We start from the raw sequence: 56,884 nt of genomic DNA, 5'->3' as shown, positions 1-56,884 counted from the left end.
ACCGGCAGCACGGCGCCGCTGACGAAGGCGGCAAGGTCGGAGGCGAGGAAGGCGACGGCATGGGCGATGTCCCGCGGCGTGCCGAGGCGGCGCAGCCCGACCCGGCCGAGCATCGCCTGCTGCCCGGCCTCGCCGTAGCGCGCCCATTGCGCCTCGCGCGCCGGGTTGGTCAGCACCAGCCCGGGGGCGACGTAATTCACCGTGATGCCGGAAGGGCCGAGATCGGCGGCCAATTGCCGCGTCAGCCCGGCCAGCCCGTGCTTCGCCGCGGTATAGGCCTGCACCCCGTTCAGCGAGGCGTGCGAGCCGGCGCGCGAGCCGATATTGACGATCCGCCCGCCGCCGGCGCGCCGCATGCCCGGCACCACGGCGCGGCACAGCACGAAGACGGTATCCAGGTTGATCTCGCGCACCGCATCCCATTCGGCGTCGGAGACCTCCGCGATGTCCTTCGGCACCTGGCCGAGCGAGCCGCCGGCATTGTTGACGAGGACCGCGATGGCGCCGCCTGAGGCCGCCTCCACCGCCGCAATCCAGCCGGCAGCAGCGGCGCGGTCGGTCAGCTCCACCACGCTCGCGCGGAGGCCCGGGCAGGCGGCGGCGAGGTCGGCAAGACCCGCCGCCGCGCGGTCCGCGGCATGCACCACGGCGCCCTGCGCCACCATCAGCTCCGCAATGGCGCGGCCGATGCCGCTGCCCGCGCCGGTGACCGCGACGACCCGTCCGCCGAGGCCAAGCTCCATGTCCTACCGCTCCCCGCCTCGCCGGAGGCTGCCCTGCCGCCGGGCCCTCCCGGCGCCGCATCCGGCGGCGGGATTGAGCGTCCCGAGGCAGCGCCTGACCAGCCCCGAAACTGCAACGGCGGCGCATTTCCTGGCGCCGCGGGACATGGCTTGCCCATCGGCTGGTCACGCCGCGGGGCAGGCCGCGCAAATATCCCGCAGCGGGGGTTTCGATACGCCGTGCCGCCGCGCGGCCGCGGCGCTGCTGCTGCTTCTCCTCCTGCTGCTCATCCCCGCCACGGCACGGGCGCAGCGGCAGATGGTCGCGGCCGCGCATCCGCTGGCGGCGGAAGCCGGCATGGCGATGCTGCGCGCCGGCGGCACCGCGATCGACGCCGCCATCGCCACCCAGGTCATGCTCGGCCTGGTGGAGCCGCAATCCTCCGGCCTCGGCGGCGGCGCCCTGGCGCTGTACTGGGATGCCGCCACGCGGCATCTGAGCGCCTGGGACGGGCGGGAGGTGGCGCCCGCCGCCGCGCCGCCCACGCTCTTCCTGAAGGATGGCCAGCCCATGGCCTTCCTCGCCGCGGCCATCGGCGGCCGCGCCGTCGGCGTGCCGGGCGCCATGCGCATGCTGGAGGCGCTGCACAAGGCGCAGGGCAGGCTGCCCTGGGCGGCGCTCTTCGCCCCCGCCATCGCGGCGGCGGAGAACGGCGTCCCCGTCACCCCGCGCCTCGCCGCGCTGATCGCCCAGGACGCCGCGCATCTGGCGCAGGACCGCGAGGCGCGTGCCCTGTTCCTGCCCGATGGCAAGCCGCTGCCCGCCGGCGCCACGCTGCGCAACCCGGCCTATGCCGCGACGCTGCGCGCCATCGCCGAGCAGGGGGCGGAGGCGCTGCATCGCGGCCCGATCGCCGCCGAGATCGCCGCCGCCATCCGCGCCCATGCCAATCCCGGGCTGATGACGACGGACGACCTGGCCGGCTATGCGCCGAAGCAGCGGGAGGCGCTGTGCGGCCCCTATCGCGGCGTGACGGTCTGCGGCTTCCCGCCGCCTTCCTCCGGCGGCGCCACGGTGCTGCAGATCCTCGGCATCCTGGCGCATCAGAGCCTGGCGGGGCTGGATCCGCGCGGGCTGGACGCGGCGCATCTGCTGGGCGAGGCGGGGCGCATCGCCTTCGCCGACCGCAACCGCTATCTGGCGGATGCGGACCAGGTGCCGGTGCCGCTGCGCGGGCTGCTGGACCCCACCTACCTGCTGCTCCGCGCCCAGCTGCTGGACCGCGACCACGCCCTGGCGGCGCCGCGGGCCGGCAACCCGCCCTGGCAGGACGGCGCCGCTTTGGCCAGCCAGCCGCCGCAGCCGGAGGGCGGCACCAGCCATGTCTCCATCGTCGATGCCGAGGGCAATGCGCTGGCGATGACCAGCACCATCGAGGACCTCTTCGGCGCCCGGCTGATGGTGCGCGGCTTCTTCCTCAACAATGAGCTGACCGATTTCTCCTTCCTGCCGGAGATCGAGGGGCGGCCGGTGGCGAACAGGGTGGGCCCGGGCAAGCGGCCGCGCTCCTCCATGTCCCCCACCATCGTCTTCGGCGCGGATGGGCTGCCGATGCTGCTGCTCGGCTCGGCCGGCGGCTCGCGCATCATCGGCCATGTGGCGCAGACGCTGGTGGCGCTGCTGGATTGGGGGCTGGAGCCGCAGGCGGCGGTCTCGCTGCCGCGGATCGGGGCGCTGAATGCGGGGCTGGAGCTGGAGGCCGGGACTGGCGCGGCGGCGCTGGCGCCGGGGCTGGAGGCGCGGGGCTTTCCGGTTGAGCTGCGGACCATGACCTCCGGGCTGCATGTCATCCGCATCCTGCGCGGGGCCGAGGGCGTCAGGCTGCAGGGTGGGGCCGATCCGCGGCGCGAGGGCGTCGCGCTGGGGGATTGAAGCAGGGCGTCGCGCCGCTAGAGCGGTTTCACGCTGACTGTGCAGCGCGAAGCCGCTCTAGCTTATGGATTGTAGAGCAGATTCACGCCTCCGGGCGATGCCGCCCTCCGGCGATCTGCTCTAGGCGCGTCTTGCGGCGCGACCCTTCCTCTCACCTTGGACGCAGTGCGTCCAACCCCGCCAAGCGCCGAGGCCCTTCGAGGCTGCGAGTTGAACCCGCAAGGCTCGAACTGATGGTTTCCGAAGGCCCTTCGGCCTTTGGCGATGCCCGGGAGGGGCGGCGCCCCTCTCGGCCCCCCTTGCAACCCGCACCGCCTGGCCGCGTGATGCCCCCACCATCCCGGAGGCCCGCCAATGCGCCTGCTGCCCCTTGCCACCCTGCTCCTCCTTGCCCTCCCCGCCGCGGCGCAGGAGACGAAGGAAATCGGCCATGTGAACACCGCGCTCACCAATCTCGGCCTGACCCGCAGCCACCGCGTGGTGATCGAGCGCTTCGACGACCCGGAGGTGCAGGGCGTCTCCTGCTACATTTCCCAGGCGCGCACCGGCGGCCTCTCCGGCATGGTCGGCATCGCCGAGGACCCGGCCCGCTTCTCCCTCTCCTGCACCGCCACCGGCCCGGTGCGGGTGACGGAGGGCGCCCGGCGCGGCGAACGCGGCGAGCGGGTCTATGAAAGCGACACCAGCCTCTTCTTCAAGGAAACCCGCGTCCATCGCTTCCTCGACGAGGAGCGCAACGTGATCATCTACATGGCCTGGTCCACCAAGCTGGTGGATGGCTCGCCCTACAACGCCGTCTCGGTGGTGCCGATCCGCTGAGCCGTGCCGGCCGGCGTGGGCGGCGGGTCCCGCCCCTCCTCCACCGCATGGCAGGCGGCGATGGTGCCGGCCTGGCCCTTCAGCGGCAGCAGCTTCGGCATCTCCGCCTTGCAGCGCGCATCCGCCAGCGGGCAGCGCGGATGGAAGGGGCAGCCGGAGGGCGGGCTGATCGGGCTCGGCACCTCGCCGCCCACCGGGATGCGCTGCCGCCCGGTCATCTCGAGGTCCGGGATCGCCTCCATCAGCGCCCGCGTATAGGGGTGGCGCGGCGCGGTGAAGAGCGTCTCCGCCTCCGCCAGCTCCACCAGCCTTCCGAGATACATCACCCCGATGCGGTCGCTGACCTGCCGCACCACGGCGAGGTTGTGGCTGATGAAGAGATAGGTGAGGCCGAGCCGCGCCTGGAGGTCCTTCATCAGGTTCAGGATCTGCGCCTGCACGGAGACGTCGAGCGCCGAGGTCGGCTCGTCGCAGACCAGGAATTCCGGGTTGGAGGACAGCGCCCGGGCGATGGAGATGCGCTGCCGCTGGCCGCCGCTGAACTCATGCGGGTATTTCTCGCCATCCAGCGGCGAGAGCCCTACCTGGGTCAGCAGCTCCGCCACCCTGGCGCGCTGCGCCGCCTGATCGGGGATCAGGCCGAAGGCGCGGATCGGCTCCGCTACGATGTCCCGCACCCGCCAGCGCGGGTTCAGCGAGGCGTAGGGGTCCTGGAAGATCATCTGCATGCGCCGGCGCTGCGCCGCGGCGGCGCGGGCCTGGTGCAAATCCTGGCCGTCGAACAGCACGCGCCCGCGGGTCGGCGGGTAGAGGCCGACGACCAGCCGCGCCACGGTGGATTTGCCGCAGCCGCTTTCACCCACGAGCGACAGGGTGGTGCCCTTCGGGATCTCGAAGGAGACGCCATCCACGGCGCGCAGGATGCGCTTGCCCTCCCCGGCCAGTAGCCGCTGCAGCAGGGGGCGGGAGACGTCGAAATGGCGGGCCAGCTCATCGGCCACCAGCATGGCGGTCGCGCCGGGGGCATGTGGCAGGGCCGTGCCGGGGGCACGAGGCATCGGCTCCTCAGCCATGGCGCAGCGCCTCCGGCGCCTGCTTGGCGGAGGCCGGGTCGTAGAGCCAGCAGGCGGCACGCGTCGCCGTGGTCTCCAGCAGCTCCGGCCGCTCCACCCGGCAGCGGTCGAACACATGCGGGCAGCGCGGGTTGAAGGCGCAGCCCGGCGGGATGGCGGAGAGCCGCGGCATCGCCCCCTCGATCTGCGCCAGATGGTCCACCTTGCGGTCGAGCGGCGGGATGGAGGCCATCAGCCCCTCGGAATAGGGGTGGCGCGGTGCCTTTACCACGCTCCGCACCGGGCCGATTTCCGCGATGCGCCCGGCATACATCACCGCCACCCTGTCCGCCGTCTCGGCGATCACGCCCATATCGTGGGTGACGAGCATCATCGCCATCCCCTTCTCCCGCGCCAGGGTCTTCAGCAGGGCGATGATCTGGGCCTGGATGGAGACGTCGAGCGCCGTGGTCGGCTCATCCGCCACCACCATGCGCGGCTCGGCGCAGAGGGCCAGGGCGATGACGACGCGCTGGCGCATGCCGCCGCTGAACTCATGCGGGTAGCTGTCCACCCGCTGCGCGGCGGCCGGAATGCCCACCATCTCCAGCCAGCCGATGGCGCGCTTCCGGGCCTCGGCGGCGCCGATCGGCAGGTGCGTCAGCATCGTCTCCACGAGCTGGTCGCCGACGGTGTAGAGCGGGTTCAGCGTGGTCAGCGGGTCCTGGAAGATCGCGCCGATCTCCTTGCCGCGGATCTTCCGCATCGCCTCATAGCGGAGATTGTCGATGCGCCGCCCGTGCAGCAGGATCTGCCCGCCGGCGATGCGCCCGGGCGGCTCCAGCAGCCCGATGATCGCGGCGCCGGTCATGGATTTGCCGGCGCCGCTCTCGCCCACCACGCCCAGCACCTCCCCCGGCATGATGCTGAAGGAAACGCCGTCCAGCGCCCGCAAGGTGCCGCGGCGCGTGGGGAACTCCACCCGCAGATCGCGGACTTCGAGGATGGGGGCCCCGTCGCGCTCGCGCGATGGGGAAGGGAGGATCGGCTGCATCAGCGGAGCTTCGGGTTCAGGGCATCGCGCAACCAGTCGCCCAGCAGGTTGACGGACAGTACCATCGCGATCAGCGCCACACCGGGGAAGATCGTGATCCACCACTCGCCGCTGAACAGGAAATCATTGCCGATGCGGATGAGGGTGCCGAGGGAAGGCTCGGTCGGCGGCACGCCAACGCCAAGGAAGCTCAGCGTCGCCTCGGAGATGATGGCGTTGCCGAGATTCAGCGTGGCGATCACCAGCACCGGCCCCAGCACGTTGGGCAGCACATGGGTGAGCATGATGTGCAGCCGGGAAAGCCCGATGACCCGCGCCGCCAGGACATATTCCTTGTTCCGCTCCACCAGGGTGGAGGAGCGGACGGTGCGGGCGAATTGCGGCCAGGCGCTGATGCCGATGGCGAAGATGACGACGAAGAGGGCGATCTGGTCATGCACCTCCCGCGGCAGCACGGCGCGCACCACGCCATCCACCAGCAGGGCGATGAGGATGGAGGGGAAGGTGAGCTGGATATCGGCGATGCGCATCAGCAGCCCATCCACCGTGCCGCCGAGATAGCCGGCCACCAGCCCCAGGCCGACACCCAGCAGGGTGGAGAAGATCACCGAGCAGATGCCGACCAGCAGCGAAATGCGCGCGCCATACATGATGGCGGAGAGCACGTCCCGCCCCTGATCATCCGTGCCGAGCGGGTAGGTGCCGTCGCCCTCCGCCATCCAGGCGGGCGGCTTGAAGGCGTCGATCAGGTTCAGGCTGGCGAGGTCGAAGGGGTCGTGCGGCGCCAGCCAGGGCGCCAGCCCCGCCCCCACCAGGCAGACCAGCCCCACCAGGGCGGAGAGCACCGTCACCGGGGAGCGGCGGAAGGAGTAGAACAGGTCGCTGTCCAGCAGCCTGGCCAAGGGGGCGATGAGCGCCGCCATGCTCAGTGCCCCTGCCCGCGGCCGATGCGCAACCGCGGATCCACCGCGTAGTAGAGCAGGTCGACAGCCAGGTTGATGGTGACGAAGACCAGGGCGATGAGCATCAGATAGGCCGCCATTACCGGGATGTCGGCGGCGCTGACGCTCTGGATGAAGAGCAGCCCCATCCCCGGCCATTGGAACACCGTCTCCGTCACGATGGCGAAGGCGATGATGCCGCCGAGCTGCAGCCCGGCGATGGTGATGACCGGCACCAGCGTGTTCTTCAGCGCATGGCCGAAATTCACCGCGCGGTTCGAAAGCCCCCGGGCGCGGGCGAATTTGATATAGTCCGTGCGCAGCACCTCGAGCATCTCCGCCCGCACCAGCCGCATGATCAGCGTCAACTGGAACAGGCCGAGGGTGATGGAAGGCAGCACCAGCGCCTTCAGCCCCGACCAGGTAAGGAAGCCGGTGGACCACCAGCCGAGCTGCACGACATCGCCGCGCCCGAAGGAGGGCAGCCAGCCGAGCCAGACGGAAAACACCAGGATCAGCAGGATGCCGATGAGGAAGGGCGGCAGGGAGACGCCCACCAGGCTGAAGGTCAGCAGCGCCCGGCTGAGCCAGGAATTGCGGTACAGCCCGGTATAGACGCCCATCGCCACGCCCACCACCAGCGCGATGCCGGCGGCGCAGAAGGCCAGCTCCAGCGTCGCCGGCGCACGCTCGCCGATCAGCTCCGCAACCGGGCGGGAGAGGCGGTAGGAGAGGCCGAATTCGCCCTGCACGGCATTGCCGATGAACTTCGCGAATTGCACGAAGAAGGGCTGGTCCAGCCCCAGGCCGGCGATCAGCGCCTGGCGCTGCGCCTCGGTAAAGTCCTGGCCGAGCATGATGGAGACCGGGTCGCCGACATAGGCGAACATGGCGAAGCTGATGAAGGCCACCACCAGCATCACCGGAATGGCCTGCAGGATGCGGGAGAGGATGAAGGCGAACACTTAATTCGGCCCCTGGCGCATCGTCGCCCCGCCAACCCCGCGCGCAGGGGCGCCCCCCATCCCGACCCTTGCCCGCAGGCGGCCGAGGGAGAGGGCCGCGCCGCGCGGCGGCGTGGAAGGGCGGGGGCGGGCCGGAGCCATCCGCATCACCGGCGCCTCGCCCGGCGGCAACCGGCCTCGCCGCCCGCCGCCCTGCCGATCGCGCGCGGCTCCGCTGCCACCACGGCCGCCAGCCCGGCGGTCGCCCGCATCCATCGCAGCATCTTCCTCGTCCCCCGGCGCCCGGTGTTCCGGTGCAGCCTCAAGGGCCAAGGCTATACGGCGCCCCCCGGCGGGGCGGAAGGCCTGTCCGACGTGGCTTCCCCGTCATCTGCCCAATCTTTCAGCAGGCTATACCCCACCGCGAGCAGGACCGGCCCAAGAAACAGGCCGAGGAAGCCGAAGGCCAGCACCCCGCCCAGCGCCCCCAGCAGAGTCAGCAGCAGCGGCAGGTCTGCGCCGCGGGAGATCAGCCATGGCCGGATGACATTGTCCGCGCTGCTGATGCCGAAGGCGCCGTAGAGGCCGAGGAAGATCGCCCAGGCGGTGTTTCCCTGGCTGAACAGCCAGAGCGTCGCCGGCACCCAGACCAGCGGCGCGCCGACCGGCAGGATGGACACCACCCCGGCGATGACGCCCAGCAGCACCGGCCGCGGCACGCCGGAAATCCACAAGCCGAAGGTGGTCATCAGCCCCTGCACCAGCGCGGTGCCGAGCAGGCCGTACACCACGCCGCGCGTCACATCGCCGGTCAGCACCATCAGCCGCCGGGTGCGGTCGCCCGCCAGGCGGTGCAACGCCGCCTCGCTGCGCCGGGCGATGGCCGGCCCGTCGCGGTAGAGGAAGAAGGCGAGGAAGATCGCCACCAGCACCTCGGCGAGGCCGGAAAGCACGGCGAGCAGCACGGAGAGCAGCGTCTGCGCCAGCGTGCCGGCATAGGGGGAGAGCAGTTCGGTCAGGGCCGAGAAGCCGAAATCGATGCGGCCCACATATTCCGCCACATAGGGCCCGACCACCGGCAGCCGGCCCAGCCACGCGCCGAAATCCGGCATGCCCTGGGTGAGGAATTGCTCCACCGCTCCGCGCAGCCCCTCGATATCCTCCCGCTTCGTCGGGGTGGCGAAGACCAGCGGCAGGCCAATGAGGAGGAATTCCGCCGTCACCATCGCCGCCGCTGCGGCGCTGGCGGAAAGCCGGAACCGCTCCCGCAGGAAGCGGAAGGCGGGCCAGGTGGAGAAGACCAGGATCGCCGCCCAGAGCAGGGAGGAGAGGAAGGGCCGCAGCACCATCAGGCAGGCGATGGCCAGCGCCAGCAGGGCGATCAGCCCCAGGATGCGGGCCGGGTTCAGGCTGTCTGACGGCATCGGGGGGCTTTCCGTTCCGGGGCTGCGGGGGCAAGGGGGGGTGCGGCGCGGCAGTAGCCAGCGGCGCGGCCGGCTTGTAGCGTCCCGGCGCCGACTCCAGGGAGGTCACCGCATCATGCCGCGCTTCGCCGCCAACCTGTCCATGATGTTCACCGAGGTTCCCTTCCTGGATCGCTTCGCCCGCGCCGCCAAGGCCGGCTTCCAGGCGGTGGAATTCCTCTTTCCCTATGAATTCCCCGCCGCCGAGATCGCCGCGCGGCTGCAGGATAACGGCCTGGCCCAGGTGTTGTTCAACGCGCCCCCGGGCGATTGGGCGGCGGGGGAGCGCGGCCAGGCCGCCCTGCCCGGCCGCCACGCGGAGTTCCGCGAGGAGGTGAAGCGGGCGCTGGACTACGCCGCCGCCCTCTCCTGCCCTCGGCTGCATGTCATGGCCGGCCTCGCCCCCGCCGGCGTGCCGCGCGACACGCTGCTGGCGACCTATGCGGCGAACCTCGCCTGGGCGGCGGAGGAATGCGGCAAGGCCGGCGTGAAGCCGGTGATCGAGCCGATCAACCACCGCGACATCCCCGGCTTCTTCCTGAACACGACCGACGAGGGCGCGGCGATCATCGAGGCCATCGGGCCGGAGCGGATCGGGCTGCAATTCGACCTCTACCACTGCCAGATCACCGAAGGCGACATCGTGAAGCGGGTGGAGAAGCACCTGCCGCTCATCGCCCATATGCAGGTGGCGGACAATCCCGGGCGGAACGAGCCCGGCACCGGCGAGGTGAATTGGCCTTTCGTCTTCCGGAAGATCGACGAGCTCGGCTTCCGCGGCTGGATCGGCTGCGAATACCGCCCGGCGGCGGAGACCGAGGCCGGGCTCGGCTGGTTCCAGCAATACAAATGAGGCGCCTGCGGCGCGCCCGGCCGATTCAGCCCTCCGCGCCATACGGCGCTCCGGCCATCGGATGGGTAGCATGATGCGCCTGCGGCGCGCCCGGCCGATTCAGCCCTCCGCGCCGTGCGGCGCTCCGGCCATCGGACGGGTAGCATGATGCGCCTGCGGCGCGCCCGGCCGATTCAGCCCTCCGCGCCATGCGGCGCTCCGGCCATCGGACGGGCCGCACTCCACTGAGCCACTGGAAGGACATCCCCATGAAGATCGGATTCATCGGCCTCGGCATCATGGGCAAGCCGATGGCGGGCCATCTGAAGGCCGCCGGGCACGACATCATCGTGCCGGAGCGGAAGAGCCTGGATGCCGACTCCCGCGCCGCCTACCAGGTGGTGCCAGATGCGAAATCGGTCGCCGCCGCCGCCGAGGTGATCATCCTGATGGTCCCCGACACCCCGGATGTGGAAGCCGTGCTGTTCGGCCCGGCCGGCGTGGCGGAAGGGCTCGCCAAGGGCAAGCTCGTCATCGACATGTCCTCGATCAGCCCGACCGCGACCAAGAGCTTCGCCGAGAAGATCAACGCCCGGGGCTGCGACTACCTCGATGCCCCCGTCTCCGGCGGCGAGGTCGGCGCCAAGCAGGCCAGCCTGACCATCATGGTCGGCGGCCCGGAGGCCGCCTTCGAGCGGGCGAAGCCGCTCTTCGAGAAGATGGGCAAGAACATCACCCTGGTCGGCACCGCCAATGGCGCCGGCCAGACCTGCAAGGTGGCCAACCAGATCATCGTGGCGCTCACCATCGAGGCGGTGGGCGAGGCGCTGGTCTTCGCCGCCAAGGCCGGTGCCGACCCGGCCAAGGTGCGCCAGGCGCTGATGGGCGGCCTCGCCACCTCCCGCATCCTGGAGCTGCATGGCGAGCGGATGATCAAGCGCACCTTCAACCCCGGCTTCCGCATCGTGCTGCACCAGAAGGACCTCAACCTGGCCCTGCAATCGGCGAAGGAGCTGGGGGTGGCGCTGCCCAACACCGCCTCCACCCAGCAGCTCTTCTCCGCCTCCATCGCCCAGGGCAATGGCGGGCTGGACCATTCCGGCCTGGTGAAGGCGCTGGAGATCCTCGCCGCCCATCCGGTGGCGGAGGGCTGAGCCGCCGGCGCGGCCCGGCCGGGCGGGGGGCGCCAACCTCCCGCCCTGTCCCCCCGACATGCGCGGCCGCCTGCCGCTGGCCGGGGACGGGCGGCGGAAGAGCGCGACCGCCGCCCCGGCGCAGGCGCCGCCATGGCCGGCGGCGCTGCCCATAGGCGGAGCAGGCCCATTGGGCGGCAAAGTTTGCGAAACATTCCGGCCCTTCTGCACTCGTTTGTCTTTTTTTTACGTTGGGATAGGGAATATCTCCGGTTGCGCTTGCTATCGGGGGCTACAGGCGGCACATAGGAACCGCGTACCGAGCGTGAGATTCCATCTCAAAAACGGGGCGCCGCGTCGGGGTTGGCCGGAGGGGATCATGCGGTTCGTCGATATCGGGCAACAGCTTCGCGCCTACCGGCTGGAATCCGGCCTGCGGGCCGAGGAAATCGCCGCCCGCCTCGGCGTCTCCCGCGCCGCCCTCTACCGCTACGAAAAGGGCGAGGTCATCAAGCTGGACACGATCCGGCGCCTGGCCGAGCTGCTGAAGATCTCGCCCCTGTCGCTGCTCGGCATCGGCGTCGAATATTTCTCCCGCCCGGTCGCCTTCCTGGAACGGGTCCGTCAGGTCGAGGAGCAGGCCGACCAGATCCTCTTCGTCGGCGGCGCCCTCTGCTACCAGACCGCGACCGATGCCTTCGACGGCGCGGTGACCGAGGCCTGGACCGAAGCCGCCGATGCCGCCACCGACCGGGCCCAGGCGCGCGCCCTGACCGAGCAGGCGCTCGGCCTGCTGGCGGCGCGGCGCAAGCAGCACCAGCAGCGCCGGCCGACCATCATCGGCATCCTCTCCGAGGCCGCGATGGCCCGCATGCTGCAGGACGGCATCGCCCCCGGCCTCAACCTGCCGCCACGCACCCGCGCCCGCTGCCGCGCCGCGGCGATCGCCGAGGCGGAAAGCATCGCCAACCTGATGGAATCGGTGCCGATCGGCGTCCAGCTCGGCCTGTCCACCGGGCCCGACCTGGCAGCGGGCTTCGCCGTGATGCGCGGGCGGGAAAGGGCGCATGTGGTGGGCAGCCCCTTCGCCCCGGATACCGCCCCGGGCACCGGCCTCGGCGTCGCCATGATCACCGCGGCGGATGAGGCGATCGCGGTGCACCAGCGGGTGGCGGAAGCCGCTTGGCGCGACGCGCTGAAGGGCGCCGCGGCGGCGGCGCGGGTGCGGGACTTGGTCAGGACGGCGCCGACGGCGGAGTAGCCGGGGCGCTGCCCCGGACCCCGGCAGAGGGCTCTGCCCTCTGCACTCCCGCCGGGGAGGGGACCCCTCCCCGGACCCCGGTGTGAGTTTTGGACCCGACATTTGAGCCTGCCGACTCACGGGCCGGCTTCGGGGGAAGCTTCCCCCCGGTGGGAGCGCGGGGCATGGGGGCGAAGCCCCCATCACCTCGCTTCCGGCAATTCCAGTACCGCCTCGTACACCTCCTCCTCCTCGGGCGAGCGCCGCAGGGTGAAGCCCAGGCTGCGCATGAAGGCCAGCATCGGCGCATTGTCCGCCAGCACATGGCCGAGCACCCGCCCCACCCCCGCGGCGCGGCCCCAGTCGATGATCCGCTGCATCAGGTGCCGGCCCAGCCCCTGACTCTTCATCTCCGGCAGCACCACCACGGCGAATTCCGCCGTCGGCGAATTCGGCTCCCGGATCAGCCGGGCGACGCCGAGGATCTCCTCCGGCGCCTCCGGCGGGCGGCGGATGGCGACGAAGGCCATCTCCCGGTCGTAGTCGATCTGCGTCAGCCGCGCCGCCAGCGCCGGCGACATCTCCTTCAGCGGCGAGAAGAACCGCCAGCGCACATCCTCGGCCGAGAGGCGGCGGAAGGCCTCGCCATGCGCCGCCGCATCCTCCGGCCGGATCGGCCGCACCAGCAGCTCCGCCCCGCCCCTGGCGCGGAACCGCCCGGCCAGCTCCGCCGGGTAGGGGGCGATGGCCAGCTCCCCCCGCTCCCCCGCCGGGCGCAGCACCAGATAGGCATCGGCCGCCAGTACCCCCTCCGCATCGGCGAAGAGCGGGTTGACCGAGAGGGTCGCGATCTCGGGGAAATCCACCGCGAGCTGGGAGAGGCGCACCAGCGCCTCCGCCACCGCCTCCGGATTGGCCGGCGGCCAGTCCCGGAACCCGGCCAGAAGCTGCGCCGCGCGGGACCGGCTGATGAGCTGCCTTGCGAGCGCCAGGTTCAGCGGCGGCAGGTCGAAGGCCTCGTCGCCCAGCAGGTCGGCGGTGGTACCGCCCTGGCCGAAGCCGATCCAGGGGCCGAACATCTTGTCCTCGCCCAGCCGCAGCCGCAGCTCCAGCGCCCGCCCGGCCTGGCGCTGCACGAGGAAGCCGGCGATGTGTGCCTCCGGCCGCCGCTCCGCCACCCGCTTCAGCATGGCCTCCGCCGCCTGCCGCACCGCCGCCGCCGAGGTCAGGCCGAGCCGCACCCCGCCCACCTCGCTCTTATGCGGCAGATCGGCGCTCAGCAGCTTCAGCACGGCGGGGAAGCCGAGCAGGGCAGCGGCATCCGCCGCTTCCTTCGGCCCGGCGGCGCGGCGGCCCGGAATGGTGGGCAGCCCGTAGGCGGCCAGCACGCCGAGCGATTCCTCCTCGGTCAGCGCCAGCCGACCCGCGGCGCGCACCGCGGCGAAGAGGCGGCGCACCGCCGCCTGGTCCGGTGCCAATTCCAGCACGGCGCGGGGCGGCAGCTCCGCCGCGGCGGCACGGTTGCGGTGGTCCTCCGCCAGGTGCAGGGCACCGCGCACCGCGGCTTCCGGCGAGGTGAAGACCGCCAGCCCGGCGGCGGTCAGGGCCTGGCGCTGCGGCCCGGCCGTCGCCTGCCCCAGCCAGCCAAGCAGCAGCGGCGCCGCCCTTCCGCCCCCGGCCTTGGCCGCCGCGGCCAGTGCCTCCGCCGCCACCTCCCCGGGCCCGGGGCCGGGGGCGTGCAGCGCCACCACCGCATCCACCTCCGGCAGGGCGGCGAGCATGGCGCTGGCCTCGGCGAGGTGCGGCCCGGCGGCGGGGCCCAGCACCAGCGGGTTGTCCGGCTCCGCCCCGCCCGGCAGCAGCGCCGCCAGGGCCGCCCGGGCGGCAGGGGAGAATTCGGCCAGCCGGCCACCGCCCGCGATCAGCGCATCCGCCGCCAATTGGCCGATGCCGCGGCCATTGCTGACGATCGCCACCCGGTCCCCGCGCACTGCGCCGGGCCGGGGGCGGAGGCGCGCCAGGGTCTCGGTGGCGGCGAGCAGATCCTCCAGCCCCTCCACCCGCAGCACGCCGGCGCGGCGCAGCGCGGCGGCCATCACCTGGTCCCCCACCCCCTCCCGGTCCGCGGCGCGGCCGCCGGCGCGGATGGCGACGACGGGGCGGGTGCGGGTGGTGGCGCGGGCGGCGGAGATGAAGGCGCGGCGGTTGCGGATGCGGCGGAGGTCGAGCAGCACGGCGCCGGTCCCCGGGTCCCGTGCCAGCCAGTCCAGCGCCGCGGCGAAGCCCAGCGTGGCATTGCCACCGATGCCGATGACATGGCTGAAGCCGAGGCCCTCCGCCGCCGCCCAGTCCAGCACCGCCCGGGCCAGGGCGGCGGATTGGGTGACCAGCGCCAGCTTCCCCGGCAAGGGCGGCAGGTGGGACAGTGTGGCGTTCAGCCCGATGGCCGGCACCGCCAGGCCGAAACTGCCCTGCCCCAGGGCCCGCACCCCGGTGCGGGCGGAGATGGCGCCGAGGCCGGGCACGGCGCCGGGGATGATGGCGGCGAAGCAGCCGCACCCGGCCAGAGCGCGCATCGCGGGCTCGATCTCGGCCGGGGGCAGGCAGAGCACGGCGAGGTCCGGAGCGGCAGGCAGGGCAGCGAGGGACTCGGCCGGCGCCAGGCCCGGCTGGGCAATGCCGATGGCGTGAAGCTGGCCCTTGAAGCCGCCGCCAGCGAGGTTGGCCGCCAGCACCGGCGCCTCGGGCACGCCAGGGGCCGCCCACAGCACCAGGCTGCGGGGGCGGTACAGCGCGGCGGCCCGCCAGGCGGCGGTGCCGCGAATGGGCTGCTTGGCCATCATGGCGCGGCGCACCATGGCCAAGTGGTGTGACAGTCGCAACCTCGGGGTGCGCATGGGAGCGTTGGCGGCAGTGCCGCCACCCATGGCAGGGGGCTCTGCCCCCTGCACCCCCGCCGGGGCCAGGACCTGGCCCCGGACCCCGGTCTGAATTTTGGACCCGACGGTTGAGCCAGCCGACTCAGGGCGAGGTCCGGGGGACGCCTTCCCCCCCGGCGGGGTGCTCTGCCCAGGGCTTGGGGGCGAAGCCCCCGTTCCGAGCAAATTGGCCCTGTGGCCTTGCTTCTGAGTTCGCGCGCAGGAAGCGGAGCCCTGGCCAGGGCATGGAGGCGGAGCCCCCTTGCGGGGCCGGGCAATGGCGTCTCCACTCGCGGCGGGTTTCAGGGAGGTTGAGAGATGGCCGATCCACGCCTCGATCCGGACATGGCGCGCTTCACCGCGATGATGGATGCACGCGCGGCGGCCCAGCCGCCGATCCGGCTCATCCGCCCGGATCAGGGCCCCTTCGACATCCCGCGCGCCCTGAACGATGCCCTGAACCTCGGCCTCGCCGAGGGCGGGCCGGACCTCGCCCTCAGCGAGGATCGCTGGCTGCTGCGCCGCGGCCGGCGCATCCAGTACCGCGTGCACCTGCCCCACGGCCCCGGGCCGCACCCGGTGCTGGTCTATCTGCATGGCGGCGGCTGGGTCTGGGGCAGCATCGACACCCATGACCGGCTGATGCGGGAATACGCCGCCGCCGCCCATTGCGCCGTGGTCGGGCCGGATTACGCGCTGAGCCCCGAGGCCAGCTTCCCCACCGCCCTCGAGGAATGCGCCGCCGTGCTGCGCTTCGTCGCCGAGGAGGGGCCGAGCTGGGGCCTCGACCCGGCGCGCATCGTGCTGGGCGGCGACAGCGCCGGCGCCAACCTCGCCGCCGGCCTCGCCCTCTATCTGCGGGAGGCCGGGGAGACGATCCCGCTGCGCGGCCTGCTGCTGAATTACGGCGTCTTCGACAGCCGCTTCGACACGCCGAGCTACCGCGAATTCGCCACCGGCTACGGCCTCTCCGAAGAGCGGATGCGCTTCTACTGGAGCGTCTATGCGCCGCGCCCGGTGGACCGCCTCTCCCCCTTCACCGCGCCGCTGCGCGCCGATCTGCGCGGCCTGCCGCCCTGCCTGCTGCACATCGCGGAGCTGGACGTGCTGGCGAGCGAGAATTTCGCCATGGCGGCGAAGCTGCGCGAGGCCGGAATCGAGGTGGAGAGCGAGCTCTTCCCCGGCACGCTGCACGGCTTCCTCCGCGCCGTCGGGCATGTGCCGAAGGCGGATGCGGCGGTGGCGAAGGCCGCGGCCTGGCTGCAGGCGCGATTCGCCTGAGGCTTGAACCCGCCCGCGACAAGTGTCATCTATCCAGCGTCACCTGTCGGAGCTCTCGCCATGTCCGCCGCCCTTGCCGATACGCCCGCCCTGAGCCAGGCCGCGGCGCTGCTCGGCGGCCGCCGGGCGCTGCGGCGGGAGCTGGACAGTCGCCTCGCCGCGCATGATCTGCTGCGGGACGGGCTGCCGGGCCATGCGCTGGAACACCTCGTCAGCCATGTCGCGCTGCTGGCGGGGGAGGGGCTGGAAGCGGCGCTCGGCATCAGCCTGCGCACCTATCAGCGGCGGCGGGAGGAGCCGGCGCGCCGGCTGAGCCCGGAGCAGAGCGGCCGCATCTGGACCTTCGCCGAGCTGCTGGCCCGCGCCACCACCCTGCTCGGCAGCCAGCAGGCGGCGGAGGCCTGGTTCCTGACCCCCGCTTTGGCCCTGGAGGGGCGCCGGCCGCTCGACCTGCTTTCCACCCCGGCGGGGGTGGAGGCGCTGGCGGAACACCTCACCCGGCTGGAATTCGGCGTCTATACGTGACGCCGCATGGATGACCGCGCCGGCATGACCCCGCCGGCATGACCCCGCCGGCATGACCCCGCTGCCGCCGCCGCTCGGCGATGGCGCGCTGGTGTTCTGGCGGCTGGATCAGGCGGGCTTCGCCCCGGCCTGGGACAGCGGCGAGGGCAGCTACCGGGTCGGCGGCCGCTGGAATTCCCGCGGCCTGCGCGCCGTCTATGCCGCGCTGGACCCGGCGACGGCCATCCTGGAAGTCGCGGTCCATAAGGGCTTCCCCGCGCTGGACCTGGTGCCGCACATGCTGACCCGGGCGCGCATCCTGGCGCCCGACAAGGTGCGGGTGCTGTGGCCGGAGGAGGTGCCGAACCCGCATTGGCTGCATCCCGGCGCGGTCGGGGCCGGGCAGCAGCGCTTCGGCGACGCGCTGCTGCGCGAGCACCCCTTCCTGCTGGTACTCAGCACCGTCTCCGCCGCGAGTTGGAACCTGGTCTTCGACCCGGCCCGGGCGGCCGGGCTTTACGGGGAGGTGGCACAGACCCATTTCGCCCTGGACCCGCGCCTGCATCCGCCTGGAGCGTGATCGCCCGACAGCACGGCGCGGCGAGGACGCCTTCCGCTCAGCGCGCCATGAAGCGGGCGCCGGCGCCATAGCTGGCCAGGGCGGCGGGATCGGCGCAGGGATGGTCGTGGAAGCCCTGGCGCTGCCAATAGGGCACCGCCTCCGCCACCGCGACCAGCGTCACCAGCGGCCGGCCGGCCGCCAGCGCCGCCAGCGCCGCCGCGGCATGGCCGGCGCCGCGCGCCGCCGGCAGCAGCGCCACGTCATGGACATGGAAGGCCCCCGGCCGCTCCGGCAGGGTGCCGAGCCGCACCCCCAGCGCCGGCGGCGCCAAGCCGCTCCAGCCATGGCCGATGGCATAGCCGAGCAGCCCCCCCTCCCCCGCCAGCACCAGACAGCCGCCGGGGGCCAGGGCCAGGCGTTCGGCGAAGATGTCGGGCGGTTCCGGATGCTCGGGGTGCAGCGCCTCGGCCAGGGCGCAGACCGCCGGCAGATCCGCTTCCCGCATCGGCCGCCAGCTCAGCGCCATTCCATCCTCCCTGCTGCCATATCCTGGCCGGACTCGTCCCAGGCATCCGCCCCGAACAGCGCGGCGCCTGGCCCGCTAAGGCGGTCGCCGCGCCACCGCCGGCCATACCATTCCCGCGCCCTCCGCCTCCGGCGCCCCCTACCCGGCCCTGGAAGCCACCGCCGCACCCGACCGACCATACACGCGTCGCATGCCATCGATCCTGATGGCACCCCAGCCCTGGAAGCCACCGCCGCGCCCGACCGACCATACACGCGTCGCATGCCATCGATCCTGATGGCACCCCAGCCCTGGAAGCCACCGCCGCGCCCGACCGACCATACGCGCGTCGCATACCATCGATCCCGATGGCACCCCGGCCCTGGAAGCCACCCCCGCGCCCGACCGACCATGCACGCCTCCCATGCCATCCACCCCGAACGGCGTGTCCTGCCCGGCCCGGCGGCCATGCCCGCCTGTTCCGGCGCCGCGCCCGGATAGCGCCCGACGCCCGGCCATGCGACCCTCCCCGCCATGTCCCTCCGCCCCGGCCCCCGCAACCGCATCACCGACGTCGCCGGCATCCTGGTCGGCAATGCCGAGGATCCCCGCGCCCGCACCGGCACCACCGTCATCTACCCGGTGGCGCGCTGCGCCGCCGCTGCCGATATCCGCGGCGGCGCCCCCGGCACGCTGAACATCCACACCCTGGACCCCACCAGCCTCAGCAATGAGGTGGATGCCGTCGTCCTCTCCGGCGGCTCCATGTACGGGCATGACGCGGCCGGGGCGGTGGTCGCCGCGCTGGGCGCAAGCGGCCGGGGCATTCAGTTCGGCGGCGCCGTGGTGCCGGTGGTGCCGGGGGCGATCCTCTTCGACCTCGCCAATGGCGGCGACAAATCCTGGGGCGAGACCCCGCCCTATGCCGCGCTCGGCCGCGCCGCCCTGGCAGCGGTGGGGGAGGATTTCGCCCTGGGCAATGCCGGCGCCGGCCTCGGCGCCCGGGCCGGGGCGCTGAAGGGCGGCCTCGGCAGCGCGAGCTGCGTGACGGCGGATGGGCTGACCATCGGCGCCCTGGTCGCCGTCAACAGTTTTGGGAGTGTGGTGATGCCCGGCACGGACCGGTTCTGGGCCTGGCCGCTGGAGATGGGCGCGGAATTCGGCGGCCTCGGCCCCCCGCCCCCCGGCTGGCAAAGCGAGGCGGAAATGCCCCTGCCGCCCGGCGCCGCCCTGAACCCCATGGCCAACACCACCCTGGCCGCGGTGGCGGTGGATGCGGCGCTGGACAAGGCGGCGGCGCAGCGCCTGGCGATCATGGCGCAGGACGGGCTGGCGCGGGCCATCCGCCCCATCCACACCCCCTTCGACGGCGACAGCGTCTTCGTCCTGGCAACGGGGAAAGTGCCGCTCACCGGCCCCGCCATGCTCGCCCGCCTCGGCCATCTGGCGGCGGATACCCTGGCCCGGGCGGTGGCACGCGGCGTCCATGCGGCGGAAAGCCTCGGCGACCGCCCCGGCTGGCGGGAGAAATTCGGCCGCTGACCGCGCCGGCGTTCTCGTACCGACGGCGCTGATGGCCGAGCCCTGCAAGGCGCCCTCCGATGCTGCCAGCATGGATTCATGCCGGTCAACGAATTGGCCTGCCGGTCTCAGCCCCCGGCCAGCGCCCGTTTCGCCACCTCCGCCAGGTAGCCGCTGGCCACCGGCAGCACCGCATCGTTGAAATCGTAATTCGGGTTGTGCAGCTCCCGCCCGCCCTCGCCCGGGCCGTTGCCGATCCAGACGAAGGCCCCCGGCACCTCCTTGAGGAACCAGGAGAAATCCTCCCCTGTCATGGCGGGCGGCAAATCCCGCCGCAGCGTGGTCACCGCCCCCGCCGCCTGCGCCGCCAGCTCCCGCTCCGCCTGGTGGTTCGCCGTCACCGGCACGCCGACCCGGAAGCTCACATTCGCCTCCAGCCCGAAGGCCGCGGCGATGCCGCCGGCGATCCGCCGCATCCCGGCCTCGATCGCCGCGCCGTTCGGCTCGCTCAGCCAGCGCGCCGTGCCGCGCAGCTCCGCCCGGTGGGCCACCTGGTTCTGCGCCTCCCCGGCCTCCGCCATGGTCACGCTGACGACGCCGGCCTGCAGCGGGTCCAGGTTCCGCGCCACGATGGATTGCAGCGCCACGATGCAATGCCCGACGCCCAGCATCGGGTCGCGCGTCAGATGCGGCAGGGCGGCGTGGCCGGCATGGCCCTCGAAGGCGATCTCGAAGCGGGCGCCGGCCGCCATCACGGCACTGTCATGCACCGCGATGGTTCCGGCCTCGAGCCCCGGCCAATTATGCCAGCCGAAGATCCGCTCCATCGGGAATCGCTCGAACAGCCCGTCGGCGATCATCGCCTTCGCCCCGCCGCCGCCCTCCTCCGCCGGCTGGAAGACAAGCTGCACCGTGCCGGACCAATCGGGGTCCTGGACCAGGAGTGAGGCGGCGCCGAGCAGCGCCGTGGTATGCCCGTCATGCCCGCAGGCATGCATCACCCCCGGCACCGTGGAACGGTGCGGCAGCAGCGGGTTCAGCTCCTGGATCGGCAGCGCATCCATATCTGCCCGCAAACCGACACTCCGGTTACCCCCCCGCCGGATGGTACCAACGAGGCCATGCCCGCCGATTCCCTCCGCCACCTCCACCCCCATCTCCCGCAGCCGGGCCGCCACGAAGGCGGCGGTCGGGCCCTCCTGCAGGGTCAGTCCGGGATGGGCGTGCAGGTGGCGACGCCAGGCGGTGAGGGTCTCGGCAAGGGCAGTGTGCATTGCGAACATCATAGAGGAAGGCTGATGCCTGGACTAGCAAGGCCGATGCCAGGGCGTACCAGCTACCACCCCCGGAAGCGGGAGCGCCGTTCGGCGTCCCCGCAGCGGTGACCCGCCTCCTTCGCCTGCTGGCCGCGCTCCTGCCGCTCCTCCCCCTGCTCGCCCTGGCGCAGGAAACGCCGCCGGACCCGGAAAACCGCCCCTATACGGTGGAGATCGTGCCGACCGGCGATGCCGGGCTGGATGCCGCCCTCGGCACCGCCTCGGACCTCGCCCGGCTGCGGGAGACGGCGCCGACCACTCCCGGCGGGCTGATCGGCCGGGCGGAGGGCGACCTGGACCGGCTGCGCCGCGCCCTGCAATCGGAAGGCTTCTGGGGCGGGGCGGTGGAGATCACCCTGGCCGGCGAGCCGCTCGGCGCCCCCGGCCTGCTGGAAAGGCTGGAAGCCCTGCCGGAGGTGCCGGTGCGCATCACCGCGACGCCGCGGGACCGCTACCGCCTCGCCCATCTCACGGTCCAGTCCAGCGACCCGGCCGGGGCCGAGGCGGTGGCCGCCGCCGCCGCCACCCCCTTCGGCCTGGCGGTGGGCGACCCGGCCCGGGCCGCCCCCATCCTCGATGCCGAATCCACCCTGCTGGGCCGGCTGCGCGATTCCGGCCACCCGCTGGCCAGCCTCGCCCCGCGGGAGGCGCTGGTGGACCATGACCGCCAGGGGATGGATCTGACGCTCCGCTTCACCCCCGGCCCGGCCGCCACCTTCGGCGTGCCGCAGGTGACCGGGGCGGAGACGATGGACCCCGCCTTCCTCGACCGCCGCGTCGCGACCCTGACCGGCCAGCGCTACAGCCCGGCGCGGATGGAGACGGCGCGGCGGGACCTGATGGGCCTCGGCGTCTTCTCCGCCGTGCGGGCGGAGCCGGGCGAGGCCCTGGCCCCGGACGGCACCCTGCCCATCACCTTCGCCGTCACCGAAAGGGCCCGCCACGCCATCGGCTTCGGCGCCGCCTATGAGACCAATTACGGCCCCACCGCCCGGGTCTATTGGGAGCACCGCAACCTCTTCGGCGGCGCCGAGCGGCTGCGGCTGGAGGCCGAGGTGGCACGGCTGGGGCAGGAGGGCGGGCTGGACCGCTCCACCTACCGGATCAGCGCCGCCTATCGCGACCCGGCCATGCTCAGCGCCTGGCTCGGCCCGGATTGGAGCCTGCTCGGCAATGCCGCCATGCTGCGGGAAAGGCTGGAGGCCTATGACCGGGACGCCATCACCGCCTCGGTGCTGGCGGAGAAGAAGATCAGCGAAAGGCTCAGCGCCAATTTCGGCCCCGTGCTGGATTTCGGCAGCATCGGCCCGCCGGATGGCGAGCTGACGCCCTACCAGATCGCCGGCATCCAATTCGGCGCCCGCTATGACGGCACCGACAACCTGCTGGATCCGTCCCGCGGCTGGCGGGTGAACGGCACCCTGACGCCGTCCTGGAGCTTCCGCGATTCCGCCGCCTTCGCACCGCTGAAGGTGGTGGCGAGCACCTATCTGGACGTGTCGGGGGACAAGCGCTCCATCATCGCGCTGCGCGGCGCCATCGGCTCCCTGATGGGGGCGCGGCAGGGCGAGGTGCCACGGCACCAGCGCTACTATGCCGGCGGCGGCGGCTCGGTGCGCGGCTTCGACTACCAGTCGATCGGCCCGCGCGACGAGCGGGACAAGCCTTCCGGCGGCGGCTCCCTGCTGGAGGCGAGCATCGAGCTGCGGCAGCGGATCTGGGGCGATATCGGCGGCGTTGCCTTCGTGGATGCCGGCACGGTGGGCGACACCTCCGCGCCGGACTTTTCCTCGTTGCGCGTCGGCGCGGGGCTGGGCCTGCGGTACTACACGCCCATCGGGCCGATCCGGGCGGATTTCGCGCTGCCGGTCATCCGGCAGCCGGGCTCTTCGGGCTATGGCATCTATGTCGGCATCGGGCAGGCGTTTTGATGATCCCCATGAAGCTGCTGCGCAGCTTCATGGCGGCCCCGGGTTTCGCCCCGACGAAGCCGCTGCGCGGCTTCGGGGGGCCCATGGAGTCGCTGTGACGGCTGGGGCTTCGGCACAGCCTGCCGCGGCGAAGCCGCGGCAGGACAACAGGCAGCGCGGGCTGGGCAGTGCGCCACTGTCTCGACATGAGCCGCAGCTAGTCTGACGGCCGCCGTCACGTGGCGAGGCAACGTCAACGGCGCCCCGGGTCGCATCGACGGCCGGGGCTTCGGCACAGCCTGCCGCGGCGAAGCCGCGGCAGGACAACAGGCGGCGCGGGCTGGGCAATGCGCCACCGTCTTGACACGAGCCGCAGGTAGTCTGATGGCGCCGTGACGTGGCGAGGCAGCGTCACGGGCACCCCGTGCCGCATCGGCGGCCGGGGGCTTGGCACAGCCTGCCGCGGCAAAGCCGCAGCAGGACAGCGGGCGGCGCGGGCTGGCGGTGCGCGACCGTCCTGGCGTAAGCCGCGGGCGTTTTGAGGGGCTGCCATGCGCCCCCGATGAGGCGAAGGGAACAGGATGCGGGTCGTGCGCTGGCTGCTCTTCGGGCTGGTGCTGCTGGTGGCGCTGCCGGTGGTGGCGGTGGTCGGGGCGCTGGTCTGGGCGAATACCGAGCCGGGGCGGAACACCCTGGCGCGGCTCGCCCAGGACCAGGTGCCGGGGCTGCGGATCGAGGGGCTGCGCGGGCCGCTGCCCGGCCACCCCGCCGTCGCGCGGCTGACCATGTCGGACGACCAGGGCCCATGGCTGGAGCTGGAAGAGGCGCGGATCGACCTCGACCTCGGCGCCCTGCTGCAGCGGACCTTCCGCATCCGCACCATCGCCGCCCAGCGCATCGCCCTGCACCGCCTGCCGCCTGCCGCGCCCGGCCCGGCGCCGGAGCCCACCCCGCCCGGCGAGACCGTGCTGCCGCAACTCCCCAGCCTGCCCGTGGATGTGGCGCTGGACCGGCTGGCGATCGACGTGCTGGAGCTGGGCCAGCCGGTGCTGGGCCAGGCCGCCAGCTTCGCGCTGGAAGGCGAGGCGGGCCTCGCCGCCGGCGATCTCCGCGCCCGGCTCGATCTCCGCCGGCTGGACCGGGAGGGCGGCGTGGCCGTCGCCCTTGGCCTGACCCCGGCGGAGGACCGGCTGAACGCCAGGATCACCGCGAGGGAGGCGCCGGGCGGTCTGGTCGCCACCCTGGCCGGCCTCGGCGACCGGCCGCTCTCCGTTGACCTGACGCTGGAAGGCCCGGCCTCCGGCGCGGCGCTGCGGCTGGACGGTAATATGGGCGAGGGCCTGACCCTGGCCGCCGAGGGCATGGTCCGCGCCGCCCCGGACGGCGCCCTGGGCGCCACCCTTTCCGGCGAAGCCAGCGCCCCCGCCATGCTGCCGCCCGAGGCGGCGCCGCTCGCCACCCCCCTCGCCTTCCGCCTGGATGCCGACCTCGCCGCCGATCAGCGCCTGGCGCTGCGCGCCCTGGAATTGCGCGCCCCCGCCGGCCAGCTCAGCCTGACCGGCACCGCCAACCTGGCGAATGAGGCGCTGGATTTGCGCGCCACCCTCGATGTCGCCGAATCGCAGCGCTTCGCTGGCCTGCTGCCGCCCGGCCCCGCCTGGCAGGGGCTGCGGGCGGAGGCCGCCATCGCCGGCACCATCGGCGCCCCCAGCCTCGACCTCACCGCGACGCCGTCCGGCCTCGCCACCGGCCAGGCGCCGGCGGATGCGGTGCTGGGCCCCACCCCCCGCCTCACCCTGAAGGCCAGCATGCCGGGGCCGCGCCTCGACCTCGCCGTGGAAGGCGCCGAGGGCCGCCTCGCCGCCAATGGCAGCCTGGCCGAGCCCATCGCCCTGACGGCGACCGCCGAGCTGCCCCGCCTCGCCGTGCTCGGCGCCGGCTCCGAGGGCGCGCTGACGGCGCGGGTGGAGGCCAGCGGCAAGCTGGCCGATCCGGATCTGGTGGTTTCTGCGCAATCCGGCCGCATCGCCATGGCCGGCCATGTGCTGGAGGCGCTGGAGCTGGCCGCCCGCATCGCCACCCCCGCCTCCGCCCCGCAAGGCACCGCCGACCTCAACGGCAGGCTGGACGGGCTGCCCCTGGCGGTGACCTTCCGCGGCCAGCCGGACGGCACACTGGTGCGGGTGGAGCAGGCCAGTGCCCGGCTCGGCCCCGCCACCCTGGCGGCGCAGGGCGTTCTGGACCCCGCCGGCCCCCTCTTCACCGGCGAGGCGAAGCTGGACGCCGCCGACCTCGCCCCGCTCGGCCGCCTCGCCGGCCAGCCCGCCCTGGGCGGCCGCCTGACGCTGGAGACCAGGCTCGCCCCGCGCGACGGCCAGCAGGGCTTCGACGCAAGGCTGGACGCCCCCCGCCTCGCCTGGGGCGAGAATGCCGGCGTGCTGCGCGCCACCCTGGCCGGCACCCCCGCCGCCATGCAGTGGAGCATCGACGGCAACGGGCCGGGGCTGGGGCTGAATGGCAAGGGCGGCCTCGCGCAGGAGAATGGCGGCTGGCGCCTCGACCTCGCCGCGCTGGAGGCGCGCGGCCCGGGCGAGACGCTGCGCCTCGCCGCCCCCAGCCAGGTCCGGCTGGGCGCGGATGGCAGCGCCGCCATCTCCCCCCTCGCCCTGATGCTGGGCAGCGGCGGAAGGCTGCGCGCCGAGGGGCGCTGGGGGCCGGAGCGGGCGGATATCACCGCCAACCTCGCCGGCCTGCCCCTCAGCCTCGCCGCGCCCTATGCGCCGGGGGTGGAGCCGCGCGGCACCATCTCCGGCGACCTCCGCGTCACCGGCCCGGTGGCGGCGCCGGAGGCCCGGGTGACCCTCACCGGCACCGGCCTCGGCGCCGGCGCTGCCTGGGCCCGCGGCCTGCCCACCGCGGAGCTGCGGGTGGAGGGCACGCTGAAGGGCGAGGCGGCGGAGGGCCGGGCGGAGCTTGCCGCCGGCCGGGCCGGCAGCCTGACCGCGACCGCCAGGCTGCCGCGCGGCTTCGCCCCCGCCTCGCCGCTCGAGGCGGCGCTGAACGGGCGACTGGACCTGGCCCCCCTCGCCCAGCCCTTCCTCGCCGCCGGGGCGGACAGGGTGAGTGGCAGGCTGGATCTGGCGCTGCGGGCAGAGGGCAGCCTCGGCACCCCCCGCCTCGGCGGCCGCGCCACCCTCTCCGGCGGGGATTACCGCAACCCCGTGACCGGGGTGCGGCTGCGCGACATCGCCGGGACCATCACCGGGGAGGGCACGCGGCTGGTGGTGGAGAACCTCACCGCCCGCACCGCCGGCCAGGGGCGGATCACCCTGGCGGGCAATGTCGATGTCGGCGCCGAGGGCTTCCCGACCGATCTCACCATCACCGCGCGGGACGCGCAGCCGGTCACCTCCGACCTCGGCACCGGCAGCTTTGATGCCGATCTCAAGGTGCTGGGCCCGGTGCTGGGCGGCGGCCGGGTGCAGGGCGAGGTGCGGGTGCGGGGGGCGGAATTGCGCGTGCCGACCAGCCTGCCCGCCAGCCTGCCGGTGCTGGACAATGTCCGCCAGGTGGGCCGCACCCCGCCCGGCGTGCCGCAGCCGCCGCGCCCCCCGGCCAGAGCCGCCGCGGCCCCGCCCGCCGCGCCGCCGGCGCCGCCTGCGCCGCCCTTGGCGCTGGATGTCACGGTGAAGGCGCCGCAGGGCATCTTCGTCCGCGGCCGCGGCATCGATGTGGAGCTGGGGGGCGAGGTGAAGGTGGGCGGCACGGTGGCGGCGCCGGTGCCCTCCGGCGGGCTCAACCTCCGCCGCGGCACGCTGGACATCCTCGCCCGGCAGATGACCTTCAAGCGGGGGAACATCGCCTTCGCCTCGGGCAACCTCAATCCGCAGCTCGATCTGGCGGCGGAGGCGCAGGCGCGCGACACCACCATCACCGTCACGGTGAAGGGCACGCCGGCGGCGCCGGAGATCGACTTCACCTCCTCCCCGGAGCTGCCGCGGGATGAGGCGCTGGCGCGGCTGCTGTTCGACCGGCCGACCAGCAACCTCTCGCCCTTCGAGCTGGCTCAGATCGCCCAGGCGGTGGCGCAGCTCACCGGCGTTGGGGGCGGCACGAGCCCGCTGGACAAGGTGCGGGGGGCGCTGGGGCTGGACCGGCTGGGCGTCTCCGGCGGCGAGGGCGGCACGGCGCCGCAGGTGGAGGCCGGGCGCTATGTGGCGCCGGGGGTGTTCCTCGGGGTGCGGCAGGGGACGCAGGGCGGGCAGACCGGCGTCGGGGTACAGGTGGAGATCACGCCGCGGCTGAAGCTGGAGGGCCAGACCGCCACGGGACCGGCGGGAGACCGGGTGGGGCTGACCTATGAGCTGGAATACTGAGGGGGAATGAAGGCGGGCTCCGCCCCCAGAGCCCCCGCCAGGGGCGCTGCCCCCCGGACCCCGCCGGCTGGGGTTGCCGGCACTGCCGGCAACGCTTCCCCCCGGACCCCGCCGTAAGTCGGCAGTTTCAACCTGCGAAGCATAAACTCCCGCCGGGGTCGGAGGCATAGCCCCCAATCTTCTCCTTGTCTCCTGCGCGCCTGGAGACGGAGCCCCTGCCGGGGCTGGCGGCACCGCCGCCAACGGGCAACGCTCCGCACCCCTCAATCCGTCAGGATGTATCGCACCGTCAGGTTCACCGTGACGCCGTTGGGGTCCGCCCCGGCCCCGGGCGGGAAGGCCGGCAGCCTGGCCCCGCGGAAGGTGCCCAGCGTCCCGGCATCCAGCCAGACCGAGCCGGAGGGGCGGACCAGCGTTGCCCCCAGCACCCGGCCATCCGGCGCCACCTTCAACTCCACCCGGTTCACCCCCTGCTGCCCCACCACCGCGGCGCTTTCCGGGTAGCGCAGATTCTGGTCCAGCCAGCGGCGGAAGGCGTTGCGCCAATCCGGCCCCACCTGGGCGCCGCGCACCTCCGTCTCCGGCGAGAGGGAGAAGCGCCCCTGGGAGGGCAGGCTGCCCAGATCCAGGTCCAGCCGCCGGCGGCTTTGCGGCTGGGTCTGCGGCGCCGGGCGCGGCGGCCGCAGCAGGGCCAGGGCTTCCGGCATGTAGCGCAGTGGCGGCAGGCGCTGCTGCGGCGTGGCCTGGGGCGCCGGCTGCGGCGGCGCGGCCGGCCTTTGCGGCGACGGCGCGGGGGGCGGCGGAGGCGGCGGCGGCAGGGCGGCCACCGCATCCTCCTGCGGCGGGGCCGGCGGCGGTGGCGGGGCGGCCAGTTGCGGCGGCGGCTCCGGCCGGGTTTCCGGCGGGGGCGGCTCGGGTGGGGGCGGCAGGGGCGGGGGCGGGGCGGGCGGCGCCTCCGCCCGCCGGGGCGGCGCCGGCGGCAGCGGGGGCGGCGGCGGCGCCAGCTCCGGCTCGGGCGGGGTCTCGGGCGCGGTCACGCTGGGCGGGGGCGGCGGGGCGGAGGGCGCCTCGCCCCCTTCCGGCTCGGCCGGCCGGCCCTGCTCGCCGGATTCGAAATACATGGCATAGGCCGGGGGTGGCAGCGGCTCCGGCGGCTTCTCCTTCCACCAGGGGGCGATCACCGCCAGCAGGGCCAGCCCCAGATGCAGCAGCGCCGAGGCCAGCAGCGCCCAGCGCAGCCGCCGCGCCGCCCGCCGCCGGTCCCGCCGCCCGCCGGAGGGTGGCCGGCCGAAGGGGGCCCCGCCGCCCAGGCGCGGGCCGGCTGGGCGTACCGGGTTCGACTGCGGGCTTTCCTGCTTCGCCTCAGTCCGCCCTGGTGCGTCGAGGGGCGCGCCGGCGCGGTAGGTGCTTTCCGGGTTCGGCCCCTCCAGCGGGGCCGGGACCGGGGGCACCCCAGCGGGCGGCGCGCCCGCCGCAGCCCCGCCCAGCGGCGGCGGGTCCCGGCGCGCCCCGCCCCGCCGCGCGCCTTTTCCGCCTGGCCCGGCCAGGCCGGTCGCGTCCGGACGCGACCCGCCGGGCTGCACACCATCCGGCGTCGCTCCACCCGGCCCCGGCGCATCCTGGCGCATCCCGCCCAGCCGCACGCCTTCCGGTCCCTGCCCGTCCAGCGGGGCCGGGTCCGGCGGCGCCGCACCGGGCTGCGCAGCCTCCGGAACCATTCCTTGCACCCCTGGCGCATCCCGGCGCACGCCGCCCAGGCGCCAACCCTCCGGCGGCGCCCCGGCCGGGGACCCCGTCAGCGGGCGCTCCGGCGCCCGCTCGCGTCGCTCCGCCCGCTTCTCCGCCACGCCGCCCGGTCAGCCCGGCTCGTCGCGCGGCGCGCCAGGCTTGGGGCCGGGGCCAGCGCCGCCGAAGAAGCGGAACATCCCCGCCATGGCGTCGCGCATCTGCTCCGGCGTCTGCGGCACCAGCGGCATCCAGGCGCGCAGCAACGCCTCCGGCGCCGCCGCCGAGACGGCATCCAGCATCTGCGCCTGCAGCTTCGCCATCACTGCCTCCTGCATCGGCCGCAGATCCGGCAGGCCGAGGAAGGTGCGGGCTTCCTCCGGCGAGCAGTCGATCTCGATGTTGATCTTCATGCGCCAAGGTATGGCGTGGGCAGGGCGGCGGCGCCAGCTTGGCAACAGGCCCGTTACCTTTGGTGGGATTTCTCCGCGCCGGCAACCCCTGCCGGGCGCATAAACCCTACCCTAACCGCTTGCCGCACCGCGCCAAGCCATTACCCTCCGCGCCACGCCCCTGCGGAGATGCGCGATGCTGCGGTTCAGCAATTTCCTCTTCCCCGAGGCGACGACGCCCGAGGACGATGCCCGGATCATCGCCGAAAGCCTGGAGGAGGCGAAGCTCTGCGACGAGCTGGGGGTGGAGGTGCTGTGGCTGGCTGAGCACCATTTCGACGGCAATTGCGCCTATGTGGACCCCACCACCTTCGCCGCCGCGGTGCTGGCCGCGACCAGGCGCATCAAGCTGGGTTTCGCCGTGGCGCAGGTCTCGCTGCACCACCCGGTGCGGCTCGCCGAGCAGATGGCGCTGCTGGACAATCTCGGCAAAGGCCGGCTGATCGTCGGGCTGGGGCGCGGCACGGCCTACAATGTGTACGAATACCAGGGCTTCGGCATCGACTGGCAGGACGCCCAGGCGCGCTACGAGGAGGCGGAGGAGATCATGCTCCGCGCCTGGACCAGCGAAACCGGCCTGACCCACAAGGGCAAGTTCTGGGATCTGCACATGCCGCGGCTGCGGCCGCTCTGCTACAGCAAGCCGCATCCGGCGGTGCTGCGCGCCTCCTCCTCCGAGGAGGGCGCGCTGCACTTGGCGCGGCGCGGCCTGCCCTTCATGATGAACGTGCAGTCGCTGGAAGCGACCCGCACGCGCCTCGCCCGCTACCGCGAGGAACTCGCCGCCTCCGGCCATGACGAGGCGGTGATCGCGCGCTGCATGGCGGAAAGCTGGGTGTGGCGGAACGTGGTGGTGGCGGAGACGGATGCCGAGGCGGAGCGCGTCGCCATCCCGGCCTTCGAGGCCATGCAGGCGCATCGCCGCGTAATGCGCGAGAAGGTCTATGCCGAGCAGGGCATCCGCATGGTGCAGGAGGTGGTGCCGCCGGCGCGGGTGCAGGTGGAGCACGCGCTGATCTACGGCTCCCCGGCCACCGTCGCGGCGCGGATGGCGGAGATCGACCGCACCGGCGTCGGCGGCGTGATCTGCGCCTTCCGGCTGGGGCCGATGCCGGATGCGGTGGCGCGGGAGTCGATCCGCCTGTTCATGACGCGGGTGGCGCCGGAATTCCAGCCGAGGCGGGCGGCGGCGGAGTGAGGCTGGGGGCTCGCCCGTTGGCGGCAGTTCACCCAAACCCCACAGCAGGGGCTCTGCCCCTGCACCCCGCCGGGGCCAGGACCTGGCCCCGGACCCCGGTCTGAATTTCAGACCCGACGATTGAACCTGCCGACTCACACCGGGGTCCGGGGGGTGGTCCACCCCCCGGCGGGGGTGCAGGGGGCAGCGCCCCCTGCTGCGCGGCGCTGCGCCAATGGGACTTCGTTCTCGGGCCACCGGCTTTTGTTTCAGCGGGCAGGACACTAGGCAAGCCGCACCGTCGCCGGCAGGCTGCGTGTTCCGGAGGGACCAGCCATGCCCGACCCCACCCCGCACGCCATCCTCGCCGCGCTCTGGGAATTGGCCGGGCTGCCGCCCGACCGCCTCGGCCCGCTGGATCTGCCGGGCAAGGAGCCCGCCCTCCCCTCCTCCTTCCGCGTCGGCGCCGCGGCCCAGGCCAGCATCGGCGCCGTCACCGCCGCCGTGGCCTCGCTGCACGGGGCGCGCGGCGGCGCCCCCCAGGCTGCCCGGGTGGAGATGCGGGAGGCAGCGCTGGAATTCCTCAGCGAGCGCTATATGCGCCACAATGGCGCCCCGGCCGGGGCGGGCTGGGACTCCATCGCCGGCACCTACCGCTGCGGCGACGGGCGTTTCGTGCGCCTGCATACGAACTTCCCGCATCACCGCGCCGGCGTCGTGAAGCTGCTGGACGGCGCCGCGACCAAGGAGGCGGTGACCGCCGCCCTGCAAGGCTGGCAGGCCTATGATTTCGAGCAGGCGGCGGCGGATGCCGGGCTCTGCGTCACCGCCATGCGCAGCTTCGCGGAATGGGACGCCCACCCCCAGGGCCAGGCGGTCGCCACCCTGCCGCCGCTGCGCATCGAGAGGATCGGCGACGCCCCGCCGCGCCCGCTGCCGCCCCTGGCGGAGCGGCCCTTGGCCGGGCTGCGGGTGCTGGACCTCACCCGCGTCATCGCCGGCCCGGTCTGCGGCCGGACGCTCGCGGCGCATGGCGCCGACGTGCTGCATATCAGCGCCGCCCATCTGCCGAGCTTCGACGAGCTGGTGCTGGATACCGGCCGCGGCAAGCGCACCGCCTCCATCGACCTGCGCGAGCCGGCGGGGCAGGAGACGCTGCGCGGCCTCGCCCGCCAGGCCGATGTCTTCCTGCAGGGCTACCGGCCCGGCGCCATCGCCGGCCATGGCTTCGGCCCCGAGGCGCTGGCGGCGCTGAATCCCGGCATCGTCTGCACCTCCCTCTCCGCCTATGGCGAGGTCGGCCCCTGGGGTGGGCGACGCGGCTTCGATTCCCTGGTGCAGACGGCGACCGGCTTCAACCATGCGGAAGCGGTGGCGGCCGGCGCGGATCCCGCGGATGCCGCGCCGCAACCCCTGCCCTGCCAGGCGCTGGACCATGCCTCCGGCTATCTGCTGGCCTTCGGCACGCTGGCGGCGCTGCTGCGCCGGGCTGAGGAGGGCGGGAGCTGGCTGGTCCGGGTTTCCCTGGTCGGCACCGGCATGTGGCTGCGCCGGCTGGGAAGGCTGCCGGACGGCTTCGCCGTGAAAGCGCCGGAGATGGCGGAGCTGGCCCCCTTCCTCGAAGCCAGCGAGGGCGGGTTCGGCCGGGTGGAGGCGCTGCGCCACAGCGGCAGGCTGGCCGCGACGCCGCCCTTCTGGGCCCTGCCACCCGCCCCGCTCGGCAGCCACCCCCCGCGCTGGCCATAGGGGATAGGCGTGACCGCCCGGCGGGCGGTCGCCGGAAAGCGGGGGCCGCCCCCCCGGCAAGCCGGCTCCGGGACGGCGCCTGGTCCGGGTCTGCCGCGCGGGCGGGCGCGCGGCATCCCAGGGGCGGAATCGGGCCGGGCGCGCACTCACGCAGCCGGGACGTCAAATCCTGAGCAGTTCGCTCCGCGCCGGCGGAAATTGCACCGAGGGCGAGATCGCCGGGGGATACACAAGCAATGGTTGAATTTCGATCAAGTGAATCACCCTGAGGTACTATTGCCATTCCCTTGCCGGCGGGATGGCGTGCAATTCCTGGGATGAATCCGTCGCTTCTAGCCAAGATCCCCAGTTATGCCCGATTCGCAAGGACAATCGTTACTGGGAAAGTGAAACGTCTTGAGAGAGCCGCCAAGCGGATGAGCCACTGACGCACACGCGAGGCGGTTTCGTTGCTACTCCTTGCCTACCGCCGGCCATACCCCGCCGGCCGGGGAGCAAGGAGAAGATGTATGACCCTGCTGAGCGACATTTCGCTGAGCTCGATGCCGCTGGCCTCGCTGCGCCTGCCCGATGACCCGAGATCCCGTATGGCGGCCACGCTGCCGCGCTGGATACAGCCCTTCCTCACCTGGCTGACCGCCAAGCCCGCCCCGGGCGAGGTGGCGCCATCACGCTCCGCCACGGGCTTCGTCGCCCGCGCCCTGCTCTGGGTGCTGGGCGGCACGGCCCTTTCCTATGCCGCGCTGCTCGGCGGCTCGGCCTGGCTCTGGCTGCTGGTGCCGTTCGGGCTGCTGGCGACGAGCTGCGGCCTCGGCCTGTTCCAGGTGGTGGTGTTCCACCACTGCTCGCATGGCACGGTGTTCCGGACGCGGGAGACGAACCGGCGGGTCGGCCGGCTGATTTCCGCCCTGCTGCTGTTCAAGCGCTTCGAGGACTACCAGCGCGAGCACATGATGCATCACAGCCCGCGCAAGCTGCTGACCGAGGAGGATGAGTTCGCCGATTTCGTCCTCGGCATGTGCGGCCTGGAGCCCAACCTGCCGAAGCGCGAATTGTGGCGCCGGGTGCTGACCAATTGCGCCTCCCCGGTCTTCCACTGGCAATTCGCGCGGCGGCGGGTGAAGGCCAGCCTGCTGACCGGCGACCGGGCGCATGACTGGACCGGCCGGCTGGCCTGGGGGGCTGCCATCGCCGCCGCCGCGGCCACCGGCACGCTGGCGGAATTCGTCATCGCCTGGGTGCTGCCGGTCACCGTGCTGCTGCAGATCGCGACCGTCGGCCGCATCCTCTGCGAGCATCGCTTCCCGGAGGCGGAGGTGATGGCGGTGCGCGACCGCACCTTCGTCTGCCACTCGACGGTCGGCGTCTTCCCCGGCAGCGCCCCGCCGGCGGTGGCGGCCAATACGCCGGCCGGGCTGCTGGCCTGGACGGCGTGGTGGGCGGATATGCTGACGGTGCAGCTCTTCGTCCGCCTCTTCGTCCTGGTGGGCGATGCGCCCTGCCATGATTTCCACCACCGCAAGCCGGCGACGCGGAAATGGGCGGATTACATCCATGCCCGCCAGGCGGATCTGGAGGCCGGCTCGCCGGGCTTCCCGCTCGGCTATTTCGAGAGCTGGGGGCTGTTCCGCGCCATCGACCAGAATCTCGGGACGCTGGCGGCGACGGCGCCGGAAAGCATCGGGCGATGACCAGGCCGGGGCGGTGGCGGGGCCGCCCCATTCCCGCGCGGGGCGGCGATCGACGCGAAGGCCGGGAAGGCCCGCGATCGCGGCCCGGCGCCGTGGCGGCCCGGCCGCCGGATCCGGAGGCGCCGGACGATCCCCGGCTTCGTCCCGGCTTCGGGGGCGGGGGGCCGGCCCGCGCCCTGGCATGATGCCGTCGCCGCCGCTCCCGCAGCGCGCGCCAAGCCATCGCCCGGTCGGGCGCTGCACGCCGTCGGCCGATGCCGCCGCAAGCGGCCGCGCCTCAGCCGATCGTCAGCCGCACCCGCTCGGCCGGCAGGCGGATGCCGACCGTGGTGCCCTCCTCGGGCACGCTTTCGATGCAGAGCGTCCCGCCATGCGCCTCGGTCAGCGCCTTGGCGATGGGCAGGCCGAGCCCGGCGCCGCCGAAGCTCCGCGCATGATGTCCCTCGATCTGCTGGAAGGGTTCCAGCGCGCGGGGGATGTCCTCCGGCCGCATGCCGATGCCGCGGTCGCGCACCGAGAGCAGGGCGCCCTCCCCGGCCAGGGTCGCGCCGATCGTCACCCGGCCATGGGTGCGGGAGAATTTCACCGCATTGCCCAGCAGGTTCTGCACCACCTGGCAGAAGCGCAGCGGGTCCACCAGGAATTCCAGCCCTGGCACGGCGGTGCCGATCTCGATGGCCACGTCGCGCCGCTGCGCCGCGCCGGCGACCATGTGCACGGCCTCGGCCAGCAGCCGCTCCGCCGGCAGCCATTCGGCGGCCAGCGCCGGCACCGCATTCTCGATGCTCGAATAATCCAGGATGCCGTCGATCAGCCCGAGGAGCTGCTTCCCGGCGCCGAGGATCTGCTGCGCGTAATCGTCGCGGCTCGCCTCGGTGAGCTGGTAGGGGGAGCGCGGCGCCAGCATTTCCGAATAGCCGATGATGGCGTTGAGCGGCGTGCGCAGCTCATGCGTCAGCGTGGCGAGGAAGCGGGCGCGGGCCTGGCTGGCGCGCTCCGCCGCGGTCTTCGCCGCGCGCAGCTCCACCTCCGCGCGCTTGCGCAGCAGCACGTCGATATAGACGGAGAGCGCACCCTCGATCAGCTCCTGGTCGCCCGCCTCGAAGGGCCGGCTGACATTGCTCTCCGACTGGTTGCCGATGATGAGGGCATGGCCGGTCGGCCGGTCATAGGCCCAGAGGACATAGGGCAGGCGGAGGATCGCCGTCAGCTCATAGGCCGGCGGCTCGATCGGGGTGCGGGAGGTGGTGAAGAAGAAGGACGGCGGCGCGGGCAGGACCAGCCGCGGCAGCGCATCGGTCAGGTGCGGGCCGATGGCATGCGTCACCCGGAACGTCCCGTCCCCCGCGGCGGGGTCGGAGGCGAGCAGCGCGGCGCCGTCGCAGAGCACGTTCTCCACGATCATCTCGAGGATCGGCGCGCCGATCTCCTCCGGCGCCAGGTCGCCATCCGCCAGGCGGTAGGCCTCGCGGATCAGCCGCGCCACGGTGCGGCTGCGCCGCGCCTCGCGGAAGGCCTGGCTCTGCTCCTCCTGCAGCCGCAGCAGGCGGGCGCCAAGATCGTTGCATTCCCGCCGGTAATAGGCGAGTTCGCGCTCCAACACCCCGGGCGTGCTTTGCGACAAGGCTGCGCTCATGCCGCGGCGGGCCGCAGCACGGTGAGCACCCCGGTCCAGTCGAGCGGCTTGGAAGGGCCGCCGGCAAAAGGCGCCACCTCGACCCCGGAATAGAAGCCGAGGAAGGGGGTTCCCGCATCCAGACCTCGCGCCACCAGCTCAGCCTCCTCCACCGGTGCCCCGCTGCGCGCGCTGCCGCGCCCGGCACAGTCGATATAAAGGCCAAGGAGATTGGCGCTACCAGCTACGGTAGAATTGATCGCCGCGACACCCCGCCGCACGGATTCCAGCATGAGCGAATTATCGCGACTCATGATCTGCACCTGAGTGCCGAGCGCGAAATCCGGCTCGAACAGCGTCACGGCGCCGGTTTCCGGGGCAGCGCGCAGGATCAGCCGGTTGACATAGGCATTCTCGTCATAGGGCGCGAAGGGGTCGCCCTGCTTCTGGCCGAGCGTCGCCATCAGCGATAATTCATGGCCTTTCGCGCCGCCGAGCGGCAGGCCCAGCATGCGCTCGATGACGGCGAGGGCCGGCTTGCCGTCCAGCTCATAGACATCGGCGCCCTCGATCCGGGTGATCTCCATGAAGGTGGAGACCGGGCGGCAGCCATGCATGATGACGGTCTCCGCCGCGATGCCGGGCGGGAAGACCAGGGCGACGGCGGCGTGCTTCACCACCTCCGCCCCGTCATAGACCCAGCCGCCGGTGAGGTTCATGTCGGTCAGCAGCCCGCCGCCCAGCAGGTGCAGCGGCGCGTCGCCGAAGCCGGCATGGAAGCCGTCCACGATGGAGCTCGCATGGTGCAGGCGGAGCGGCGTGCTGCTCGCCACGCTGTCGAACAGCAGCAGCACCACCGCGTCGCGGCTGACCTGGCTGCGCACCTCGTCGCCCAGCGCGGCGCCCGCCACGCGCTCATCCGGCAGCAGCAGGCGGGTGATCAGCGCCCGCGGCGTCACCGCCTCGTCGCGGAAGGCGATGAGGCCGAGTTCGAAGCCGCTATAGCCGAAGCCCTGCCGGGCGATGGCGCCGGCGGCGGAGCCGCCATAGATCGGCACCTCGCCGCATTCCCGGCGCAGCGCCGCCAGCACCGCATGCGGGTCCAGCTTGCCGCCGACGAAGGCGAGCAGCAGCCGCGCCGGCGCCGGCCCCAGCGCGGCGACGCAGCGCTTCACAGCGGTGGCGGGGTCCGAATGCTTCGCATAGCCCACGCCGATCATGCCGCCCCCTCTGCTGCCTCGGCCGGCGGCGGCGCGACCAGGCGCACCAGGCAATCCGCCAATTCGGCCGGGGAGACCGGCTTGCGCAGCAGGGCGAAGCCGCCGCGCGTGGCCTGGGGGGCGATCTCCGCCACCTTGCCGGTGCCGGTCAGCAGCACGGCGCCGAGGCCGGGGCGCAGCACCCGCGTCGCCTCGATCAGCGCGATGCCGTCCATGCCCGGCATGACCAGGTCGGTCACCAGCACGTCGCAGCGCTCCCCTGCCTCGAGGGCCGCCAGGGCCTGGCCGGCATCCTCGGCAAGGCGCACCTCATAGCCCTCATGCCGCAGGCATTCCGCCAGGTAGCGGCGCATCAGCGGCTCGTCCTCGACGATCAGCGCATGGCCGCGGATCGGCGGCGGCGCCGGCTCCTCCAGCGCATTGGCGCGCGGCAGCCAGAGGGTGACGGTGGTGCCGAGGCCGGGCGCGCTGTCCAGCCGCATGGCGCCGCCGGCCTGGGCGATGAAGCCATCCGCCATGGAGAGGCCGAGGCCGGTCCCCTTCTCCCGCGGCTTGGTGGTGAAGAAGGGCTCGATGGCGCGGGCCAGGGTCGGCTCGTCCATGCCGATGCCGGTATCGGCGACCCAGAGCCGGACATAGTCGCCTTGCGGCAAATCAGTGCCGGGCGGCGCTTCCCCCGGCGGCTCCTCCGCCGCGCCCAGGGTGACGCTGCCGCCATCCGGCATGGCGTCCCGCGCATTCACTGCAAGGTTGATGAGCGTGGTCTCGAGCTGCGCCTGGTCGGTGCGCAGCGGCGGCAGGTTGGGCGGCACATCCACCAGCACGCGGATGCCGGGGCCGAGCGCATTGGCCAGCACGGCGCGGAGATTGAGCAGCAGCCCGGCCGGGTCGAGGTCGCCGGCATGCATCTCCTCCCGCCGCGCAAAGGCGAGCAGGCGGCGGGAGATGGCGGTGCCGCGCTCCGCCGCCTCCCTGACGCTCGCCAGCAACCGGCGGGGCTCGCCATCGAAGGTGACGAGGGCGGCGCCATGGCGCTTTTCCAGCAGGGAAAGCCCGGCGAGCACGGCGGCGGAGGCGTTGTTGAAATCATGCGCCACGCCGCCGGCGAGCTGGCCGAGGGCTTCCAGCTTCTGGGTGTGGCGCAGCCGGTCCTGCGCCGCGGCGCGGGCCGCGGCCTCGGCGGCGAGCTGGGCGGTGCGGTCGGCGATGCGGCGTTCCAGCGTCTCGGTCAGGTCGCGCAGCGCCGCCTCGGCCTCCTTCGCCTCGGTGACGTCCACGCTGCAGCCGACATAGCCCAGCAGCGCCCCGTCCGCGCCGATCTGCGCCGCCGCCTCGCAGCGATGCCAGCGCCGCAGCCCCGCCGGGCCCTGCACCCGCACCTCGGCGCGGAAGCCGCCGCGGCGGGCCCTGGCCTCGGCGAAGCCGGCCTCGAAGCGCGGCAGATCCTCGGGCGAGAGCACATGCGGCCAGCCGCCGGCCCGCAGCACCTCGGCGATCGGGCCGAAGGCATCCTCGAAGCGGCGATTCACATAGACCAGCCGGCCGAGCTCATCCGTCACCCAGATCAGGGCAGGCACGTCATCGGCGACGTCATAGGGGATGCTGCGCACGGCGTGTTCCGGTTCGAGCAGCGGCGGGGTCTCCTCCAGCGTTGGATGTTCCTCCTTCGGCATGGGTGCGGACCCGGTTATGGTTGTGACCGTACAGGTTGCCGCACGGCAGACCGCTGCATGGCAGACCCCGGCCAGCGTTCACGATTGGCATTCTACGCATAAATGTCTGGCCTACCAAGTCGGTTGCCCGGGTCACAGGAAATCCTGGGTGGCCTCGCCCAGCAGGATCCGCGCGGCAGCGGCGAAATGCGCCCGCCGCGCCTGGATCTGCTGGGAGACGGTGTGCATGTCCCGGAAGCGCCGCTCCAGCGGGCTGCCCGGGCGGATGGCGTCCACCCCGGCGGCATGGTGCGCCCAATCCGCCGCCGCGACCGCCGCCTGCATCGCCTGGATGCAGCCGAGGCGGAGCCGGGCGCGGTCCGGGATGCCGAAGGCGCCCTCGGCCGGCGCCGCCGCCACCATCTCCCGCAATATCTCCAGCAGCCAGGCGCGGGCAGCGGAAAGCCCCGCCTCGGCCCGGCCGAACCCGTCCTGCACCAGCGGGTCGGTCGCCATCAGCGCCTGGCCGCGCGGCGTCTTGCCCCGGGCCAGGGCGGCGAAGCCGTCCAGCATGGCGCGGGCGATGCCGAGCGCGACGCCCGCCGCGCCGACGCCGTAGAGCCCCTGCTGGGTGAAGGCGTAGAGCGGGCCCTTCTCCCGCCGCGCCTCCGGCATCTCCCGCGTCGCGCTGAAGGCCTCCGGCACGAAGAGCGCCTCGACCCGGTAGCCCTCCGAGGCGGTGCCGCGCAGCCCGATGGCGTCCCAGTCGCCGAGCAGCTCCGCCCTGGCGGCGGGGAAGAGCAAGGTGCGGATGGCAGGCCTGCCGTGCTGGTTGCGGCGGAGGCTGCCATCCGCCTCCCGCACCGGGCAGTGCACGCCCATCCAGGTGGCCAGCCGGCTGCCGCTGGCGAAGGCGAATTGGCCGGAGACGCGGTAGCCGCCCGGCACCGCCTCCGCCACCGTGCCATTGGGCGGGCCCCAGGCCACCAGGCTGTCCGGCGGGCCGAAAATGGCGGCGGCCTCCGCCGGGCCGAGATGCGCGGCGATCAGCGCCGCGCTGTTGGCGACGAAGGTGCACCAGCCGAGGGAGGCGTCATGCCGGGCCAGCTCCTGGATGGCGAGGAGGTAGGCGGCGGGATGCACCTCATCGCCGCCCACGGAGCGGGGCAGGAGCATGCGGGAGAGCCGGGCGGCGTGCAGGGCGGCGGCCAGGTCGGGCGGGATGCTGCGGCTGGCCTCGATGGCATCGGCCGCGGCATCGACCGCCGGGCCGAGGGCCCGGGCGGCGGCGAGCGGATCAGGCGAGGCAGGGAGATCCATGAGGGTCCCTTCCATGGCTGCGGAGGCCGAGTGTCCCGCCCTTTTGCGTGCGGGGGAAGCATATTGCGAAGAATGCAGTCATCCGCGGGCGGGGTTGGGGGCTTCGTCCCTTGACGGCAGCGCCGCCCCCCCCCGCGAGCAGGGGCTCTGCCCCTGCACCCCGCCGGGGCCAGGACCTGGCCCCGGACCCCGGTCCGGGTCTGCGGGTTCAGCCTGCCGGCCTACTTCGGCAGGCGGACCTCGCGGCCCATGACACGCTCATAGACCTTCAGGCTCGTCGAGCTGTCCTCGCCGCCCAAGCCCAGGCCGCGCGCCATGCGCATCAGGTTCAGCACCTGGGGCGCGATCATTCCCGGCACGCCATGCTCGGTCGCCAGCTCCACCGCCAGGGACAGGTCCTTGTAGGCGAGGTCGAGGTGGAAGCTCGCCTCGAATTTCCCCGCCAGGGCGCGGTGCTCCAGCCCACGGATCGCCGCGCTGTCGCCCGAGCCGTTGGTGATGATCTCGAACAGCTTGCGCAGGTCGATCCCGGCCATGGCGCCCATCGTCATGGCCTCCATCGCCGCCGCGGCGTTGCAGAAGGCCAGCATGTTGTTGAGCAGCTTGGCGACCGAGGCGGTGCCGATCGGCCCGACATGCACCACGACGCTGGAGAAGGCCGCGAGCAGGCCGCGATTGGCCTCGAAGACGCTCTCCTCGCCGCCGGCCATGACCACGATGGTGCCGGCGGTGGCGCGCGGCACGCCGCCGGTCACCGGGCTGTCCAGCATGGCGATGCCCTTCTTCGCCAGCTCCGCCGACAGCCGCTTCACCACGGCCGGGGAGTTGGTGCTGAGGTCGATATAGGTGGTGCCGGGCCGGGCATGCTGGGCGATGCCGCCCTCCCCCAGCACCACCGCCTCGACATGCTTCGGCATCGGCAGGGAGGTGAAGATCACGTCGCATTCGGCGGCGAGCTGCGCCAGGCTCTCGGCCTTGGTGCCGCCCACGGCGACGCAGGCGGCGACGGCCTCGGGGTTCAAATCGTGCACCACCACCTGGTGGTTCACGCCCTTGATCAGGTTGCGGCACATCGGGCCGCCCATGTTCCCAAGGCCGATATAGCCGATCTTCATGGCGCTTCCTCCGCCCCCTGGCTTGGGGGATGCCGCCATGATGTCCGTTGCGTGGCGGGTGTCCAGCCCACCCCAGGCCGCAGACCCGCGATATGAAGCTTCCTTCATGCCCGGCGCCCGAAAGGGCGGCGCGGCATGCCGGACCCGGCGCCGCGGACCGCCGGGCGGCCAACCCTCGCACCACGCCAGGGCCGGGGACGGAGAGGCCGGGCAGGGCAAGGGCGGCAAGTTCTGGCAGGCCGGGCGGATCGTGCCCGTCCCGGCTGCCGAAGGCGACGTCATCGGCGCTGCCCGGGGGGCCTAACCGGCCTGGGCGCGGCATGCCGGCGCAACCCGGCACCATGACCGCGCCTATCGCGGCGGCAGGATCCGGCAGGCCTCCGCCGCCACCCGCGCCAGGCGCAGCATGCGCCGCGCCGCCACCGCCCCGGCCGCCGCCTCGCCGGCGAATTGCTCCAGCAGGCGGTTGGAGAGCAGGGCGCGGGCGGCGGCATCCACCGCGATATCCGTGGCGGCGACCGTCGCGGCATCCGCCAGCACCCGCCGCAGCAGGGCCAGCGTGCCGGCGAGGCCGGGGCGCAACCCGTGCAGCGCCGCCACCTGCCGCACCAGCCGCACCCCGCGCCAGGCGAAGACCAGCGCATCCAGCCCCGGCGAGGGGCTGATCGCCGTCACCGCAAAGCCCTGCACCGCCGCCGCCCGGCCGAGCGCGGCGGCGCGGGATTCCAGCACCGGCAGCGGCCCGGCCTCCAGCAGGGCGCGCAGCTCCGCGACGGAGCCGGCCTGGCGCAGGGCGGGCTGCAGCGGCGCCGCCTCCGCCACGCTGCCGGCCCAGCGCAGCGCCTCGGCCCGGGCGGTCGGCAGGTCGCCGCGGGCGAAGGCGGCGCGGGCACGGTCCACGGCGCGGATGGCGGCCAGCCCCCGCAGCTCCGCCCCGAGGCCGGAGAGCAGCAGGCCGAAGCCGCCCACCGCCACGGCCAGCGTCGCCCAGCCCTGCACCGGGCCCCGGGCGAATTGGTCCACCACGTAATTCGCCGCCTCCAGCGCGCCGAGGCCGAGGCCGAGCAGCCCCAGCCCCGCCACCGCCCGGGCCGGGCCGGAGAGCCGCGCGGGCGGCGGGGCGGCGACCGGCACCACCGCCTGTTCCCAGCCGAAATCGAGGCGCGGCGCGGGGCCGGGCGCATCCTCCTCCAGGATGATGCGGGGGCCGCGCGGGGGCTCGGCATCGCTCATTGGGGCACCTTCCGGGATGGAAGCCGCCTGCCGGCAGGCGGTTGCCTCACAGCAGGTCTCCGATCAGGGCGGCCAGCAGCGTGTCCAGCCCGAGATGCGGGATGCCGGCGGCGCCCCGCGGGTCCAGCCGCGGCGGCTGGAATTCCGGCATCTGGAAGAAGCCGTGGGCCCAGAATTCCGGCTCGGGCGGGCGCAGCGGGATCTCGCCGGGATAGACCAGGGCACGCTTGCCGCCGGGCAGCACGCCGCGCACCGCCGCGACGGGGCGGCCTTCCAGCGTCGTCACCGCATCCTCCGTGCAGCGGATGCTGGCCAGGGTGTGGATGCTGGTGGCAAGGCCGACCGCCCCGGCCCGCGCCTCCGGCCCCGCCACCAGATGGCCGAGCAGCGCGGCCAGCGCGTCCCGCTGGCGGGCGGGGACGTGGTCCGCCTTGGTGGCGACGAAGGCGACGCGGCCGGGGCCGCCGCCCAGCAGCCTTTCCAGCCAGCCCCCACCTTGGCGCAGCGCGGCGGCGATGGCGGCGATCGCCTCGGCGATGTCGGCGAAGGCGGCGGGGCCGGCATGCAGGGCCCCGAGCACGTCCACCAGCACCGCCTGGCGGTCGAAGCGGCGGAAGAAGGGGGTGAAGAATTCGTCCCGCTGGGCCGCGCGGTAGGCGGCATGGCGGCGGGCGAGCAGCGCCGGCAGGGCGCCGCCGATGCCGGGCGGCAGGGGGAAGAACCAGAGCAGCGGCGCCTCCCCGCGCGGCCCCGGGTTGAGCACCCGGCCCGGCTGCAGGAAGCGGAAGCCGAGGCGGTCCCGGCAGGCCAGCAGCGCGGCGCGGTAGAGGGCATGGCCGCGGCGGACCAGCCCCTCCTCCTCCGGCGCCTGAGGCGGCAGGCTTTCGAGAAAAGCCAGGAATTCGGCCACGGCGGGTTCGGGGCTGCCGCGGCGGAGGCGGGCCAGGGCGGCGGCGGACCAGGGGGCGTAGTCCTGCTCCAGCATCGGCAGGTCCAGCAGCCACTCGCCGGGGTAGTCGAGCAATTCCAGCGTCAGGCTGCGCGAGCCGAGCAGCCCGGCGAAGAGCCCTTCCCGCTCCAGCTCCAGGGTGATGGCAAGGGTGGAGAGGTCGCCGGTGCGGGCTGGCCAGGCGGGCGGGTCAGCGGCCAGGGCCGCGAGGTGGGCATCGAGGTCGAAGCGCGGCAGGCCCTCGATGCCGGCCGGTTCCGGCCGCACCGCGCGCAGCCTGCCGCCGGCGGCCTGGTCCAGCGCCGGCAGGGTGCGCCGCCCGCGCCCGGCGGCGAGCAAATTCGCCAGCAGCGCGGTGAGGAAAACGGTCTTCCCCGCCCGCGTCAGCCCGGTGACCGCCAGGCGGAGGCGCGGCTGGCCGAGGACGCGGCGGCCGAGGCGCTCGGCGCTGTCGGCGGCGTTGCGGATCAGGTCGAAGGGGTCAGGCAGCATCGGGGTGAATTTGGCGGCGCTCGCCCATCGAACGCATGCGTTCGATCCCCGCCAGGGGCTGCCGGCACTGCCGGCAGCCACCTCCCCGGACCCCGGTGTGAGTCTGCAGGTTCGACCGTCGGGTCCAAGACTCAGACCGGGGTCCGGGGCCAGGTCCTGGCCCCGGCGGGGTCCAGGGGCGGAGCCCCTGGTCGGGGCCCGGGGGCGAAGCCCCCATCCTCAGCGCTGGATCAGCTCGATCTTGTACCCGTCCGGGTCCTCGACGAAGGCGATGATGGTCGTGCCGAATTTCACCGGCCCGGCCTCCCGCGTCACCTTCCCGCCGCCCTTGCGCACCGCCTCGCAAGCCGCCGCCACATCCGGCACGCCGACCGCGAGATGCCCGAAGGCATTGCCCTGCTCGTATTTCTCCACCCCGTAATTGTAGGTCAGCTCGATCTCGCCCTGGCCTTCCTCATTGCCCGTGCCGTAGCCGAGGAAGGCCAGGGTGTACTTGCCGTCCGGCACGTCGCGCCGGCGCAGCTCCTTCATCCCCAGCAGCTCGGTGTAGAATTTCACGCTGCGGTCCAGGTTGCCGACCCGGATCATGGTGTGCAGGAATTTGCTCATGGCGTCGTCTCCTTGAACGCGTCGGGGTCGATGGCCAGCAGGAAGAGCCCGGCCGCATCCGCCGCCGCCAGGGTGGCGGCGCGGTCGACCAGGATGCTGCCGCCGGCCTCGATGGCGATGCCGGCCAGCCCCGCCGCCTGCGCCCCCGCAATGGTGGACGGCCCGATGGTGGGCAGGTCCAGGCGGCGATCCTGCCCGGGCTTGAGCAGCTTGACCAGCACGCCGCCGGGGCCCTCCCGGCGGAGCCCGGCGCAGCGGGCGAGAAGGGCGTCGGTGCCCTCGATGGCCTCGACGCCGAGGACCAGGCCCTGCTGCACCACGGCGCCCTGGCCGACATCCACGGCGCCGAGGGCGCGGACCACGGCGATGCCGCGGGCGATGTCGGCGCGGGCCTGGGCGTCCGGCGCCAGGGCGCCGAGCTGGCCGGCGGCGGGGATGAGGTCGGCCATCACCGCATGGGCGGGCACGACCTCGAAGCCCTCGGCCTCCAGCGCGCGAGCGACGGCGCGGAGCAACCCGTCATCCCCCTGGAAGTAGGCGCGGCCGATGCGGGCCAGCAGCCGGGCGCCGGCGGCATCCGGGCGCAGCGACAGCAAAGAGGGGCGCTGAAGGCCGCCACTCAGCACGAGCTGGCGGATGCCGCGGGCGCGGAAGGCGGCAAGGATGGCGCCGGCGGCGCCGAGACGCTCGCGGGTATGGGGAATGTCGGCCCAGGCAGCGGGGTCGGCGAAGCCGTCCAGCAGCGCCGCGAAAACCGGGCGGCCGGCGGCCTGGGCGGCGCGGGCCACGCGCAGCGGAACCTCGCCGCTGCCGGCGACGATGCCGAGAGGCGTCATCGCAGTGTTGAGGAAGGGCTCTGCCCTTCCTCAACGTTGGACGCAGTGCGTCCAACCCCGCAAAGGGCCGAAGGGCCCTTGGAACCCTTGAGTCCGGGCGCGACGGTCGAGACGCCAAACTCATGGCTTCCAAAGGCCCTTCGGCCTTTGGTGGGGAGAGCTCGAGAGGGGCAAAGCCCCTCTCGCCCCCCCTCACTGTCCCTCGCCATTCTCCTCATCCACCCCGCCCAGCTCCGGCGCCGCCATGCGGCCGGGCCGCACGAGCTGCCGCCGCCGCGTCGGGTCACGGACGAAGGCGATGATCTCCTGCACCAGCGCCTCGTCGGGCCAGCGTTCCGCCGCCTGCTGCAGCCTGGCGGCGAACTCCCCCGGATCCTTGAACAGCAGGTTGTTCGCCAGCCGCAGCGTGCGGAGCTGCTCGCGCGAGGCGCCGCGCCGCAGCAGCCCCACCTTGTTGAATCCCACCAGCCGCGCCGGCAGGCCGAAGACATAGCCGAAGGGCGGAATGTCGTTGGTCACGCCAGCAAGGCCGGAGACCATGGCCAGCCGGCCGATCCGCACCGTCTGGTGCACTGCCGCGCCACCGCCGATGAAGGCGCCGTCCCCCACCTGCACATGCCCGCCCAGCATGACGTTGTTGGCGAGGATGACCCCATCCCCCAGCAGGCAATCATGCGCCACATGCGCCTGCGCCATCAGCATGCAGCCGCCGCCGACGCGCGTCACGCCGCCGCCGCCGACCGAGGCGCGGTGGACCGTCACCCCCTCCCGGATCAGGCATTTCGGCCCGATCTCGCAGCGGGTCTTCTCCCCCTTGTACTTCAGATCCTGCGGCGGCGTGCCGAGGGAGGCGAAGGGCAGCGCCCTGGTCCCGGCGCCGATCCGCGTCGCCCCCTCGACGACGACATGGGAGACGAGTTCGACCCCATCCTCCAGCACCGCCTCCGGGCCGATGGTACAGAAGGGGCCGATGGCGACATCGGCGCCGATGGTCGCGCCGGGAGCGACGACGGCGCTCGGATGGATGGTGGTCACGCGGTCAGCGATCCAGGATCATCGCGGCGTAATTCGCTTCCGCCACCACCTTGCCGTCCACCTTCGCCTCGGCCTGGAATTTCCAGATATTGCCGCGCTGGCGCTCCTTGACCACGTGGACGCGCATCTGGTCGCCCGGCACCACGGGCTTGCGGAATTTCGCGTTCTCCACGGTCATGAAATAGACCAGCTTGCCGCGCGCCTCCGGCCCCAGCGTCTCCACCACCAGCACCGCCGCGGTCTGTGCCATGCTCTCGATGATCAGGACGCCCGGCATGACCGGATGTTCCGGGAAATGGCCCTGGAAGTAATTCTCGTTGATGGTGACGTTCTTGATGCCCACGGCGGAGACGTTCTTCACCACCTCCACCACGCGGTCCACCATCAGCATGGGGTAGCGGTGGGGGATGGCGCGCATGATCTGCGCGATGTCGAAGGCCTCCACCGCCTCGGAGGTGGCGGCCCCCGCCGCCGTCTCTGCGTCCATCTTACTCGGTCTTTCCCTGCTTCTCGCCGAGGCGCCTGGTGTGCACCGTCATGCGCCAGAATTCGCGCGCCGGCATGGCCGGGCTGCCGATGACATCGGCTTTCGCAGCGACATCGTTCATCACCCCGGCCTGGCCCCCGATGCGGGCGCCCGACCCGACCGTCAGATGCCCGGCCAGCCCCGCCTGCGCTGCGACCTGAACGTAGTCGCCAAGCACCGTCGAGCCGGAAATCCCCGCCTGCCCGACGATGATGCATCCCCGTCCGGTGCGCACGTTGTGCCCGATCTGCACCAGGTTGTCGAGGCGCGTGCCGGGGCCGAGCACCGTATCCCCCTGGCTGCCGCGATCGACGCAGGCATTGGCGCCGATCTCGACGTAATCGCCCAGGATCACCCGGCCGAGCTGCGGCATGGTCTCGAACCGGCCCTCCGGCGTGGGCGCGAAGCCGAACCCTTCCTGCCCCACCCGGGCGCCGGGATGCAGCACCACCCCTTCCCCGAGGATGGCGTGGCTGATGCTGGCATGGGCATGGATGCGGCAGCGCGGGCCCAGCACGCAGCCGGCGCCGATCGTCACCTGCGGGCCGATGATGCAGCCCGGGCCGATCTCAGCCCCGGGGCCGATCACCGCATAGGTGCCGATCTCCGCCTCGGGCGAGACGGCGGCGCCCGGGTCGATCACCGCCGTCGGATGCACCCCCGGCACGGCCGCCGGGGCCGGGTAGAACAGCGCGGCGACCCGGGCGAAGCCCAGATAGGGGGCTGGGACGATGATCGCGACCGTGCCTTCCGGCACCTGGTCCGCCATCGCCTCGGCGAGCACCACCGCCCCCGCCCTGGTCTGCCGCAGCTCGGCCAGGTAGCGGCGATTGTCGAGGAAGCTGACCTCTGCCGGCCCCGCTGCCTGCAGCGGGCCGACGCCGGTGAACATCCGCGTGCCGTCGCCTGCGAACCGGCCACCCGCGGCAGCAGCGACCGCCGCCAGGCTCTGCGGCCCGGCGGAGGCGAAGAAGCGCGGATCGGCGGCCATGCGGCCCCCCTGGTCAGCGCCGCGGCGCGGCCGGCGCCGGCGCGGCGGGGCGCGCCGGGGCAGGCGCCGGCGCGGCTGCCTGGGCGGGCGCCTCGCTGCCCTCAGGGGGCAGGTTCACGCTGCGCAGCGCCTGGTTGAACCTCGTCGCCACCTCTTCCGTCAGGTCGAAGGCAGGGTCGTTGAAGATCACCAGCGGCCGCGGCAGCACCAGGTTCACATGGCGGCTGGCCGCCACCTGGCGGATCACCTGGCCGAGGCCCTGCTCGATTTCCACCAGCGCCTGCTGCGCCACCTGCTCGATGGCGCGGCTGCGCTCGCGGAAGACGCGCTGGCTGTCGGTGATGCGGTCCTGCAGGTCGCGCTCCCGCTGGCGAAGCTGGTCGGGCGGCAGGCTGGCGCGCTGGTTGGCCAGCGCCGTCTGCTCGTCCCGCCAGCGCGCCTGTTCCCGCTGCAGATCGCCGTTCAGCTTCTCCCGCCGCTTCTCGATCTCCTCCCGCACCTGGTTGAAGGCGGTGGAGACGCGCTGGATCTCCGGCACATCGACGATGCCGATGACGGCGGCCGGCGGCTGCTGGCCGGGCGGCAGGGCGGCGGGCGGGCGGTTCGCCTGGGCCTGGGGCGGGCGCTGGGCCGGGCGCTGCTGGGTCTGGGCCGGGCGCTGCGCCCCGCCCCCCTGGCCCCCTTGGCCGCCCCCCTGGCCCGGCACGAACCATTCCGGATTCTGGCCCTGTTGCGCCGCGGCCGGCAGCGCCGCGGCGGCGGCGAGGCCGGCGGCAAGAAGAAGGCGGGCGGCGATGCGGTGGACTGGCATATGCAAGGGAATCCCGAAGCTCATCAGAAGCGGGTGCCGAAGCCGAAGCGGAAGACCTGCGTCTCGTCGTAGGACTTCTTCACCACCGCCTGGGCAAGGTCGATGTTGATCAGGCCGAAGGGGCTGCGCCAGGAAATGCCGACGCCGGCGCCGACGCGGGGCGAGCTGTCGTCCCGCACCTCGGGGCCGCTGGTCGACTGGCTGAGCGCACCCACATCGACGAAGGCGCGCCCGATGAGGCCGAGTTCCGACGGCAGCGGCAGGGGAAAGCGCATTTCCGTGCTCTGGGTCCAGAGGAAGCGGCCGCCCAGGCTGTCGCTCGTGGTGACGTCGCGCGGCCCGGCGCCGGCGATGCGGAAGCCGCGGAGATTCTCGCCGCCGAGGAAGAAGCGGTCGATGATCCGGTCCTTCTTGCCGAACATCGTGGCGAGGTAGCCGACACTGGCCGAGAGCGAGAGCACGTAGTCCGGGTCGCCCAGCATCTGCTCGAAGGGGATGAAGTAATTCCCGTCCAGCCTGGTGCGCAGATAGGCGACATCGCCGCCGAGGCCGGCGAAATCGGTGCCGAGGCGGAGCACGCCGCCGCGCCGCGGATCGATGACCGAATCGCGGAAATCATAGGTCAGGGTCTGGCCGATCTGCGACAGCAGCGTGGTGCCGCGCTGCTCCAGCACGTAGCGGGAGGCGGTGTCGGAGATATCGTAGATGGAACGCTGGGTCAGCGTATAGGTCCAGGACTGGCGCAGCCTTTCGTTGAAGGCGTAGCCGGCGCGCAGCGCGAAGCCGGCGCGGCGTTCGCGGTAGCTGGCGATGCTGATCAGGTTGCGCTGCAGGTAGAAGAGATCGACGCCCGCCGCCAGGTTGCGGTCGAGGAAATAGGGATCGGTGACCGAGAGGTCGATCTGGCTGCGGCGCTGCGCCAGCGTGCCGTTGATGCGGGCATCGATGCCGGTGCCGAGCAGGTTGCGTTCGCGCAGGCCTACATCCGCCAGCAGGCCGGCATCGGTGGAGTAGCCGCCGCCGAGCGAGACCTCGCCGGTCGCCCTCTCCTGCACCTGGGTGTTGAGGATCGCCCGGTCCGGCGCCGAGCCGGGCTGGGAGGTGATCTGCACGTCCTGGAAATAGCCCAGGTCGCGCAGCCGCTGCCGGCTGCGGCGGATCTGCGCGGCGTTGAAGGCATCGCCTTCCGCCAGGCGGAATTCGCGGCGCAGCACGCGGTCCTGGGTGCGGGTATTGCCGTTGATGTCGATGCGCTCGACATAGACCCGCGGCGCCTCGTTCACCTCGAAGGTGAGCTGCACGCTGCGGGTTTCCGCATCGCGCTGGATGCGCGGCTGCACATCGACGAAGGGGAAGCCGCGCAGATTGGCGGCGTCCTGCAGCGTCTGGGCGGCGCGCTCCACCAGGTCGCCATCGTACCAGTCCCCCGCCTCCACCTCCGCCAGGCCGCGCAGCGCCGCGGCATCCAGGTTGCGGATGTTGGAGACGACCTCGACCGAACCGATGCGGTAGCGCACCCCTTCGTCGATGCTGTAGGTGAGGAAGAAGCCGCTGCGGTCCGGCGCCAGCTCCGCCGTGGCGTTGGTGACCTGCACATCGGCATAGCCGTTGCGCAGGTAGTAGCGGCGCAGCAGCTCGCGGTCGAAGGCCAGCCGTTCCGGGTCGAATTGGTCGGAGGTGGAGAGGAAGCGGTACCAGGCCTGTTCCTTGGTGGAGACCACTTCCTTCAGCCGGCTGTCGCTATAGGCGCGGTTGCCGACGAAATTGATGCGGGCGACGAGCGCCGCATCGCCCTCCTGGATCTCGTAGACCACGTCCACGCGGTTCTGGTCGAGCTCGATGATCTTCGGCTCGATGGTCGCGGCGAAGCGGCCGCGGCGGGCATAGAGCTCCTGGATCCGCTGCCGGTCGGACTGCACCGCCTGCGGGGTGAAGACGGCGCGGCTGCGCATCTGCACCTCGTTGCGCAGCACGTCGTCGGAGATCTTGCGGTTGCCCTCGAAGGCGACGCGGTTGACGATCGGGTTCTCCGCGACCTCCACCAGGATGTCGTTGCCTTCCCGCCGCATCTGCACGTCGCGGAACAGGCCGGTGGCGAACAGCGCCTTCAGGCTGCGGTCCAGCCGGTCCGCGTCGAAGGCGTCGCCCGGCTGCAGCACCATGTAGGAGCGGACCGTGTCGGCCTCGATCCGCTGGTTGCCGCGCACCTCGATGGCGCGGACCTGGCCGCCCGGGCCGGGCGGCAGCTGGGCTGCCCCTGGGGCTGCCCCCGGGGCGGCCCTCGGTGGGGTGCGCGGGCGCGGCTGGGCCTCGGCCACGACCGGAAGCAGGAGGCCCGACGCCAGGGTGGCGACGGCAAGCGGCAGGAGGCGGTGGATCGGAGACAAGGTGTGCCGTGGCCTTCTCGGGTTCGCGGGCGGGCCGGACAATAGCCGCAACCCCAGGGGGGCCGCCAGACCGCGCCATGCGGCGAAGCCCTGGCGCGGCGCGGCCCCCGGCGCGGAGGGGCGGACTCAGCCGACCAGGGCGGCCACCCATTTGCCGATGGCGCCGTGCACAATGTCGTTCCACGACGCGAACAGGAACAGCGTGACGATCAGCGCAAACCCAGCCCGGAAGCCATATTCCTGGGCTTTCGGCGGCAGCGGCCGGCCGCGGATCGCCTCCGCCGCGTAGAAGGCCAGGTGGCCGCCATCCAGCATCGGGATGGGGAAAAGGTTCAGCAGGCCGAGGCTGACCGAGAGCAGCGCCATCAGGTTCACCAGCGCCGTCAGGCCCAGCGAGGCGGCCTCGCCGGAGATCTCGGCGATGCGAATCGGCCCGCCCAGCTCCTTGGCGCTGCGCTGGCCGGTGATGATCTCGCCCAGCCCGACCAGGCTCTGCCAGGTGACGCTCGCGGTCTGTTCCGCCCCGGCCAGCAGGGCGCTGCCGGGGCCCAGCCGCTCGAAGCGCGTGCCGCCGCCCTGGATGCCGAGGATGGCGTGGCCGGCCGGGCCCGGCTCCGGCACCGCGCGCAGGGTGGTCTCGGCGCCGTCGCGGGACAGCCGCAGCTCCACCTCCTGCCCCGCCCGCGGCTGGACATGGCGCTGGATGTCCTCGAAGCGGCTCACCGCCTCCCCGTCCAGCGCCAGGATCCGGTCGCCGGCCTGCAGCCCGGCCCGCTCGGCGGGCGAATCCGGGGTGATGCGGCCGATCACCGTCTGCTCCCGCGGGTCGTTCACCGGCTTGCCGATGGTGGCGAACAGCCCGGCGAAGAGCAGGATGGCGAGGAGGAAATTCGCCACCGGCCCGGCGGCGACGATGATGGCGCGGCTGCCCACCGGCTTTTCATGGAAGGTGCGGCCGGGCATCCAGGCGGCGCGCTGCTCCGGCGTCGCATCCTCCGGCGTTTCCTGGCCGTGCAGCTTCACATAGCCGCCGAGCGGGATCCAGGAGAGGCGCCATTCCGTGCCGAGCCGGTCGGTGCGCCGCCAGATCGGCTGGCCGAAGCCGATGGAGAAGGCGTCCACATGCACCCCGCGCCAGCGGGCGGCGAGGTAGTGGCCCAGCTCATGGATGAAGACCAGCACGCCGAGGACGATCGCGAAGGCGATCAGGGTCCGCGGCAGGCTGGGGAGCAGGTTCCAATAGGCGCCGATGAGCTCCAAGGCGGTCATCCTTTCTCGGGCAAAGGCCCGGGGGCGCGCGGCGCCGTCCCGGTTCCGGCGCAGTGCCCGGCGGGCCGGGCGCTGCGCAAGGCTTCTATCTGGGGAGGCCGGCGCTGCCGTTCACCGGCCGCCGGACCGGCTTTTCCTCTCCCGGCACGGCCCCGGCCGGCCCTTCAGGCGGCGCTGCGCAGGGCGGCGATGCGGGCGGCGGCGGCCCGCGCCTCGCCATCCAGCGCCAGCACCGCATCCAGGCCGGCGGCGGCGACCGGGCCGAGCGTGGCCAGGGTCTCCTCCACCACCGCGGCAATGTCGAGGAAGCCGAGGCGGCGGTCGAGGAACAGCGCCACCGCCACCTCATTCGCCGCATTCAGCACCGCCGGCACGCCCCCCCCCGCCCGCAGCGCATCCCGGCAGAGCCGGAGGGCGGGGAAGCGCACCGGGTCGGGCGCGGCGAATTCCAGCCGCCCCAGGGCGGCGAGGTCGAGCCGCGGCAGATCCACCGCCATGCGGCGCGGCCAGGCCAGGCAATGGGCGATGGGGGTGCGCATATCCGGCGTGCCGAGCTGGGCGAGGAGCGAGCCATCGGCGTATTGCACCAGCCCGTGCACGGTGGATTGCGGGTGGATCAGCACCTCGATCCGCGCCTCCGGCACGGGGAAGAGGCGCGCCGCCTCGATCAGCTCCAGCCCCTTGTTGAACATGGTGGCGGAATCGACGCTGATCTTGGCGCCCATGGACCAGACCGGGTGGCGCACCGCCTGCTCCGGCGTCGCCACCCGCATGGCGGCGAGATCCGCGGTGCGGAAGGGCCCGCCCGAGGCGGTCAGCACGATCTTCTCGATCGCCGCCGGGTCGCGGGCGTCGAGGGCCTGGAAGATGGCGTTGTGCTCGGAATCGACCGGCAGCAGGGTGGCGCCGGAGCGGGCGGCCGCCTCCAGCACGATCTCCCCGGCGCAGACCAGGCTTTCCTTGTTGGCGATGGCGAGCGTGCCGCCCCTGGCCAGGGCGGCGAGGGAGGCGCGCAGCCCGGCGGCGCCGACGATCGCCGCCATGGTCCAGTCGGCCGGGCGGGCGGCGGCCTCCACCACCGCCTCTGCCCCCGCCGCGGCCTCGATGCCGGTGCCGGCCAGGGCCTCCCGCAAGGCAGAGAGCCCGGCCGGGTCGGCGACCACGGCGAGGCGCGGGCGGAAGCGGCGGGCCTGGGCAGCCAGCGCCTGCACGTCCCGCCCCGCCACCAGCGCCTCGATGGCGAATTCGCCGGGGGCGGCGGCTTCGACCAGGGCCAGGGTGGAGCGACCGACGGAGCCGGTGCTGCCCAACACGGTAAGACGGCGGGTCATGTCCAGAGCGATTCCCCGGGGCCGAGCAGCACCCCCAGCAGCGCCGCCGCCGGCGCCGCCGCAAGCACCCCGTCCAGCCTGTCGAGCAACCCGCCATGGCCGGGAATGAGGGCGGAAGTGTCCTTCACCTGGAAGCGCCGCTTGATCCAGCTTTCGAAAAGGTCGCCCGCCTGCGCCAGCAGGCCGAGCCCCGCCGCCACCAGCGCCACCCGCAGGGCGGGGGGCGAAACGGCGAAAGGTTCCATGACATACGCCGCCGCGAGCCCGACCGCCATGGCCGCCGCGAGTCCCCCCGCCGCGCCGGACCAGGTCTTGTTGGGGGAGATGGCGGGGGCGAGCTTGGGGCCGCCGAACAGCCGCCCGGCCAGGTAGGCGCCGATATCGCTGGCCCAGACCACGAAGAGCAGGAAGAGCACGTTGCGCAGCCCGGCCGCATCGCCCCGCAGATGCAGCAGGGCAAGCCCGGCCAGGCCGATATAGAGCACGCCGAAGCCGAGCCAGAATCCCGGCCGCCCGCCGCCCCGCAACGCCACCCAGAGGCCCAGGAAGCCCAGCGGCAGCAGAGCGAGCGCCACCCCCCATTGTCCCGCCAGCGCCAGCGCCCCGGCGGCCAGCACCAGCAGCGGCACCGCCAGGCCGGGCGGGCGGGCGGTGGAGAAGCCGCAAAGCCGTACCCATTCCCAGGCCGTCAGCGCGACGGCCACCGCCAGCAGCGCCGTCCAGGCCGCCCCGCCCAGCCAGACGCAGAGGAGGGCGCCCGGCACCAGGATGGCGGCGGAGAGGGCGCGCTTGCGCAGATCCGGCCAGCGGGTGGCGGCAGGACGGGCGGGTGGCGGCGGGCCCCCGGGCGGTGCCGGGGCGGCGTCAGGGCTAGCCGGTCCGGGCACCGTAGCGCCGTTCCCGCCGGCCGAAATCGCGGATCGCCGCCTCCAGATGCTCGGCGGAAAAATCCGGCCAGAGCACGTCCTGGAAGACGAATTCGGCATAGGCCGCCTGCCAGAGCAGGAAATTCGAGAGGCGCTGCTCCCCGGAGGTGCGGATGATGAGGTCGGGGTCGGGCATGCCCTCGGTATAGAGGTGGCGGGCGAAGGCGGCCTCGTCCAATTCGGCCGGGTCCAGCCGGCCCTCCTGCACCGCCCGCGCCACCGCCTTGGCCGCCGCCAGGATCTCCGCCCGGCCGCCATAGGAAAGGGCGACGGTCAGGTTCAGCCTGGTGCCGCCGGCGGTCGCCGCCTCGGCCCGGGCGATCTCCTTCATCGTCTCCTCGCCGAAGCGGGCGCGGTCGCCGATGACCCGCAGCCGGACGCCTTCCTTCACCAGGGTCGCGACCTCGGAGCGGAGATACAGGCGGAGCAGGCCGGTAAGCGCCACCACCTCCTCCGCCGGCCGCAGCCAATTCTCCGAGGAGAAGGCGAAGAGGGTCAGCCACCCCACCCCCTGCTGCACGCAGGCCTCGGTGGTACGGCGCGCCGCCTCCGCCCCCGCCTTGTGGCCGAGGGGGACGGGCAGGCCGCGCGCTTCTGCCCAGCGGCGGTTGCCATCCATGATGATGGCGATGTGCCGCGGCACGCCGCCCCGGCTTGCCGTGGCCGGGCCGGGCTGGGTCAGGTCGAGCTTGGGAGCGCCGGACACCGGGTTCAGACCTGCCGGATGTCCTTTTCCTTCTCGGCGAGCATCTGATCGACCTGCTTGATGTACTGGTCGGTCAGCTTCTGCACCTCGTCGGACCAGGTTTTCGCCTCATCCTGGCTGATCGGGGTCTTCTTGTCCTTCTCAGCCGATTTCACCTGCTCCATGCCGTCGCGGCGGACGCCGCGGATGGCGACCTTGCTGCCCTCGGCATATTTGGCGGCCATCTTCGCCAGCTCGTTACGGCGTTCCGCGGTCAGCGGCGGCAGGGGGACGCGGATCACCTGGCCCTCCGCCTGCGGGTTCAGCCCGAGCCCCGCATCGCGGATGGCGATTTCCACCGCCTTGGCCACCGCCCGGTCCCAGACCTGGACGGAGAGCAGGCCGGGGCCGGCGACGGAGATATTCGCCACCTGGTTCAGCGGCTGCTCGGTGCCATAGGCCTCGACGCGGATCGGCTCCAGCAAGGCAGGGCTGGCGCGGCCGGTGCGAAGCCCGGCGAATTCCTTCCTCAGCGTCTCCAGCGCGCCGTCCATGCGGCGCGTCAGATCCTGCTTCAGGCTCTTCAGGTCGGCCGGCATGGCCCTTCATCCCCTGTCTCTGGCGCCGCCCGGTGCCGCCTGCCGGCGCCCTGGGGCGCCCGGCCGGCAGCGGCGGCCTGGTCCATTCCCGAAGCCTGCGGCGATCGCCTCCGCCCGCCCCAGCTCCTTGTTGCATCGCGCGATTTACGCCTTCGGTCGATCCGATCCAAGGCGGTCACGCTTTGGCCTGCGATCGGCCTGGGGGTGCGCACCGAAGCAGAGCACGCCCAGGCCGTGAAGCGCCGGCTCGAGTTTGTCCGGACCAGCAACGGCCTGGTCAGGCCGGCACAGGTCTGGCGCCGCGGTCAGCTCTCCACCACGGTGGTGAAGCGCCCCTCGCCCCGCATCACCGCGGTGAAGGCGCCCGGCTCGTGGATGTTGAAGACGATGATCGGCAGCTTGTTCTCCCGCGCCAGGCTGATGGCGGCGGCATCCATCACCGCCAGGTCGCGCGACAGCATGTCCAGATAGGTGAGGGTCACATAGCGTTCCGCCTGCGGGTTCTTGCGCGGGTCGGCGGCATAGACGCCATCCACCTGGGTGCCCTTCAGCAGGGCGTCGCAGCCCATCTCCGCGGCGCGGAGGGCGGCGGCGGTGTCCGTGGTGAAGAAGGGGTTGCCCGTGCCGGCGGCGAAGATCACCACCCTGCCCTTCTCCATATGCCGCATGGCGCGGCGGCGGATATAGGGCTCGCAGAGCGAGGCCATGGGGATGGCGCTTTGCACCCGCGTCGGCAGCCCCGCCTTCTCCAGCGCCGACTGCATGCCGAGCGCGTTCATCACCGTGGCCAGCATGCCCATATAGTCGGCCTGCGCCCGCTCCATGCCCGCGGCGGCGCCGGCAATGCCGCGGAAGATGTTGCCGCCGCCGATGACCATGCAGACTTCGACGCCGAGCTCGACCACGCCCTTCACATCCTCCGCGATGCGGCGGCAGGTGGCGGTGTCGAGGCCGTAGTCGCGATCGCCCATCAGTGCCTCACCGGACACCTTGAGCATGACACGCTGGTAGCGGGGCGAAGGGCTCATTATGCGACCGTGATGGGGCGGGGAACCATAGTTTCCACCCCCGGGTGCCGCAAGCAGGACGCGGTCACAAGGGGGTGGCGAGGCTGGCGGCCGCCGAAGCGGCCACCCGCTTCTGCCGCCGCCGGATGGCGAGGATCCGGCCGCATCATGGCACGACCGGGGCAGGCTGCGGCCCCTGCCCCATCCTGGCGCCGGCCGACGCCGCGCCGGGGACGGGGCAGGCAGGCGGACCTGGCGGGCCCGAGGCGCCAGTGTCCTGCCCGCGAAGTTCGCTGGATTTCCGGCGAACTTCGCGGACAACAAGCAGGCCACTGAAACCAAGGCTAGTGGCCCGAGAACGAAGTCCGCAGGACCTCGGCATCGGGACACTGGAGCGGTTTCGCCTCGCCTGGCTCGGCGAACCCGCTCTGGCGTTTTGTTTCGTGGCATTCTCCCCGT

At 73.1% G+C, this 56,884-nt stretch carries 45 protein-coding genes (1 of these 45 running past the window's edge); 14 read left to right on the top strand and 31 right to left on the bottom strand.

The window, feature by feature from the left end; genetic code table 11:
- Positions 1-743, bottom strand: partial view of an SDR family NAD(P)-dependent oxidoreductase gene (locus E5N76_RS12235; protein ID WP_149537582.1) — the 5' portion only. The gene continues 19 nt to the left of window position 1, outside the view; 743 of the gene's 762 nt are visible here — the first part of the coding sequence; it begins with the start codon at positions 741-743; the stop codon falls past the left edge of the window.
- A 145-nt stretch (positions 744-888) separates the two neighbouring features.
- On the opposite strand from E5N76_RS12235, the gene ggt reads away from it, so the two are divergent.
- The gene (gene ggt / locus E5N76_RS12230) at positions 889-2,655 is read left to right on the top strand and encodes a gamma-glutamyltransferase (RefSeq protein WP_207791956.1); all 1,767 of its coding nucleotides are present in this window, start codon (positions 889-891) and stop codon (positions 2,653-2,655) included.
- Between the two features lie 354 nt (positions 2,656-3,009).
- Positions 3,010-3,474 (top strand): CreA family protein, encoded by a 465-nt coding sequence (locus E5N76_RS12225; protein ID WP_149537581.1) that lies wholly within the window; start codon positions 3,010-3,012, stop codon positions 3,472-3,474.
- Here E5N76_RS12225 and E5N76_RS12220 read toward each other — a convergent pair.
- From E5N76_RS12220 to E5N76_RS12200, 5 genes are all read right to left on the bottom strand, one after another.
- The gene (locus E5N76_RS12220; protein ID WP_207791955.1) at positions 3,441-4,532 is read right to left on the bottom strand and encodes an ABC transporter ATP-binding protein; all 1,092 of its coding nucleotides are present in this window, start codon (positions 4,530-4,532) and stop codon (positions 3,441-3,443) included. The genes E5N76_RS12225 and E5N76_RS12220 overlap by 34 nt on opposite strands.
- 7 nt (positions 4,533-4,539) lie before the next feature.
- Positions 4,540-5,580, bottom strand: coding sequence for an ABC transporter ATP-binding protein (locus E5N76_RS12215; protein WP_149537579.1), 1,041 nt, complete (start codon positions 5,578-5,580; stop codon positions 4,540-4,542).
- Positions 5,580-6,503 carry an ABC transporter permease gene (locus E5N76_RS12210; RefSeq protein ID WP_149537578.1) on the bottom strand — a complete coding sequence of 308 codons (924 nt, stop codon included), beginning with the start codon at positions 6,501-6,503 and terminating at the stop codon, positions 5,580-5,582. Before E5N76_RS12210 ends, E5N76_RS12215 begins: the two co-directional genes overlap by 1 nt.
- 2 nt (positions 6,504-6,505) lie before the next feature.
- Entirely contained in the window at positions 6,506-7,486 is a 981-nt protein-coding gene (locus E5N76_RS12205; RefSeq protein ID WP_149537577.1) for an ABC transporter permease, read from the bottom strand.
- A 314-nt stretch (positions 7,487-7,800) separates the two neighbouring features.
- A complete protein-coding gene (locus E5N76_RS12200; RefSeq protein WP_149537576.1) occupies positions 7,801-8,889 on the bottom strand; it encodes an AI-2E family transporter in 1,089 nt (362 codons plus the stop codon).
- Between the two features lie 115 nt (positions 8,890-9,004).
- Between E5N76_RS12200 and otnI the strand changes: the two genes are divergently transcribed.
- The 3 genes from otnI to E5N76_RS12185 all read left to right on the top strand — a co-directional run bounded on the left by otnI (position 9,005) and on the right by E5N76_RS12185 (position 12,154).
- Positions 9,005-9,781, top strand: a complete 777-nt coding sequence (gene otnI / locus E5N76_RS12195; protein ID WP_149537575.1) for a 2-oxo-tetronate isomerase — start codon at positions 9,005-9,007, stop codon at positions 9,779-9,781.
- A gap of 248 nt (positions 9,782-10,029) precedes the next feature.
- Positions 10,030-10,914, top strand: a complete 885-nt coding sequence (locus E5N76_RS12190; RefSeq protein ID WP_149537574.1) for a 2-hydroxy-3-oxopropionate reductase — start codon at positions 10,030-10,032, stop codon at positions 10,912-10,914.
- A 358-nt stretch (positions 10,915-11,272) separates the two neighbouring features.
- Positions 11,273-12,154 (top strand): helix-turn-helix domain-containing protein, encoded by an 882-nt coding sequence (locus E5N76_RS12185; RefSeq protein WP_149537573.1) that lies wholly within the window; start codon positions 11,273-11,275, stop codon positions 12,152-12,154.
- Between the two features lie 182 nt (positions 12,155-12,336).
- On the opposite strand, the gene E5N76_RS12180 is transcribed toward E5N76_RS12185, so the two are convergent.
- A complete protein-coding gene (locus E5N76_RS12180; protein ID WP_235907674.1) occupies positions 12,337-14,991 on the bottom strand; it encodes a bifunctional acetate--CoA ligase family protein/GNAT family N-acetyltransferase in 2,655 nt (884 codons plus the stop codon).
- Positions 14,992-15,369: 378 nt separating this feature from the next.
- On the opposite strand from E5N76_RS12180, the gene E5N76_RS12175 reads away from it, so the two are divergent.
- From E5N76_RS12175 to E5N76_RS12165, 3 genes are read left to right on the top strand one after another with little or no spacing between them, the layout of a single operon-like run.
- Complete coding sequence (locus E5N76_RS12175) at positions 15,370-16,332, top strand: alpha/beta hydrolase (RefSeq protein ID WP_149537572.1); 963 nt, start codon at positions 15,370-15,372, stop codon at positions 16,330-16,332.
- 60 nt (positions 16,333-16,392) lie between these two features.
- Positions 16,393-16,857 carry a type II RES/Xre toxin-antitoxin system antitoxin gene (gene parS, locus E5N76_RS12170; RefSeq protein ID WP_149537571.1) on the top strand — a complete coding sequence of 155 codons (465 nt, stop codon included), beginning with the start codon at positions 16,393-16,395 and terminating at the stop codon, positions 16,855-16,857.
- A 52-nt stretch (positions 16,858-16,909) separates the two neighbouring features.
- Positions 16,910-17,416, top strand: a complete 507-nt coding sequence (locus E5N76_RS12165) for an RES family NAD+ phosphorylase (RefSeq protein ID WP_149537570.1) — start codon at positions 16,910-16,912, stop codon at positions 17,414-17,416.
- 37 nt (positions 17,417-17,453) lie between these two features.
- On the opposite strand, the gene E5N76_RS12160 is transcribed toward E5N76_RS12165, so the two are convergent.
- Positions 17,454-17,924, bottom strand: a complete 471-nt coding sequence (locus E5N76_RS12160) for a GNAT family N-acetyltransferase (protein ID WP_149537569.1) — start codon at positions 17,922-17,924, stop codon at positions 17,454-17,456.
- A 513-nt stretch (positions 17,925-18,437) separates the two neighbouring features.
- On the opposite strand from E5N76_RS12160, the gene E5N76_RS12155 reads away from it, so the two are divergent.
- The gene (locus E5N76_RS12155) at positions 18,438-19,445 is read left to right on the top strand and encodes a P1 family peptidase (protein ID WP_149537568.1); all 1,008 of its coding nucleotides are present in this window, start codon (positions 18,438-18,440) and stop codon (positions 19,443-19,445) included.
- A gap of 107 nt (positions 19,446-19,552) precedes the next feature.
- On the opposite strand, the gene E5N76_RS12150 is transcribed toward E5N76_RS12155, so the two are convergent.
- Entirely contained in the window at positions 19,553-20,710 is a 1,158-nt protein-coding gene (locus E5N76_RS12150) for an amidohydrolase (RefSeq protein ID WP_235907673.1), read from the bottom strand.
- A gap of 95 nt (positions 20,711-20,805) precedes the next feature.
- Here E5N76_RS12150 and E5N76_RS12145 point away from each other — a divergent pair, with 95 nt between their 5' ends.
- Both E5N76_RS12145 and E5N76_RS12140 read left to right on the top strand, forming a co-directional pair.
- Positions 20,806-22,671 carry an autotransporter assembly complex protein TamA gene (locus E5N76_RS12145; RefSeq protein ID WP_149537567.1) on the top strand — a complete coding sequence of 622 codons (1,866 nt, stop codon included), beginning with the start codon at positions 20,806-20,808 and terminating at the stop codon, positions 22,669-22,671.
- A 569-nt stretch (positions 22,672-23,240) separates the two neighbouring features.
- On the top strand, positions 23,241-27,026 hold the full coding sequence (locus E5N76_RS12140; protein WP_149537566.1) for a translocation/assembly module TamB domain-containing protein: 3,786 nt from the start codon (positions 23,241-23,243) through the stop codon (positions 27,024-27,026).
- Positions 27,027-27,289: 263 nt separating this feature from the next.
- On the opposite strand, the gene E5N76_RS31015 is transcribed toward E5N76_RS12140, so the two are convergent.
- Together E5N76_RS31015 and E5N76_RS12125 are read right to left on the bottom strand one after the other, a co-directional pair.
- Positions 27,290-28,744, bottom strand: coding sequence for an energy transducer TonB (locus tag E5N76_RS31015; protein ID WP_187830129.1), 1,455 nt, complete (start codon positions 28,742-28,744; stop codon positions 27,290-27,292).
- 138 nt (positions 28,745-28,882) lie between these two features.
- Positions 28,883-29,164 (bottom strand): DUF6489 family protein, encoded by a 282-nt coding sequence (locus E5N76_RS12125; protein WP_149537563.1) that lies wholly within the window; start codon positions 29,162-29,164, stop codon positions 28,883-28,885.
- A gap of 175 nt (positions 29,165-29,339) precedes the next feature.
- On the opposite strand from E5N76_RS12125, the gene E5N76_RS12120 reads away from it, so the two are divergent.
- The 3 genes from E5N76_RS12120 (at position 29,340) to E5N76_RS12110 (ending at position 33,817) form a co-directional block, all read left to right on the top strand.
- Complete coding sequence (locus tag E5N76_RS12120) at positions 29,340-30,401, top strand: LLM class flavin-dependent oxidoreductase (RefSeq protein WP_149537562.1); 1,062 nt, start codon at positions 29,340-29,342, stop codon at positions 30,399-30,401.
- 315 nt (positions 30,402-30,716) lie between these two features.
- A complete protein-coding gene (locus E5N76_RS12115; RefSeq protein ID WP_149537561.1) occupies positions 30,717-32,126 on the top strand; it encodes a CoA transferase in 1,410 nt (469 codons plus the stop codon).
- Between the two features lie 509 nt (positions 32,127-32,635).
- Positions 32,636-33,817, top strand: a complete 1,182-nt coding sequence (locus E5N76_RS12110; protein ID WP_149537560.1) for a fatty acid desaturase — start codon at positions 32,636-32,638, stop codon at positions 33,815-33,817.
- 277 nt (positions 33,818-34,094) lie between these two features.
- Here the strand turns inward: E5N76_RS12110 and E5N76_RS12105 are convergent, their stop codons facing one another.
- The 20 genes from E5N76_RS12105 to pyrH all read right to left on the bottom strand — a co-directional run bounded on the left by E5N76_RS12105 (position 34,095) and on the right by pyrH (position 56,446).
- Positions 34,095-35,453: a sensor histidine kinase gene (locus E5N76_RS12105; RefSeq protein WP_149537559.1), complete on the bottom strand. Its 1,359-nt coding sequence runs from the start codon at positions 35,451-35,453 to the stop codon at positions 34,095-34,097.
- A complete protein-coding gene (locus tag E5N76_RS12100) occupies positions 35,450-36,652 on the bottom strand; it encodes an FIST signal transduction protein (protein WP_149537558.1) in 1,203 nt (400 codons plus the stop codon). Before E5N76_RS12100 ends, E5N76_RS12105 begins: the two co-directional genes overlap by 4 nt.
- A complete protein-coding gene (locus E5N76_RS12095; RefSeq protein ID WP_149537557.1) occupies positions 36,649-38,325 on the bottom strand; it encodes a hybrid sensor histidine kinase/response regulator in 1,677 nt (558 codons plus the stop codon). The genes E5N76_RS12100 and E5N76_RS12095 overlap by 4 nt, the downstream gene beginning before the upstream one ends.
- A gap of 132 nt (positions 38,326-38,457) precedes the next feature.
- The gene (locus tag E5N76_RS12090; RefSeq protein ID WP_149537556.1) at positions 38,458-39,639 is read right to left on the bottom strand and encodes an acyl-CoA dehydrogenase family protein; all 1,182 of its coding nucleotides are present in this window, start codon (positions 39,637-39,639) and stop codon (positions 38,458-38,460) included.
- A gap of 206 nt (positions 39,640-39,845) precedes the next feature.
- Positions 39,846-40,739: an NAD(P)-dependent oxidoreductase gene (locus tag E5N76_RS12085; protein WP_187830128.1), complete on the bottom strand. Its 894-nt coding sequence runs from the start codon at positions 40,737-40,739 to the stop codon at positions 39,846-39,848.
- A gap of 351 nt (positions 40,740-41,090) precedes the next feature.
- The gene (locus E5N76_RS12080) at positions 41,091-41,972 is read right to left on the bottom strand and encodes a DUF697 domain-containing protein (protein ID WP_149537554.1); all 882 of its coding nucleotides are present in this window, start codon (positions 41,970-41,972) and stop codon (positions 41,091-41,093) included.
- A 46-nt stretch (positions 41,973-42,018) separates the two neighbouring features.
- On the bottom strand, positions 42,019-43,413 hold the full coding sequence (locus tag E5N76_RS12075; RefSeq protein WP_149537553.1) for a YcjX family protein: 1,395 nt from the start codon (positions 43,411-43,413) through the stop codon (positions 42,019-42,021).
- A gap of 219 nt (positions 43,414-43,632) precedes the next feature.
- Positions 43,633-44,022: a lactoylglutathione lyase gene (gene gloA, locus E5N76_RS12070; RefSeq protein WP_149537552.1), complete on the bottom strand. Its 390-nt coding sequence runs from the start codon at positions 44,020-44,022 to the stop codon at positions 43,633-43,635.
- On the bottom strand, positions 44,019-44,858 hold the full coding sequence (locus E5N76_RS12065; protein WP_149537551.1) for an LpxI family protein: 840 nt from the start codon (positions 44,856-44,858) through the stop codon (positions 44,019-44,021). The genes gloA and E5N76_RS12065 overlap by 4 nt, the downstream gene beginning before the upstream one ends.
- 192 nt (positions 44,859-45,050) lie before the next feature.
- Positions 45,051-45,893, bottom strand: a complete 843-nt coding sequence (gene lpxA, locus E5N76_RS12060; RefSeq protein WP_149537550.1) for an acyl-ACP--UDP-N-acetylglucosamine O-acyltransferase — start codon at positions 45,891-45,893, stop codon at positions 45,051-45,053.
- Between the two features lie 4 nt (positions 45,894-45,897).
- Positions 45,898-46,380, bottom strand: a complete 483-nt coding sequence (gene fabZ, locus E5N76_RS12055; protein WP_149537549.1) for a 3-hydroxyacyl-ACP dehydratase FabZ — start codon at positions 46,378-46,380, stop codon at positions 45,898-45,900.
- 1 nt (position 46,381) lies between these two features.
- Entirely contained in the window at positions 46,382-47,410 is a 1,029-nt protein-coding gene (gene lpxD / locus E5N76_RS12050) for a UDP-3-O-(3-hydroxymyristoyl)glucosamine N-acyltransferase (protein ID WP_149537548.1), read from the bottom strand.
- A gap of 13 nt (positions 47,411-47,423) precedes the next feature.
- A complete protein-coding gene (locus E5N76_RS12045; RefSeq protein ID WP_149537547.1) occupies positions 47,424-48,221 on the bottom strand; it encodes an OmpH/Skp family outer membrane protein in 798 nt (265 codons plus the stop codon).
- A 23-nt stretch (positions 48,222-48,244) separates the two neighbouring features.
- Entirely contained in the window at positions 48,245-50,539 is a 2,295-nt protein-coding gene (bamA, locus tag E5N76_RS12040; RefSeq protein ID WP_235907672.1) for an outer membrane protein assembly factor BamA, read from the bottom strand.
- 195 nt (positions 50,540-50,734) lie between these two features.
- Positions 50,735-51,877 (bottom strand): RIP metalloprotease RseP, encoded by a 1,143-nt coding sequence (rseP, locus tag E5N76_RS12035; RefSeq protein ID WP_149537546.1) that lies wholly within the window; start codon positions 51,875-51,877, stop codon positions 50,735-50,737.
- Positions 51,878-52,041: 164 nt separating this feature from the next.
- Positions 52,042-53,208, bottom strand: a complete 1,167-nt coding sequence (gene dxr, locus E5N76_RS12030) for a 1-deoxy-D-xylulose-5-phosphate reductoisomerase (RefSeq protein ID WP_149537545.1) — start codon at positions 53,206-53,208, stop codon at positions 52,042-52,044.
- A complete protein-coding gene (locus E5N76_RS12025) occupies positions 53,205-54,095 on the bottom strand; it encodes a phosphatidate cytidylyltransferase (RefSeq protein ID WP_235907671.1) in 891 nt (296 codons plus the stop codon). The genes dxr and E5N76_RS12025 overlap by 4 nt, the downstream gene beginning before the upstream one ends.
- Entirely contained in the window at positions 54,079-54,840 is a 762-nt protein-coding gene (gene uppS / locus E5N76_RS12020; protein ID WP_149537543.1) for a polyprenyl diphosphate synthase, read from the bottom strand. The genes E5N76_RS12025 and uppS overlap by 17 nt, the downstream gene beginning before the upstream one ends.
- 5 nt (positions 54,841-54,845) lie before the next feature.
- On the bottom strand, positions 54,846-55,418 hold the full coding sequence (gene frr, locus E5N76_RS12015; RefSeq protein ID WP_149537542.1) for a ribosome recycling factor: 573 nt from the start codon (positions 55,416-55,418) through the stop codon (positions 54,846-54,848).
- Positions 55,419-55,723: 305 nt separating this feature from the next.
- On the bottom strand, positions 55,724-56,446 hold the full coding sequence (gene pyrH, locus E5N76_RS12010; RefSeq protein WP_149537541.1) for a UMP kinase: 723 nt from the start codon (positions 56,444-56,446) through the stop codon (positions 55,724-55,726).
- Positions 56,447-56,884 lie beyond the last annotated feature (438 nt).

It is taken from the genome of Siccirubricoccus phaeus (assembly GCF_008360935.1).
Classification (GTDB): Bacteria; Pseudomonadota; Alphaproteobacteria; order Acetobacterales; family Acetobacteraceae; genus Siccirubricoccus; species Siccirubricoccus phaeus.
This window is presented reverse-complemented; position numbering and strand designations above follow the sequence as displayed.

What these genes read in the sequence shown, in the direction of transcription:
- E5N76_RS12190 (WP_149537574.1), top strand. Translation starts at nt 10,030, where the DNA reads ATGAAGATCGGATTCATCGGCCTCGGCATCATGGGCAAGCCGATGGCG.
- E5N76_RS12125 (WP_149537563.1), bottom strand. Translation starts at nt 29,164, where the DNA reads ATGAAGATCAACATCGAGATCGACTGCTCGCCGGAGGAAGCCCGCACC.
- E5N76_RS12225 (WP_149537581.1), top strand. Translation starts at nt 3,010, where the DNA reads ATGCGCCTGCTGCCCCTTGCCACCCTGCTCCTCCTTGCCCTCCCCGCC.
- pyrH (WP_149537541.1), bottom strand. Translation starts at nt 56,446, where the DNA reads ATGAGCCCTTCGCCCCGCTACCAGCGTGTCATGCTCAAGGTGTCCGGT.
- E5N76_RS12165 (WP_149537570.1), top strand. Translation starts at nt 16,910, where the DNA reads ATGACCCCGCTGCCGCCGCCGCTCGGCGATGGCGCGCTGGTGTTCTGG.
- E5N76_RS12100 (WP_149537558.1), bottom strand. Translation starts at nt 36,652, where the DNA reads ATGATCGGCGTGGGCTATGCGAAGCATTCGGACCCCGCCACCGCTGTG.
- E5N76_RS12160 (WP_149537569.1), bottom strand. Translation starts at nt 17,924, where the DNA reads ATGGCGCTGAGCTGGCGGCCGATGCGGGAAGCGGATCTGCCGGCGGTC.
- E5N76_RS12045 (WP_149537547.1), bottom strand. Translation starts at nt 48,221, where the DNA reads ATGCCAGTCCACCGCATCGCCGCCCGCCTTCTTCTTGCCGCCGGCCTC.
- E5N76_RS12185 (WP_149537573.1), top strand. Translation starts at nt 11,273, where the DNA reads ATGCGGTTCGTCGATATCGGGCAACAGCTTCGCGCCTACCGGCTGGAA.
- E5N76_RS12180 (WP_235907674.1), bottom strand. Translation starts at nt 14,991, where the DNA reads ATGGTGCGCCGCGCCATGATGGCCAAGCAGCCCATTCGCGGCACCGCC.
- E5N76_RS12075 (WP_149537553.1), bottom strand. Translation starts at nt 43,413, where the DNA reads ATGCTGCCTGACCCCTTCGACCTGATCCGCAACGCCGCCGACAGCGCC.
- E5N76_RS12065 (WP_149537551.1), bottom strand. Translation starts at nt 44,858, where the DNA reads ATGACGCCTCTCGGCATCGTCGCCGGCAGCGGCGAGGTTCCGCTGCGC.
- parS (WP_149537571.1), top strand. Translation starts at nt 16,393, where the DNA reads ATGTCCGCCGCCCTTGCCGATACGCCCGCCCTGAGCCAGGCCGCGGCG.
- E5N76_RS12175 (WP_149537572.1), top strand. Translation starts at nt 15,370, where the DNA reads ATGGCCGATCCACGCCTCGATCCGGACATGGCGCGCTTCACCGCGATG.
- gloA (WP_149537552.1), bottom strand. Translation starts at nt 44,022, where the DNA reads ATGAGCAAATTCCTGCACACCATGATCCGGGTCGGCAACCTGGACCGC.
- frr (WP_149537542.1), bottom strand. Translation starts at nt 55,418, where the DNA reads ATGCCGGCCGACCTGAAGAGCCTGAAGCAGGATCTGACGCGCCGCATG.
- E5N76_RS12105 (WP_149537559.1), bottom strand. Translation starts at nt 35,453, where the DNA reads ATGAGCGCAGCCTTGTCGCAAAGCACGCCCGGGGTGTTGGAGCGCGAA.
- lpxD (WP_149537548.1), bottom strand. Translation starts at nt 47,410, where the DNA reads ATGGCCGCCGATCCGCGCTTCTTCGCCTCCGCCGGGCCGCAGAGCCTG.
- E5N76_RS12095 (WP_149537557.1), bottom strand. Translation starts at nt 38,325, where the DNA reads ATGCCGAAGGAGGAACATCCAACGCTGGAGGAGACCCCGCCGCTGCTC.
- E5N76_RS12085 (WP_187830128.1), bottom strand. Translation starts at nt 40,739, where the DNA reads ATGAAGATCGGCTATATCGGCCTTGGGAACATGGGCGGCCCGATGTGC.
- E5N76_RS12110 (WP_149537560.1), top strand. Translation starts at nt 32,636, where the DNA reads ATGACCCTGCTGAGCGACATTTCGCTGAGCTCGATGCCGCTGGCCTCG.
- E5N76_RS12090 (WP_149537556.1), bottom strand. Translation starts at nt 39,639, where the DNA reads ATGGAAGGGACCCTCATGGATCTCCCTGCCTCGCCTGATCCGCTCGCC.
- E5N76_RS12150 (WP_235907673.1), bottom strand. Translation starts at nt 20,710, where the DNA reads ATGATGTTCGCAATGCACACTGCCCTTGCCGAGACCCTCACCGCCTGG.
- E5N76_RS12080 (WP_149537554.1), bottom strand. Translation starts at nt 41,972, where the DNA reads ATGAGCGATGCCGAGCCCCCGCGCGGCCCCCGCATCATCCTGGAGGAG.
- E5N76_RS12215 (WP_149537579.1), bottom strand. Translation starts at nt 5,580, where the DNA reads ATGCAGCCGATCCTCCCTTCCCCATCGCGCGAGCGCGACGGGGCCCCC.
- E5N76_RS12155 (WP_149537568.1), top strand. Translation starts at nt 18,438, where the DNA reads ATGTCCCTCCGCCCCGGCCCCCGCAACCGCATCACCGACGTCGCCGGC.
- fabZ (WP_149537549.1), bottom strand. Translation starts at nt 46,380, where the DNA reads ATGGACGCAGAGACGGCGGCGGGGGCCGCCACCTCCGAGGCGGTGGAG.
- otnI (WP_149537575.1), top strand. Translation starts at nt 9,005, where the DNA reads ATGCCGCGCTTCGCCGCCAACCTGTCCATGATGTTCACCGAGGTTCCC.
- E5N76_RS12115 (WP_149537561.1), top strand. Translation starts at nt 30,717, where the DNA reads ATGCCCGACCCCACCCCGCACGCCATCCTCGCCGCGCTCTGGGAATTG.
- E5N76_RS31015 (WP_187830129.1), bottom strand. Translation starts at nt 28,744, where the DNA reads ATGGTTCCGGAGGCTGCGCAGCCCGGTGCGGCGCCGCCGGACCCGGCC.
- dxr (WP_149537545.1), bottom strand. Translation starts at nt 53,208, where the DNA reads ATGACCCGCCGTCTTACCGTGTTGGGCAGCACCGGCTCCGTCGGTCGC.
- rseP (WP_149537546.1), bottom strand. Translation starts at nt 51,877, where the DNA reads ATGACCGCCTTGGAGCTCATCGGCGCCTATTGGAACCTGCTCCCCAGC.
- E5N76_RS12120 (WP_149537562.1), top strand. Translation starts at nt 29,340, where the DNA reads ATGCTGCGGTTCAGCAATTTCCTCTTCCCCGAGGCGACGACGCCCGAG.
- E5N76_RS12220 (WP_207791955.1), bottom strand. Translation starts at nt 4,532, where the DNA reads ATGCCTCGTGCCCCCGGCACGGCCCTGCCACATGCCCCCGGCGCGACC.
- ggt (WP_207791956.1), top strand. Translation starts at nt 889, where the DNA reads ATGGCTTGCCCATCGGCTGGTCACGCCGCGGGGCAGGCCGCGCAAATA.
- E5N76_RS12210 (WP_149537578.1), bottom strand. Translation starts at nt 6,503, where the DNA reads ATGGCGGCGCTCATCGCCCCCTTGGCCAGGCTGCTGGACAGCGACCTG.
- E5N76_RS12200 (WP_149537576.1), bottom strand. Translation starts at nt 8,889, where the DNA reads ATGCCGTCAGACAGCCTGAACCCGGCCCGCATCCTGGGGCTGATCGCC.